Origin of the sequence: Aeromicrobium sp. WCS2018Hpa-31 (assembly GCF_031843905.1) — a bacterium.
Classification (GTDB): domain Bacteria; phylum Actinomycetota; class Actinomycetes; order Propionibacteriales; family Nocardioidaceae; genus Aeromicrobium.
Genome location: NZ_JAVTJF010000001.1, coordinates 338,614 through 387,527, shown reverse-complemented (window position 1 = coordinate 387,527; position 48,914 = coordinate 338,614). Strand labels below are relative to the sequence as shown.

At 71.9% G+C, this 48,914-nt stretch carries 57 protein-coding genes and 1 tRNA gene (1 of these 58 running past the window's edge); 31 read left to right on the top strand and 27 right to left on the bottom strand.

Annotated features, from left to right (window positions below; genetic code table 11):
* Nucleotides 1-165: 165 nt before the first annotated feature.
* The 6 genes from RQG84_RS01930 to RQG84_RS01905 all read left to right on the top strand — a co-directional run bounded on the left by RQG84_RS01930 (nucleotide 166) and on the right by RQG84_RS01905 (nucleotide 5,903).
* On the top strand, nucleotides 166-555 hold the full coding sequence (locus tag RQG84_RS01930; RefSeq protein ID WP_055968638.1) for a hypothetical protein: 390 nt from the start codon (nucleotides 166-168) through the stop codon (nucleotides 553-555).
* Between the two features lie 13 nt (nucleotides 556-568).
* Nucleotides 569-1,204: a hypothetical protein gene (locus tag RQG84_RS01925; protein WP_311208606.1), complete on the top strand. Its 636-nt coding sequence runs from the start codon at nucleotides 569-571 to the stop codon at nucleotides 1,202-1,204.
* Nucleotides 1,205-1,207: 3 nt separating this feature from the next.
* Nucleotides 1,208-1,627 (top strand): DUF3592 domain-containing protein, encoded by a 420-nt coding sequence (locus tag RQG84_RS01920; protein ID WP_311208605.1) that lies wholly within the window; start codon nucleotides 1,208-1,210, stop codon nucleotides 1,625-1,627.
* Nucleotides 1,628-1,650: 23 nt separating this feature from the next.
* Complete coding sequence (locus RQG84_RS01915; protein ID WP_311208604.1) at nucleotides 1,651-2,928, top strand: hypothetical protein; 1,278 nt, start codon at nucleotides 1,651-1,653, stop codon at nucleotides 2,926-2,928.
* A gap of 134 nt (nucleotides 2,929-3,062) precedes the next feature.
* Nucleotides 3,063-4,376, top strand: coding sequence for a hypothetical protein (locus RQG84_RS01910; protein ID WP_055968646.1), 1,314 nt, complete (start codon nucleotides 3,063-3,065; stop codon nucleotides 4,374-4,376).
* A 207-nt stretch (nucleotides 4,377-4,583) separates the two neighbouring features.
* The gene (locus RQG84_RS01905; protein ID WP_311208603.1) at nucleotides 4,584-5,903 is read left to right on the top strand and encodes a hypothetical protein; all 1,320 of its coding nucleotides are present in this window, start codon (nucleotides 4,584-4,586) and stop codon (nucleotides 5,901-5,903) included.
* A 66-nt stretch (nucleotides 5,904-5,969) separates the two neighbouring features.
* On the opposite strand, the gene RQG84_RS01900 is transcribed toward RQG84_RS01905, so the two are convergent.
* A complete protein-coding gene (locus RQG84_RS01900) occupies nucleotides 5,970-7,358 on the bottom strand; it encodes a wax ester/triacylglycerol synthase family O-acyltransferase (RefSeq protein ID WP_082480457.1) in 1,389 nt (462 codons plus the stop codon).
* Nucleotides 7,359-7,471: 113 nt separating this feature from the next.
* Here RQG84_RS01900 and RQG84_RS01895 point away from each other — a divergent pair, with 113 nt between their 5' ends.
* The 5 genes from RQG84_RS01895 to fdhD all read left to right on the top strand — a co-directional run bounded on the left by RQG84_RS01895 (nucleotide 7,472) and on the right by fdhD (nucleotide 12,793).
* Nucleotides 7,472-8,569 carry an alpha/beta hydrolase fold domain-containing protein gene (locus RQG84_RS01895; protein ID WP_311208602.1) on the top strand — a complete coding sequence of 366 codons (1,098 nt, stop codon included), beginning with the start codon at nucleotides 7,472-7,474 and terminating at the stop codon, nucleotides 8,567-8,569.
* A gap of 87 nt (nucleotides 8,570-8,656) precedes the next feature.
* Nucleotides 8,657-11,098: an FdhF/YdeP family oxidoreductase gene (locus RQG84_RS01890; protein WP_311208601.1), complete on the top strand. Its 2,442-nt coding sequence runs from the start codon at nucleotides 8,657-8,659 to the stop codon at nucleotides 11,096-11,098.
* On the top strand, nucleotides 11,095-11,670 hold the full coding sequence (locus RQG84_RS01885) for an NTP transferase domain-containing protein (protein WP_311208600.1): 576 nt from the start codon (nucleotides 11,095-11,097) through the stop codon (nucleotides 11,668-11,670). The genes RQG84_RS01890 and RQG84_RS01885 overlap by 4 nt, the downstream gene beginning before the upstream one ends.
* On the top strand, nucleotides 11,667-11,936 hold the full coding sequence (locus RQG84_RS01880; protein ID WP_311208599.1) for a DUF6457 domain-containing protein: 270 nt from the start codon (nucleotides 11,667-11,669) through the stop codon (nucleotides 11,934-11,936). The genes RQG84_RS01885 and RQG84_RS01880 overlap by 4 nt, the downstream gene beginning before the upstream one ends.
* Nucleotides 11,933-12,793, top strand: a complete 861-nt coding sequence (fdhD, locus tag RQG84_RS01875; protein ID WP_311208598.1) for a formate dehydrogenase accessory sulfurtransferase FdhD — start codon at nucleotides 11,933-11,935, stop codon at nucleotides 12,791-12,793. Before RQG84_RS01880 ends, fdhD begins: the two co-directional genes overlap by 4 nt.
* 95 nt (nucleotides 12,794-12,888) lie before the next feature.
* Here fdhD and RQG84_RS01870 read toward each other — a convergent pair whose 3' ends face one another.
* Nucleotides 12,889-14,418, bottom strand: coding sequence for an OFA family MFS transporter (locus RQG84_RS01870; RefSeq protein WP_311208597.1), 1,530 nt, complete (start codon nucleotides 14,416-14,418; stop codon nucleotides 12,889-12,891).
* Between the two features lie 139 nt (nucleotides 14,419-14,557).
* Between RQG84_RS01870 and RQG84_RS01865 the strand changes: the two genes are divergently transcribed.
* From RQG84_RS01865 to RQG84_RS01850, 4 genes are read left to right on the top strand one after another with little or no spacing between them, the layout of a single operon-like run.
* Nucleotides 14,558-15,826 (top strand): magnesium transporter MgtE N-terminal domain-containing protein, encoded by a 1,269-nt coding sequence (locus tag RQG84_RS01865; protein ID WP_311208596.1) that lies wholly within the window; start codon nucleotides 14,558-14,560, stop codon nucleotides 15,824-15,826.
* Between the two features lie 31 nt (nucleotides 15,827-15,857).
* Nucleotides 15,858-16,397, top strand: a complete 540-nt coding sequence (locus RQG84_RS01860; protein ID WP_257728891.1) for a DUF1003 domain-containing protein — start codon at nucleotides 15,858-15,860, stop codon at nucleotides 16,395-16,397.
* A gap of 40 nt (nucleotides 16,398-16,437) precedes the next feature.
* Entirely contained in the window at nucleotides 16,438-17,625 is a 1,188-nt protein-coding gene (locus RQG84_RS01855) for an Mrp/NBP35 family ATP-binding protein (RefSeq protein WP_396135205.1), read from the top strand.
* Between the two features lie 19 nt (nucleotides 17,626-17,644).
* A complete protein-coding gene (locus RQG84_RS01850) occupies nucleotides 17,645-17,944 on the top strand; it encodes a sec-independent translocase (protein WP_235492879.1) in 300 nt (99 codons plus the stop codon).
* Nucleotides 17,945-17,972: 28 nt separating this feature from the next.
* On the opposite strand, the gene RQG84_RS01845 is transcribed toward RQG84_RS01850, so the two are convergent.
* Both RQG84_RS01845 and sigE read right to left on the bottom strand, forming a co-directional pair.
* The gene (locus RQG84_RS01845) at nucleotides 17,973-18,815 is read right to left on the bottom strand and encodes a hypothetical protein (RefSeq protein ID WP_311208595.1); all 843 of its coding nucleotides are present in this window, start codon (nucleotides 18,813-18,815) and stop codon (nucleotides 17,973-17,975) included.
* Nucleotides 18,815-19,402: an RNA polymerase sigma factor SigE gene (gene sigE, locus RQG84_RS01840; protein ID WP_055970178.1), complete on the bottom strand. Its 588-nt coding sequence runs from the start codon at nucleotides 19,400-19,402 to the stop codon at nucleotides 18,815-18,817. The genes RQG84_RS01845 and sigE overlap by 1 nt, the downstream gene beginning before the upstream one ends.
* 221 nt (nucleotides 19,403-19,623) lie before the next feature.
* Between sigE and RQG84_RS01835 the strand changes: the two genes are divergently transcribed.
* Nucleotides 19,624-20,253: an O-methyltransferase gene (locus tag RQG84_RS01835; protein ID WP_311208614.1), complete on the top strand. Its 630-nt coding sequence runs from the start codon at nucleotides 19,624-19,626 to the stop codon at nucleotides 20,251-20,253.
* Between the two features lie 9 nt (nucleotides 20,254-20,262).
* On the opposite strand, the gene RQG84_RS01830 is transcribed toward RQG84_RS01835, so the two are convergent.
* Both RQG84_RS01830 and RQG84_RS01825 read right to left on the bottom strand, forming a co-directional pair.
* Nucleotides 20,263-20,592 (bottom strand): hypothetical protein, encoded by a 330-nt coding sequence (locus tag RQG84_RS01830; protein WP_235497445.1) that lies wholly within the window; start codon nucleotides 20,590-20,592, stop codon nucleotides 20,263-20,265.
* A 17-nt stretch (nucleotides 20,593-20,609) separates the two neighbouring features.
* Nucleotides 20,610-20,771 carry a DUF3117 domain-containing protein gene (locus RQG84_RS01825; protein WP_162237311.1) on the bottom strand — a complete coding sequence of 54 codons (162 nt, stop codon included), beginning with the start codon at nucleotides 20,769-20,771 and terminating at the stop codon, nucleotides 20,610-20,612.
* A 153-nt stretch (nucleotides 20,772-20,924) separates the two neighbouring features.
* On the opposite strand from RQG84_RS01825, the gene RQG84_RS01820 reads away from it, so the two are divergent.
* A complete protein-coding gene (locus RQG84_RS01820) occupies nucleotides 20,925-21,527 on the top strand; it encodes an enoyl-CoA hydratase-related protein (protein WP_311208594.1) in 603 nt (200 codons plus the stop codon).
* Nucleotides 21,528-21,598: 71 nt separating this feature from the next.
* Here RQG84_RS01820 and RQG84_RS01815 read toward each other — a convergent pair whose 3' ends face one another.
* Together RQG84_RS01815 and RQG84_RS01810 are read right to left on the bottom strand one after the other, a co-directional pair.
* On the bottom strand, nucleotides 21,599-22,189 hold the full coding sequence (locus tag RQG84_RS01815) for a hypothetical protein (RefSeq protein ID WP_311208593.1): 591 nt from the start codon (nucleotides 22,187-22,189) through the stop codon (nucleotides 21,599-21,601).
* Nucleotides 22,190-22,271: 82 nt separating this feature from the next.
* The gene (locus RQG84_RS01810) at nucleotides 22,272-22,832 is read right to left on the bottom strand and encodes a DNA-3-methyladenine glycosylase I (RefSeq protein ID WP_311208592.1); all 561 of its coding nucleotides are present in this window, start codon (nucleotides 22,830-22,832) and stop codon (nucleotides 22,272-22,274) included.
* A gap of 107 nt (nucleotides 22,833-22,939) precedes the next feature.
* Here RQG84_RS01810 and RQG84_RS01805 point away from each other — a divergent pair, with 107 nt between their 5' ends.
* Nucleotides 22,940-23,740 (top strand): ion transporter, encoded by an 801-nt coding sequence (locus RQG84_RS01805; RefSeq protein ID WP_311208591.1) that lies wholly within the window; start codon nucleotides 22,940-22,942, stop codon nucleotides 23,738-23,740.
* Here RQG84_RS01805 and RQG84_RS01800 read toward each other — a convergent pair.
* The 3 genes from RQG84_RS01800 to dapE are packed head-to-tail and all read right to left on the bottom strand — an operon-like array spanning nucleotide 23,724 to nucleotide 26,351.
* A complete protein-coding gene (locus RQG84_RS01800; protein ID WP_311208590.1) occupies nucleotides 23,724-24,566 on the bottom strand; it encodes a TrmH family RNA methyltransferase in 843 nt (280 codons plus the stop codon). The genes RQG84_RS01805 and RQG84_RS01800 overlap by 17 nt on opposite strands.
* A 7-nt stretch (nucleotides 24,567-24,573) precedes the next feature.
* Nucleotides 24,574-25,293: a TIGR00730 family Rossman fold protein gene (locus tag RQG84_RS01795; protein WP_235492851.1), complete on the bottom strand. Its 720-nt coding sequence runs from the start codon at nucleotides 25,291-25,293 to the stop codon at nucleotides 24,574-24,576.
* Nucleotides 25,290-26,351, bottom strand: coding sequence for a succinyl-diaminopimelate desuccinylase (gene dapE / locus RQG84_RS01790; RefSeq protein ID WP_311208589.1), 1,062 nt, complete (start codon nucleotides 26,349-26,351; stop codon nucleotides 25,290-25,292). The genes RQG84_RS01795 and dapE overlap by 4 nt, the downstream gene beginning before the upstream one ends.
* Nucleotides 26,352-27,303: 952 nt before the next feature.
* Here dapE and RQG84_RS01785 point away from each other — a divergent pair.
* From RQG84_RS01785 to RQG84_RS01775, 3 genes are read left to right on the top strand one after another with little or no spacing between them, the layout of a single operon-like run.
* Nucleotides 27,304-27,996 (top strand): SDR family NAD(P)-dependent oxidoreductase, encoded by a 693-nt coding sequence (locus RQG84_RS01785; RefSeq protein ID WP_311208588.1) that lies wholly within the window; start codon nucleotides 27,304-27,306, stop codon nucleotides 27,994-27,996.
* 18 nt (nucleotides 27,997-28,014) lie between these two features.
* On the top strand, nucleotides 28,015-28,545 hold the full coding sequence (locus RQG84_RS01780) for a mycothiol transferase (protein ID WP_311208587.1): 531 nt from the start codon (nucleotides 28,015-28,017) through the stop codon (nucleotides 28,543-28,545).
* A 35-nt stretch (nucleotides 28,546-28,580) separates the two neighbouring features.
* Nucleotides 28,581-29,246: an SDR family oxidoreductase gene (locus RQG84_RS01775; RefSeq protein WP_311208586.1), complete on the top strand. Its 666-nt coding sequence runs from the start codon at nucleotides 28,581-28,583 to the stop codon at nucleotides 29,244-29,246.
* A 22-nt stretch (nucleotides 29,247-29,268) separates the two neighbouring features.
* Here the strand turns inward: RQG84_RS01775 and RQG84_RS01770 are convergent, their stop codons facing one another.
* Genes RQG84_RS01770 through RQG84_RS01760 form a run of 3 tightly spaced genes read right to left on the bottom strand, consistent with a single transcriptional unit; the run spans nucleotide 29,269 to nucleotide 30,997 of the window.
* The gene (locus RQG84_RS01770) at nucleotides 29,269-29,790 is read right to left on the bottom strand and encodes a GNAT family N-acetyltransferase (RefSeq protein WP_311208585.1); all 522 of its coding nucleotides are present in this window, start codon (nucleotides 29,788-29,790) and stop codon (nucleotides 29,269-29,271) included.
* On the bottom strand, nucleotides 29,787-30,302 hold the full coding sequence (locus RQG84_RS01765) for a helix-hairpin-helix domain-containing protein (protein WP_311208584.1): 516 nt from the start codon (nucleotides 30,300-30,302) through the stop codon (nucleotides 29,787-29,789). Before RQG84_RS01765 ends, RQG84_RS01770 begins: the two co-directional genes overlap by 4 nt.
* A complete protein-coding gene (locus tag RQG84_RS01760) occupies nucleotides 30,299-30,997 on the bottom strand; it encodes a VOC family protein (protein ID WP_311208583.1) in 699 nt (232 codons plus the stop codon). The genes RQG84_RS01765 and RQG84_RS01760 overlap by 4 nt, the downstream gene beginning before the upstream one ends.
* Nucleotides 30,998-31,058: 61 nt before the next feature.
* On the opposite strand from RQG84_RS01760, the gene dapD reads away from it, so the two are divergent.
* From dapD to RQG84_RS01735, 5 genes are all read left to right on the top strand, one after another.
* The gene (dapD, locus tag RQG84_RS01755; RefSeq protein ID WP_311208582.1) at nucleotides 31,059-31,991 is read left to right on the top strand and encodes a 2,3,4,5-tetrahydropyridine-2,6-dicarboxylate N-succinyltransferase; all 933 of its coding nucleotides are present in this window, start codon (nucleotides 31,059-31,061) and stop codon (nucleotides 31,989-31,991) included.
* 58 nt (nucleotides 31,992-32,049) lie between these two features.
* Entirely contained in the window at nucleotides 32,050-32,880 is an 831-nt protein-coding gene (locus RQG84_RS01750; RefSeq protein ID WP_311208581.1) for a hypothetical protein, read from the top strand.
* A 154-nt stretch (nucleotides 32,881-33,034) separates the two neighbouring features.
* Entirely contained in the window at nucleotides 33,035-34,084 is a 1,050-nt protein-coding gene (locus RQG84_RS01745) for a CoA ester lyase (RefSeq protein WP_056552185.1), read from the top strand.
* The gene (locus RQG84_RS01740; protein ID WP_311208580.1) at nucleotides 34,081-34,956 is read left to right on the top strand and encodes a CoA ester lyase; all 876 of its coding nucleotides are present in this window, start codon (nucleotides 34,081-34,083) and stop codon (nucleotides 34,954-34,956) included. Before RQG84_RS01745 ends, RQG84_RS01740 begins: the two co-directional genes overlap by 4 nt.
* A gap of 86 nt (nucleotides 34,957-35,042) precedes the next feature.
* A complete protein-coding gene (locus RQG84_RS01735) occupies nucleotides 35,043-36,014 on the top strand; it encodes a serine hydrolase domain-containing protein (protein WP_311208579.1) in 972 nt (323 codons plus the stop codon).
* Nucleotides 36,015-36,038: 24 nt separating this feature from the next.
* Here the strand turns inward: RQG84_RS01735 and RQG84_RS01730 are convergent, their stop codons facing one another.
* The 5 genes from RQG84_RS01730 to RQG84_RS01710 form a co-directional block, all read right to left on the bottom strand.
* Nucleotides 36,039-36,962, bottom strand: a complete 924-nt coding sequence (locus RQG84_RS01730) for an AEC family transporter (protein ID WP_311208578.1) — start codon at nucleotides 36,960-36,962, stop codon at nucleotides 36,039-36,041.
* Between the two features lie 126 nt (nucleotides 36,963-37,088).
* The gene (locus RQG84_RS01725) at nucleotides 37,089-37,388 is read right to left on the bottom strand and encodes a hypothetical protein (RefSeq protein ID WP_311208577.1); all 300 of its coding nucleotides are present in this window, start codon (nucleotides 37,386-37,388) and stop codon (nucleotides 37,089-37,091) included.
* Nucleotides 37,389-37,731: 343 nt separating this feature from the next.
* Nucleotides 37,732-38,853 (bottom strand): aromatic acid exporter family protein, encoded by a 1,122-nt coding sequence (locus RQG84_RS01720; protein ID WP_055968712.1) that lies wholly within the window; start codon nucleotides 38,851-38,853, stop codon nucleotides 37,732-37,734.
* Between the two features lie 67 nt (nucleotides 38,854-38,920).
* Entirely contained in the window at nucleotides 38,921-39,268 is a 348-nt protein-coding gene (locus tag RQG84_RS01715; protein ID WP_257728827.1) for a co-chaperone GroES, read from the bottom strand.
* A gap of 2 nt (nucleotides 39,269-39,270) precedes the next feature.
* A complete protein-coding gene (locus RQG84_RS01710) occupies nucleotides 39,271-39,519 on the bottom strand; it encodes a DUF3618 domain-containing protein (RefSeq protein ID WP_311208576.1) in 249 nt (82 codons plus the stop codon).
* 46 nt (nucleotides 39,520-39,565) lie between these two features.
* On the opposite strand from RQG84_RS01710, the gene bcp reads away from it, so the two are divergent.
* The 3 genes from bcp to RQG84_RS01695 all read left to right on the top strand — a co-directional run bounded on the left by bcp (nucleotide 39,566) and on the right by RQG84_RS01695 (nucleotide 41,114).
* Complete coding sequence (gene bcp / locus RQG84_RS01705; RefSeq protein ID WP_311208575.1) at nucleotides 39,566-40,042, top strand: thioredoxin-dependent thiol peroxidase; 477 nt, start codon at nucleotides 39,566-39,568, stop codon at nucleotides 40,040-40,042.
* Between the two features lie 35 nt (nucleotides 40,043-40,077).
* Nucleotides 40,078-40,159, top strand: a tRNA-Leu gene (locus RQG84_RS01700).
* A gap of 55 nt (nucleotides 40,160-40,214) precedes the next feature.
* On the top strand, nucleotides 40,215-41,114 hold the full coding sequence (locus RQG84_RS01695) for a carbohydrate kinase (RefSeq protein ID WP_055968719.1): 900 nt from the start codon (nucleotides 40,215-40,217) through the stop codon (nucleotides 41,112-41,114).
* Nucleotides 41,115-41,129: 15 nt separating this feature from the next.
* Here RQG84_RS01695 and RQG84_RS01690 read toward each other — a convergent pair whose 3' ends face one another.
* Nucleotides 41,130-41,570: an SRPBCC family protein gene (locus RQG84_RS01690; RefSeq protein WP_311208574.1), complete on the bottom strand. Its 441-nt coding sequence runs from the start codon at nucleotides 41,568-41,570 to the stop codon at nucleotides 41,130-41,132.
* Between the two features lie 26 nt (nucleotides 41,571-41,596).
* Here RQG84_RS01690 and RQG84_RS01685 point away from each other — a divergent pair, with 26 nt between their 5' ends.
* Both RQG84_RS01685 and RQG84_RS01680 read left to right on the top strand, forming a co-directional pair.
* Nucleotides 41,597-42,061: a tRNA (cytidine(34)-2'-O)-methyltransferase gene (locus RQG84_RS01685; protein WP_311208573.1), complete on the top strand. Its 465-nt coding sequence runs from the start codon at nucleotides 41,597-41,599 to the stop codon at nucleotides 42,059-42,061.
* A 107-nt stretch (nucleotides 42,062-42,168) separates the two neighbouring features.
* Nucleotides 42,169-42,879 carry an SGNH/GDSL hydrolase family protein gene (locus RQG84_RS01680; protein WP_311208572.1) on the top strand — a complete coding sequence of 237 codons (711 nt, stop codon included), beginning with the start codon at nucleotides 42,169-42,171 and terminating at the stop codon, nucleotides 42,877-42,879.
* Nucleotides 42,880-42,885: 6 nt separating this feature from the next.
* Here the strand turns inward: RQG84_RS01680 and rdgB are convergent, their stop codons facing one another.
* From rdgB to RQG84_RS01645, 7 genes are all read right to left on the bottom strand, one after another.
* A complete protein-coding gene (gene rdgB / locus RQG84_RS01675) occupies nucleotides 42,886-43,542 on the bottom strand; it encodes an RdgB/HAM1 family non-canonical purine NTP pyrophosphatase (RefSeq protein WP_311208571.1) in 657 nt (218 codons plus the stop codon).
* Entirely contained in the window at nucleotides 43,539-44,261 is a 723-nt protein-coding gene (rph, locus tag RQG84_RS01670; protein ID WP_055968726.1) for a ribonuclease PH, read from the bottom strand. The genes rdgB and rph overlap by 4 nt, the downstream gene beginning before the upstream one ends.
* A 24-nt stretch (nucleotides 44,262-44,285) precedes the next feature.
* Nucleotides 44,286-45,035 (bottom strand): MBL fold metallo-hydrolase, encoded by a 750-nt coding sequence (locus tag RQG84_RS01665; RefSeq protein ID WP_257728821.1) that lies wholly within the window; start codon nucleotides 45,033-45,035, stop codon nucleotides 44,286-44,288.
* Nucleotides 45,032-45,838, bottom strand: coding sequence for a glutamate racemase (murI, locus tag RQG84_RS01660; protein ID WP_055968730.1), 807 nt, complete (start codon nucleotides 45,836-45,838; stop codon nucleotides 45,032-45,034). The genes RQG84_RS01665 and murI overlap by 4 nt, the downstream gene beginning before the upstream one ends.
* 59 nt (nucleotides 45,839-45,897) lie before the next feature.
* Complete coding sequence (locus tag RQG84_RS01655) at nucleotides 45,898-46,680, bottom strand: amino acid ABC transporter ATP-binding protein (protein WP_311208570.1); 783 nt, start codon at nucleotides 46,678-46,680, stop codon at nucleotides 45,898-45,900.
* Complete coding sequence (locus RQG84_RS01650) at nucleotides 46,677-48,179, bottom strand: ABC transporter substrate-binding protein/permease (RefSeq protein WP_311208569.1); 1,503 nt, start codon at nucleotides 48,177-48,179, stop codon at nucleotides 46,677-46,679. The genes RQG84_RS01655 and RQG84_RS01650 overlap by 4 nt, the downstream gene beginning before the upstream one ends.
* 142 nt (nucleotides 48,180-48,321) lie before the next feature.
* Nucleotides 48,322-48,914, bottom strand: partial view of a ribose-phosphate pyrophosphokinase gene (locus RQG84_RS01645; RefSeq protein ID WP_055968733.1) — the 3' portion only. Its footprint extends 385 nt past the window's final position; only the last 593 of its 978 coding nucleotides appear in the window; the start codon falls outside the window, past its right edge — the gene reads right to left on this strand; the stop codon is at nucleotides 48,322-48,324.

Here is a 48,914-nt window from a genome sequence, read left to right as displayed (position 1 = left end):
CGACATCACCGCCAAGATCCAGGAGAAGATCTCCGAGATCCTCAACGCCGGCTGACACCAGCCCATCGGGACGGGGAGAGCACGGCAGCTGCCGGCTCTCCCCTCCTGACGTCCCTCTCGCCACGACCACGACCCTGCGGGGTCGCCCTCTTCCTAGGAGCCACCATGCGACCGATGATCGTCCTCGGCACTGCCTTGACGGCCGGTGTCCTGACCATGGTCGCCGCGGTCATCGCAGGTGTGGTCGCCGTCGACCAGGCCTCGGTCACCAGCGGCGTCATCACGCGCAGCTTCCTCGTCATCGCCGCGCTCGCCGTGACGGCCTTCATCTGGTGGACCCGCATGCGCCCCGACGACGCCCCCGAAGGTCTGTTCCTGGGCCTCGTCATCGGCTGGGTCTTCAACTTCTCCAGCTGGGCTGGGGCGTCGTTCGCCGGGCAGCTCGTCAGCGACCTCCCGCTGGCGGCCGCGCTCGTCGACCTCGTCCTGTGGGCCGGCGTCGCCTTCCTCCTCGTGCTCGCGCTGAGCCGCACCAGCGGCAACGCGGTGCGATGAGACGATGAGTCCCATGAACCTCCGACTCGCTGCCGCACTCGTCGCGACCGCCTTCGCCCTGAGCGCCTGCTCGGGCTCCGACTCCGACACCGAGGGAACCGCCACCGTGCCCGACGACCAGGTCATCCAGCCCGCCGAGGGCACTCCCTCCGGGTTCGTCGAGGCCGACCTCGGCGCCGTCAGCATCGCCGTGCCCTCGGACTGGGACAAGCAGCCCGAGACGCAGCCCGCCGACAACATCACGTCCACCGTCTGGCGCGGTCAGGTCCAGGACGGCATCGCCACCGGTGGCGTCGACGTCCGGGTCATCACCGATCCGCAGCAGCCGGCCGACAAGGCGGCCCAGGCCCTCGCCATCTCGGCCATGGCCACCCTCGGCGGACGCAACATCGAGCCGCAGGAGATCGTCTGGCCGAAGGCCTCGAGCGCCTACTTCCTCGAGTACGAGGCTCAGGCGCCGATCCCCACCGCCTCTCCGTCGGCCTCCGCCTCGCCCGCCGTGACGCCCGAGCTGGCCACGCGCACGCTGGTCCTCGACCTGGCGGACGGCACCCAGGTGCAGGTCACCGCGCTGTCCGCGGACTCCCAGGACGTGCCCGCCGAGGTCCTGTCGACCGTCGTCGTCAAGGCCGAGGCCAACGAGGGCTGACCCGTGTCCGATGCCGCGCTCGCACCCGTCCTCGCCGCAGGGATCCCGGCACTGCTCGGGACCGTGTTCCTGACGATCGGCATCGTCCGCACCCGGATGATGCGCGGGTGGACACGGACGACCGGCGTGGTGGTCGATCGGCGGACGGGCCGCGCCGACCGCGGCATGACCTCCATCTACCCCACCTTCCAGTGGCGGGACCAGCACGGAGAGGTGCACCAGCACACCTCGTCGGTCAAGCAGTCCCTCGGACCGTCTCCGGGGACCGCCGTCCCCGTGCTCTACGACCCCGAGCGCCCCTCACGTGGGTCCATCGACTCCTTCGTGCAGGGCGGCCGGATCTTCGTCTACATCGGAGCCGGGCTGCTGGTCGTCGCCCTCGTCGCACTGGTCCTCGTCTCCAGCATCGTCATCTCCCTCTGATCCCCCACGGACAGGTCTCACCCATGTTGCTCTCGCCCCGACGCCCCGACCGCGGTCAAGGGTCCCTCGAGATGGTCGGCGTCATCATCCTCGCGTCGATCCTCGTCCTCGCCACCACGGGCGCGATCGTGCAGACCAGCCCACAGCTCAAGTCGGAGGTCTCGTACCGGATCTGCCAGATCCTGAACTTCGCCGGCGGCGGCAGCTGCGAGGCGCCCGGGGAGGCCGAGGTGCCCAGCCCGGAGGACCGGCTGCCCGACGACCCGTGCCTGGCCGGCTCGACGAGCACGGAGGCGAGCGTGGGCGGCTCGTTCACGTTCTTCACCGGCAACGCGGGCAAGAAGTACATGGTCGAGGAGATGTCGGACGGCTCGTTCAAGGTGACCGAGGTCGACTCCGGAGGCCTGGGGGTGACGGCGGGCGTCGGCGCCGAGAACACCGTGACGATCGACGGCGTCGACTACGGCTACGGTGCGTCCGCCGACGCCTCGGCCCTCCTGGCCGGCGAGAAGGGCAACACCTGGTACGCCAAGGACGAGGGCGAGCTCGAGGACCTGATGAGCACGATGACCAAGGGCAAGGTCGTCGACGCCGTCACGCCGAAGAAGATCCTCGGCATCGTGCCCAACCCCCTCAACGGGGCTGCCAAGAACCTCATCGGCGGCGACCTGCCCGATCCGGACGAGCAGTTCATCGAGGGAGGCATCGAGGGCGAGGCCGGGGCCTCCGCCACCGCGATCGTGGCGGGCGCCGGGGCGGACGTCTCGCTGGGCGGCTACCTCGGAGGCAAGAAGACGCCTGACGGCTACACCGCCTACTACCGGACCGAGCTCGAGGGCAGCGCGTTCGGCACCCTCCTCGTCGCCGAGGGCCAGCTCAACGGCAAGGTCGACGGGCTCATCGAGATCAACACGGACTCGAGTGGCAAGCCCACGTCGGTCAAGGTCACCTCCGGCATCGCCGGCAAGGCGGACATCCAGTACACGACCGAGGGCGACGCGGACCAGTACACCGAGGTCACCGTCGAGATCCCGCTCACCGGTGACGTCACGGAGGACGCTCGTGTCCTCGCGATGCTCGGCAACCCGCTGACCGCGGACGACTTCGTCCGGGAGGCGCAGGAACGCGGCACGGTCACGCGCAGCGTCTTCGAGGACGACTCGAACACCTACGGCTACAGCGGCGAGGCCGGCCTGGGCCCCAAGATCGGCATCGACATCTCCGGCGACCTGACCACGCGCGACCTCCAGGAGGCGCAGTACTGGGACGGCACCCGCATGGCCGACCGCCCGGACTGCTGACGGGTGGGTCGCGGGCGCCGATCTAGGTCCACCTAGGGCCCGTACCGGGCCCACGGGCCCGGGTGTGACAGGGCAGGAGGTCCCTATCCTGGCGTTGCTCCTCTCCCCCCAACACCACTCGACAGGTCGTCACCATGTTCCTCAAGCGGCGCTCCGAGCGCGGTCAGGGCTCACTCGAGCTGGTCGGCGTGATCGTCCTGGCCTCGATCCTCGTGCTGGCCACCACCGGCACGATCGTGCAGACCAGCCCTCAGCTCAAGGCCGAGGTGTCCTACCGGATCTGCCAGATCCTCAACATCGCCGGCGGCGGCGACTGCGAGGCCCCGGACGCCCCCCGGTCCCCCGAGGACCGACTGCCGGACGAGCCGTGCGTCGTGGGATCCCAGCAGGGCAGCGTCGAGGTGACGGGTGCGTTCGTCGTCTCCGTGACGGCGGGCAAGCAGCTGCTCATCGAGGAGCTCTCCGACGGGACGTTCCGCGTGACCGAGGTCGACCTCGGCAAGGTGGGCATCGGTGTCGGGCCGGGACTCGACGTGAGCGTGACCCTCGACGGCAAGAAGTACGGCGCCGTGGCCATCGCCACGGCCGACGCGATCCTCGCCGGCCAGACCGGACGCACGTGGAACGCCGACGACCAGGGAGAGGTCGACGACATCCTCAACGGCCTCATCGCCGAGGAGGTGCTCGACACGGTCGCTCCCGACCTGCCCGGCCCGAAGGACATCCCGATCGTCGGCGGTCTTCCCGGCATCCGCGACATCGGCGGTCCGCCGAACCCCACCCGCGCGATCCTCGAGCAGATCATCGGCGACCTGCCCGAGCCCGACGAGGAGTTCGTCGAGGGCGGGCTCGAGGGCAACGCCGGAGCCTCGATCTCGGGCATCACCGCCGGCGCGGGCGGCGAGGTCAACCTCGGTGTGTACCTCGGCGCCAAGAAGACGAAGGACGGCTACACGGCCTACTACAAGGGCAAGGTCGGCGGCAGCGTCTTCGCCACCGCCGGTCTCGACGACGCGTCGGCAGGAGCCTCGGGCGAGGCGCTGTTCGCGGTCAACCTCGACAAGGACGGCAAGCCCGAGAGCGTCACGCTCACCACGGGCTACACGCTGGCCGCCGAGACGGGCGACCTCGGCTCCAACACCGACGACCAGAAGTACGTCGAGACCCAGATGAACGTCCCCCTGACGGGCAACGCGCTCGAGGACGCCCAGATCCTGGCCGAGATGACCAACCCGGCCATGCTGCAGAGCTTCATCGACCGGGCCAAGGAGGACGGCACGATCACCCGGAACACCTACTCCCAGGACCCGAACACCTATGGGCTCACGATCGGAGGGTCCCTCATCGGCGACTACGGCGGATCGGTGAAGGGCGACTTCACGACCCGCGAGCTCGAGGACTCCCAGTACTGGGACGGCAACGCGCTCGTGGACCGCCCCGACTGCTGAGCCTCGAAGCACGGCACCCGCGACGGCGGCGTCCTTCCCGCAGAGGGAGGGGCGCCGTCGGCGCGCCGCGCGGGGCCCTCGTGGGCTGGTCCGTCGTGGGCTGGGCCCTCGATGGGACCCGGTGGGGCCCCAGGACCCGGGCGCCCGGGTCGCCGGGCTTCCTACGCTCGCGGCACCCCCCCGGATCTCACCTGACAGGCCCTCGACATGCTCCTTCGCACCCGCCGCTCCGAGCGCGGCCAAGGCTCCCTCGAGATCGTCGGCGTCATCGTGCTCGCCTCGATCCTCGTGCTCGCGACCACGGGCACGATCGTCCAGACCAGCCCGCAGCTCAAGGCCGAGGTGTCCTACCGGATCTGCCAGATCCTCAACATCGCCGGCGGCGGTGACTGCGAGCCGCCGCGCGAGACCCCGACGCCCGAGGAGCGCATCCCCGACGCCCCGTGCGTGGTGGGCTCGGACAAGGGCAGCGTCAAGGTCACCGGGTCCTTCATCGTGACCGTCGCCGTCGGCAAGGAGCTGCTCGTCGAGGAGCTGTCCGACGGGACGTACCGCGTGTCCGAGGTCGACCTCGGCAAGGTCGGGATCGGCGTGGGGCCCGGCATCGACGTCAGCGTGACCCTCGACGGCAAGAAGTACGGCGCCGTCGCCTCGGCCACCGCCGAGGCCCTGCTCGCCGGGCGTACCGGCCGCACCTGGTACGCCGACGACGAGGCCGGGGTCGACGACATCCTCAACGGGCTCCTGGCCGACCAGATCAAGGACTCGGTCGCCCCCGAGATCCCCGGTCCGGCCGACGTCCCGGGCCTCAACAAGCTCCCCATCATCGGGGACATCGAGGGACCGCCCAACCCGCTGAACAGCCTGCTCGACCAGTTCGTCGACGGCGTCCCCGACGCCGACGAGGAGTTCGTGGAGGGTGGCATCGAGGGCAACGCGTCGGCCTCGGCGTCGAACATCGTCGTCGGCGCCGGGGTGCGGGTCGAGGCCGGCGCCTACCTCGGCGCGAAGACCACCCCCGACGGCTACGTGGCCTACTACCGCAGCTCCGTCAAGGGTGACGCCTTCGGCACCTTCACCGGGGTCGACGCCTCGGCGACGGCATCGGGCGACGGTCTCTACGCACTCAACATGGACAAGGACGGCAAGCCCCAGAGCGTCACGCTCACCATGGGCGTGTCCTACGGCGCCGACGCCGGCGACATCGCCTCCAACTCCGACGACCAGACCTACAAGGAGTACCAGGCCACCGTGCCGCTGACGGGCGACCCGCTCCAGGACGCCCCGATCCTGGCGGCTCTGACGGGCAACCCGCTGGCGACGAGCAACTTCATCAACGCCGCCCGCGACTTCGGCACGATGACGGAGAACACCTACTCTCAGGACCCGAACACGTACGGCATCAACATCAGCGGCGAGCTGCTGGGTGAGATCGGCGGCTCCGCGGAGGTGGACTTCACCAACCGCGAGCTCACGGACTCGAAGTACTGGGACGGCTCGCAGTTCGTCGACCGCCCGGACTGCTGATCCGGACCGGACCGGTCACCCGCCGACGGGCCGTCCTCCCCGAGACCCGGGGAGGACGGCCCCCGGTCAGCCCCAGGCCGTCTCGAGCTCAGCGAGCGACGTCTCGAGGTGGGTGAGCAGACGCTGCAGGTGCGGCACGCTGCGTCGGCACCCGATGATGCCGAAGTCCAGGTAGCGGTCCCGGCTGCACAGCGTCACGTTGACGGCCTGCCCGTCCAGCACGATCGAGACCGGGTACATGCCGTCGAGCTTGGCGCCGTTGTAGTACATGGGGCTCGTCGGCCCGGGCACGTTGGAGATCACGACGTTGAACGGCGGGTGCGTGTACCGGACGAAGCCGGGCACGGGCGTGAGGGCCAACGGCGCCATCTGCAGGGCGGAGAAGGCGAGGATCTGCGTCGGGGACAGTCCACCGAGGATCTTCTTGGCCCGCTTGGACGAGTAGGCGATCTCCTCCAGGCGGGTCGCACCGTTCTCGACGTCGGTGGCCAGGTTCACCACGATCACGCCGACCGAGTTGCCGGTCGCCTCCTCGGTCGACCCGGCCGACTCGGCCCGCAGCGCCAGGGAGACGGGAACCATGGCGGTCATCGGGTCGTCGGGCAGGGCGTTCTGCTCGAGCAGGTACTCCCGGAGCGCACCGGCGACCATCGCCAGCACGACGTCGTTGAGCGTGGTGGCGGAGGACTTGGCGACCCGCTTGATCCGTTCGATCTCCCACGACTGGGCCGCGAACCGGCGTGCACCGCCCACCGGACCGTTGAGGATGGTCTTGGGCGCTCGCGGCAGGGTGACGTCGCCCTCGCGGACGATCTGGTTGACGATCCGCATCGAGGCCGGCAGGAGTCCGGCCACGTCCTCGGCCACCGCCAGGCCGCCCCGGAGCACGCCGAGGGGGTCGGGCAGCCGCCGGGACACCTCCGTGGTCGGCCGCTGCCGAGACGGGAGGGCCCACGGCGGCACGCAGTCGCGCCGCTCCGGGTCCTCGCTGAGGGAGCGCTGCATGAGCCGCAGCGCCGAGACGCCGTCGACCATGGAGTGGTGGACCTTGCTGTACACGGCGAACCGGCCGTCCTGCAGGCCCTCCACCACGTGCGTCTCCCACAGCGGGCGGTGCCGGTCCAGGAGCGACCCGTGCCAGCGTGACGTGAGCTGGAGCAGCTCGCGGATCCGCCCCGGCGGGGGGACCGCCGAGTGACGGACGTGGTACTCCAGGTCGATGACGTCGTCCTGCGCCCACCACGTCTGGCCCACGAGGCCGACGGGCTCGGCAGGCCTCTTGCGGAACGTCGGGGAGATGTGGTCGACCGAGCGGAACCCCTCGACGAGGTCGCGCACGAACTCCGGGCCGGCGCCCTCCGGGGGCTGGAACAGCTGCAGCCCACCGACGTGCATGGGGTGCTCACGGGACTCCGCCAGCAGGAACATCGAGTCCGTGGGGGGCATGAAGGGCATGCGATCAATCTCCTGCGGCAGAGGAAGGGCTGCCGCTAAGGTAACGACCTCGTGTGGCGCAGGTCACCGGGTGTGACATATTCGTGAACACTGCATGACGACGGGAGAGTCACATGGGGAGCACCACGGATCGCCGATCCGCTCGAGCCGGGGCCGTGGGCCACCTGTCGTTGGCGGCCGAGGCCCGGTTCGTCGAGGGCGCGAGCCTGCAGTCCCAGGTCCTCGGACTCGGCCTGCGGCACACGGTCCGCCCGCTCCTCGACCTGTGGACGCGCCTGCCGTTCGACCTCTTCCCGCCCAACCTGCTGGAGCACGCCGCTCGGCTGCTCCCGGTGCAGGAGGGGACGAGCTGGCGCACGGTCGACCTCGCGCGCTGCGGCAGCGAGCTGGTGCTCGCGCAGGACGTGCGCGACATCCACGGCGGCAACCCCAAGGTGATCCTGTACTTCCACGGCGGCGCGTTCCTCACCTGCGGGCTGAACACGCACCGCCGACTCGTCTCGCGCATCTCCGACGCGTCCGGCCAGCCCGTGCTCAACGTCGGCTACCGCCAGATGCCCTACGAGCCGATCGCCGAGTCGGTCGCCGACGGCGTCGACGCGTTCCGCTGGCTGCTCGACCAGGGCTACCGTGCCGAGGACGTCACCATCACCGGCGACTCCGCCGGCGGCTACCTGGCCTTCAGCGTGGCTCGCGCCGTGCTCGACGCCGGTCTGGGCCGTCCCGCCGGCGTGGTGGCCATCTCGCCCCTGCTCGACGTCGACGCCACCCGCAAGCGCCAGCACCGCAACGCCGACCGCTGCCAGACCTTCCCGCTGCGTGCCCTCGAGAAGTTCACCGAGGTCTCGCTGCGCATGGACACGCGGCGCGGCATCCACGGGCAGCGGACCTGTCCGGTCGACATGCCCCTCGAGGACATGCCACCGGCCCTCATCCAGATCGGGTCCCGCGAGATCCTGCTCGCCGACGCCGAGCACATGGCCGCACGGCTGGTGCAGGCCGGCGTCCCAGTCGACCTGCAGGTATGGGACCGCCAGGTGCACGTCTTCCAGGCTGCCGCGTCGTGGGTGCCGGAGGCACGGGCGGCGATCGAGGAGATCGGCGACTTCGTCACCGGCCTCAGCGCGCAGCAGGCCCAGGCCCCGGAGCAGGACACCGTCGCCGCACCTCGGCGACGCAGCAGCGGGCGCACCGGCGTCGCCGCCGTCTGAGCGGCGCCCTCCCCCGCACGCGAGGCGGCTCCGACCCCGAGCGGGTACGGTCGAAGGTGACCGCCGCCACGCATCGGGAGGACCACCGTGAGCACTTCTTCGTCCACGCCGCACGCACCCGGAGCAGGTGACGCGCAGGTCGTCGCGGGCTTCGGCGTCCAGGACGAGAGCGGCCTGGAGGTCCACGCCCCCAAGGACGCCGCCGCCGGCGTCACGGCCGTCCGGGTCTCGATGGAGCGCGCCCTGTCCCACATGGGGCCGAAGCGCACCGGGCAGACCCTGCTCAAGCTCAACCAGGCCGACGGCTTCGACTGCATGTCGTGCGCCTGGCCCGACCCCGACCCCGACGAGCGCCACGCCGCGGAGTTCTGCGAGAACGGCGCCAAGGCCGTCGCCGAGGAGGCCACCCGGGCCCGGGCCACGCCGGAGTTCTTCGCCCGGCACTCCATCGCCGACCTCGACGCCCACGACGAGTACTGGCTCGGCCAGCAGGGCCGGATCACCCACCCCATGGTCAAGCGACCGGGCGGCACGCACTACGAGCAGATCGGCTGGGACGACGCGTTCGCGCTCGTCGCGCAGCACCTGAAGGGACTCGACTCCCCCGACGAGGCGATCTTCTACACGTCCGGTCGCGCGTCGAACGAGTCCGCCTTCGTGTACCAGCTGTTCATCCGGGCCTTCGGCACGAACAACCTGCCCGACTGCTCGAACATGTGCCACGAGTCGACCAGCGTGGCGCTCGCCGAGTCCATCGGCATCGGCAAGGGCAGCGTCAGCCTGCGCGACATCTACGACGCCGAGCTCATCGTCATCGCCGGTCAGAACCCGGGCACGAACCACCCGCGCATGCTGTCGGCGCTGGAGATCGCCAAGCGACGTGGCGCCAAGATCATCTCGATCAACCCGCTCCGCGAGGCCGGCCTGGTCAACTTCCGCAACCCGCAGAAGCCGCGCGGCGTCGTGGGTCGCGGCACGCCGATCGCCGACCTGCACCTGCCGATCCGCATCAACGGCGACCTCGCCCTCTTCCAGGCCATCGGCCACCTGCTCGAGCAGTGGGGGGCGGTCGACAGCGCCTTCGTCGAGCAGTACACCGCCGGCTACGACGCCTGGGCCGAGCACGTCCGCGCGCTGGACTGGGACGTCGTCGCCGCCGCGACCGGTCTGTCGCGGGAGCAGATCGAGGAGGCGGCGCGCATGATCGCCGACTCCGACGCCACCATCTACTGCTGGGCCATGGGTCTCACGCAGCACCGCAACGCCGTGGCGACCATCAAGGAGGTCGTCAACCTCGCGCTGGTGCGCGGCGACATCGGCAAGCGCGGTGCGGGCGTCTGCCCCGTGCGCGGTCACTCCAACGTGCAGGGCGACCGCACGATGGGCATCTGGGAGAAGGCGCCCGACCACTTCCTCGACGCGCTCCAGGCCGAGTTCGGCTTCGACCCGCCCCGCGAGCACGGCTACGACACCGTCGACGCCGTCCGCGCGCTGCGTGACGGCAAGGCGAAGGTGTTCATGGGGCTGGGCGGCAACTTCGTGCACGCGGTCTCCGACACCGACGTCGCCGCCGAGGCGCTGCGCAAGGCCGAGCTGACCGTGCACGTGTCGACGAAGATCAACCGGTCCCACCTCACGCACGGCGAGACCGCCCTCATCCTGCCGACCCTGGGTCGCACGGAGATCGACGTGCGCGCGTCCGGTCCTCAGTTCGTGACCGTCGAGGACTCCATGTCGTCGGTGCACGCCTCGCGCGGCCCCCTCGAGCCGGCGAGCCCCGAGCTGCGCTCGGAGACCGCGATCGTCTGCGGCATCGCCCGGGCCACGCTGCGCCAGGACGACGGGAGCGACGTGCACGGCATCGACTGGGACGCGATGGCCGAGGACTACGGCATCATCCGCGGACACATCTCACGCGTCGTGCCGGGCTGCGAGGACTACGAGCGCAAGGTGGACCGGCCGGGCGGCTTCGTGCTCCCCCACCCGCCCCGCGACTCGCGCACGTTCCGCACCACGAGCGGCAAGGGCGAGATCGCGGTGTCGCCGATCGAGGTGCTCCACGTGCCCGACGGCCACCTGCTGCTGCAGACCCTGCGCAGCCACGACCAGTTCAACACCACGATCTACGGGCTCAGCGACCGCTACCGCGGCATCGAGGACGCGCGCCGCGTGGTCATGGTGCACCCCGACGACGTGGCCGCGCTCGGGTGGAGCGAGGGCGACGTCGTCGACCTCGTGACCCACTGGGAGGACGACGACGTCGACCGCGTGGCGCCCGGGTTCCGCATCGTCTCCTACGACACCCCCCGCGGCACGGCGGCGGCCTACTACCCGGAGACCAACCCGTTGGTGCCGCTCGACTCGGTGGCCGAGCACAGCAACACCCCGACGTCGAAGTCCGTGGTCATCCGGCTCGTTCCCCCCTCGGCGACACGTGACGGCGAGGGCGCGGACGGCACGCAGGACGCGACCGAGAGCGACACCGAGCACCGGTCCCGTCCCAACCCGGAGCCCTTGCACCTCTCGTGACGGGCGCACCGAGGTCCGCCGTCGGGGCGGTCGTGCTGGCCGGTGGCACCAGTCGGCGGTGGGACGGGGCCGACAAGACGCGCGCCGTCGTCGACGGACTGTCCCTGCTGGACCACGCGCTCGCCGCCCTGCCGACGGAGGCGGCCGTGGTGGTCGTCGGCCCGGAGCGGCCCACCCCGCGGCCCGTGCGGTGGACCCGCGAGGAGCCGGCCGGCGCCGGTCCTGCGGCCGGCCTCCAGGCCGGGCTGCGGGCTCTGCCCGACGACCTCCCCGTGGTGGTGCTGGCGGCCGACCTGCCCCGCGCGGCCGCACTCGTCGACGCCCTGCTCTCTGCCCCGCTCGGCGGGGGCGCGCGCGTCCTCACCGACGAGACCGGCCGGGCGCACTGGACGTCGGCCCTGCTCTCCCCCGACGCCGCACGCACCGTGAGGGACCTTCCCGACCTCGCGGACGCGTCGCTGCACAGCGTGTTCGCACACCTCGACGTGACACTCGCGCCCGCACCGGCAGGAGCGACCCACGACCTCGACACCCCCGACGACCTCAGGACCCTCCAGGAGGACCGACCGTGAGCGACCGCGACGAGACGATGCAGACCTGGTGGCACGCCCTGTGCGCCGAGCTGGGCGTGGACGACCCCGGGACCGACGTGACGCAGGTGCTGGACCTGGCGGCTGTCGCCGCGCACGCCGTCGTGCGTCCCGCCGCGCCCCTGACGACCTTCCTCGTCGGGTACGCCGCCGGCCTGGCCGGTGGTGGCACCGACGCGGTGCAGCGGGCGACTGATCGGGCCGCGGCCCTCGCGGAGGCCTCGGCGACGACCGAGGACCCGGCATGACCAAGCCCGTGCAGCGCCGCCGGATCCTGCGGGTGGAGGTGGGTGTGGGCGCCACGCCCGCCCACGACTCCCTCGCGGCCGAGGAGCCGCTCGAGATCCGGGTGGGTGGCACGTCGTTCGCCGTCACCATGCGCACGCCCGGTCACGACTTCGACCTCGTCGCCGGCTTCCTCGTCTCCGAGGGCGTCGTCACGAGCCCGGCCGATCTGCGCACGATGATCTACTGCGCACAATCCCCGACGCCGCCCACGGCCCGGCACCCCCGCCAGGCCCTCGAGGAGAACACCTACAACGTCATCGACGTCGGCGTCACCGGTGCCGGCACGGTCGTGGCGGCCAGCCGCGAGCGGAACGTCTACACGTCCAGCTCGTGCGGGGTGTGCGGGCTCGCCTCGATCGACGCCGTGGCCACGACCTCCGCCTTCGACGTGTCGGCCGACGCCGTGCGGGTCGAGGCGAAGGTGCTCGGCGCCCTTCCCGACCTGCTGCGCGACCAGCAGGCGGTGTTCGAGCGCACGGGTGGGCTGCACGCGGCCGGACTCTTCTCGTCCACCGGCGAGGCCCTCGCGGTGCGCGAGGACGTCGGGCGGCACAACGCCGTCGACAAGGTGGTCGGCCAGGCGCTCCGCGAGGATCGCCTGCCCCTGACCGGCTCGGTGCTGCAGGTGTCGGGCCGGGCGTCGTTCGAGCTCGTGCAGAAGGCCGCGATGGCCGGCGTCCCCGTGCTGGCCGCGGTGAGTGCACCCTCCTCGCTCGCCGTCGACCTCGCGGACCGGCTCGGCGTGACCCTCGTGGGCTTCTCCCGTGGCACGACGTTCAACGTGTACACCCACCCCGAGCGCGTCGTCGTCGACTGAGCGCCCGGGGCAGGTGCCCCACGTCGGAACAGTGCAGGTGCCCCACGTCGGAACCGTGCAGGTGCCCCACGTCGGAACAGTGCAGGTGCACCGGGTCAGAACAGCGCCGCGGCCTTGACCACCGTCTCGTAGACGCCGTAGGCCAGCGGCACCCCGACCACGAGCCAGGCCACGACGGTCAGCGGCGTGACGCCCTCGGCCGTCGTGTCGTCACCGGCCGGGGCCGTCGCCACGGCCGGGTCGGTCGGCTCCGTGCGGCTGCCCTCGTCCTTGGGCTCGTGGAACCGCGACGCGACCGGGCGCACGAGCAGGTTGGCCACGAAGCCCACCACCAGCACACCGACCATGGTGAGCAGCGCCGGGCGGTAGTCGGCCGCAGTCAGGGCGCCCGGCTCGCCCCGCGCGTCGAGGAACCCGTTGATGATGAGCGGGCCTGCCACGCCGGCTGCCGACCACGCGGTGAGCAGGCGCCCGTGGATGGCACCCACCTGGAACGTGCCGAAGAGGTCGCGCAGGTAGGCCGGGATCGTGGCGAACCCGCCGCCGTAGAAGCTGAGGATGCCGCCGGCCAGGACGACGAACAGCACCGTCGAGGTCGACCCACCGAGTGCCAGCGTCGCGTAGAGCACGATGCCCAGACCGAGGTAGAGCATGTAGATGTTCTTGCGCCCCACGACGTCGGACGTGGACGACCAGATGAACCGACCGGCCATGTTGCACAGCGAGAGGAAGCCGACGAAGCCCGCGGCCGCAGCAGCAGCCACGCTCGACTCCTCGCCCTCGCGGAAGAAGTCCTGGATCATCGGCGCGGCCTGCTCGAGGATGCCGATGCCCGCGGTGACGTTGCAGAACAGGACGATCCACAGCAGCCAGAACTGCGGCGTGCGGACCGCGTTGTTCGCCGACACGCTCTCGGTGGTGACGAGGGCCTTCTTCCTCACGGTGGACGGGTCGAAGCCCCGCGGGACCCACCCGTCGGCCGGGACCTTCACCAGCCAGGCCCCGAAGAGCATGACGACCAGGTAGCCCAGGCCGAGCGTCACGAACAGCAGGGCCACCGCCCGCCCCGACGCGATGCCGGACGCGGTGTCGTAGGCCGAGTCGTACCAGCCGAGGAGCGTGCTGGACACGGGGCTCGCGATCATCGCGCCGCCGCCGAAGCCCATGATCGCCATGCCGGTGGCCAGGCCCGGGCGGTCCGGGAACCACTTGATGAGCGTGGAGACCGGCGAGATGTAGCCGATGCCCAGGCCGATGCCGCCGAGCACGCCGTACCCGAGGTAGAGCAGCCACAGCTGGCTGGTCGCGATGCCGAGCGCCCCCACCAGGAATCCCGCCGACCAGCAGGTGGCGGCGGCGACCATGGCGCGACGGGGACCGCCGGTGTCGACCCAGGTGCCGAACACGGCCGCCGAGACACCGAGCATGACGATCGCGATCGAGAAGACGATGCCGATCGCGGTGAGGCTGGTGTCGAAGTGCTGCACGAGCGAGGCCTTGTAGACGCTCGTCGCGTAGACCTGCCCGATGCACAGGTGCACCGCCAGGGCAGCCGGTGGGATCAGCCACCGGTTGAATCCGGGTCCGGCGACGGTGCGCTCGCGGTCGAGGAAGTGCGTGGACATGGTCCCCCTAGGTCGATCTCACGGGCGCGGCGGCGACCCGTGTGACGTGCGTCTCGCAGGATACGAGACACGGCGACGTCGCGCGCGCCCACCGCCCCACGGGGCCCGACCGTTCCCCGGCTCGCACTAGGCTGGGCGGGTGAGCTCCAGCCCCGGTCGCATCTTCCTGTCCCGCATCGTCGGGCAGGAGGTCTTCGACCCCGCGGGCGACCAGGTCGGCAAGCTGCGCGACGTCGTGGTGGCCGTGCGCTCCGCCCGCCAGCGACCCCGTGTGGTGGGGCTGGTCGTGGAGGTCCTGGGGCGGCGTCGGGTCTTCCTGCCGATCGGGCGGGTCACGTCGCTCGACTCGGGGCAGATCATCACGACCGGCGTGCTCAACGTCCGCCGCTTCGAGAAGCGCAGCAGCGAGACCCTCGCCATCCACGAGCTCCTCGACCGCACGGTGTCCCTGCCCGACCAGCGCGGCGGCACGGTCTACGACCTGGCCATGGAGCAGGACACCCGGCGCGACTGGTTCATCGGCACCGTCGCCGTGCAGGAGACGGGCAAGCGCTTCGGTCGGCGCGGCGCCACCCACGTGGTCGACTGGGACGAGGTCACCGGGCTGGTGGGCGAGGAGGCCTCCCAGGGCGCGACGCACCTGCTCGCGACGATGGACGAGATGCGACCCGCCGACCTGGCGAACGCGCTGCTCGACCTTCCTGCCAAGCGGCGCACCGAGATCGTGGGCGAGCTGGTGGACGAGCGGCTCGCCGACGTCCTCGAGGAGCTTCCCGACACCGTCCAGGTGGAGATCCTGGGGGTCCTCGACCCCGAGCGCGCCGCCGACGTCCTCGAGGAGATGGACCCCGACGACGCCGCCGACCTGCTCGGCGAGCTGCCGACGGCCACGTCGGAGCAGCTGCTGGCCCTCATGGAGCCCGAGGACGCCGAGGACGTCCGCCGCCTGCTGGTCTACGAGGACCGGACGGCCGGCGGCATGATGACCACCGAACCGGTCATCCTTCCGCCCGACGCCACGATCGCCGAGGCGCTCGCCCGGGTCCGTGAGCCCGAGATCGGTCCGGCCCTGGCCTCGATGGTCTACGTGTGCCGGCCCCCCGTCGAGACGCCCACCGGCCGCTTCCTCGGGATCGTGCACGTGCAGGCGCTCCTGCGCGAACCGCCGTCGACCCTCGTCGGCGGGCTCGCCGACAACGACATCGACTGGCCCCGACCCGACGCGACGCTCGAGCAGGTCGCCAGCCTGCTGGCCTCCTACGACATGCTCGCGCTGCCCGTGGTCGACGAGAACAACCACCTCATCGGAGCCGTCACCATCGACGACGTGCTCGACCACCTGCTCCCCGAGGGCTGGCGCGAGCGTGATCCGAGCCCACGTCCGGCGGAGGTGACCACCCGTGGCTGAGCGCTCCGACGGACGACGCCGACGCCCCGAGATCGGGCGGTCCCGCGGCGACCGCGACCAGGCCCGCCAGGAGCGGGCGCGGCTCGACCAGCCCCGCGACCGACGTCGCTCCCTGCGCCCGAGGTCGGGCGACACCGACCGGTTCGGTCGCTTCGCGGAGACCTTCGCCCGGTTCATGGGCACGGCCAAGTTCCTCATCTGGATGACGCTGCTCATCATCATCTGGGTGGTGTGGAACGTCCCGTGGGGCCCGGAGCGCCCGCGCTGGGACGAGTACCCGTTCATCTTCCTGACCCTCATGCTGTCGCTGCAGGCGTCCTACGCCGCACCGCTGATCCTGCTGGCGCAGAACCGCCAGGAGGCCCGCGACCGCGTGCAGCAGGAGCAGGACCGGCACGCCACCGCGCAGTCGCACGCCGACATGGAGTTCCTGGCCCGCGAGGTCGCCAGCCTGCGTCTCGGCCTCGGCGAGGTCGCCACCCGCGACTTCCTGCGCTCGGAGCTGCGCGACCTCCTGGAGTCGCTGCAGACCCCACCCGACGACGAGGACGGCGAGCCGACCGAGCAGTGAGGCTCGCCTGCGGGACCGGGACGCAGGTCCCGCCCGTACGATGGACCCCATGGCATCCGTCACCGACGAGTCCGTCACCGAGGAGCGGGTCCGCGAGGCCCTCGGCAGCGTGATCGACCCCGAGATCAAGCGTCCGGTCACCGAGCTCGGCATGGTCGACACGATCACGATCGACGACACGTCGATCACCGTGCGCATCCTGCTGACCGTCTCGGGCTGCCCCCTCAAGGAGACGCTCACCCGTGACACCACGGAGGCCGTCCAGAAGGTGGCCCCCCAGCACACCGTGCACGTGGACCTCGGCGTCATGACCGACGAGCAGCGCAAGAGCATGCGCGAGATGCTGCGCGGCGGCCAGGCCGAGCGCGAGATCCCCTTCGCCCAGGCCGGCTCGCTCACCAAGGTCTACGCCATCGCGTCGGGCAAGGGCGGCGTCGGCAAGTCCTCCGTCACCGTCAACCTGGCCGTGGCGATGGCACAGCGCGGGCTGAAGGTCGGCATCGTCGACGCCGACATCTACGGCCACTCGATCCCCGACATGATGGGCGTCGGCGACCGTCGCCCCACCCAGGTCGACGACATGATCCTCCCGGTGCCGGTCGCGGTCCCCGGCTCCCCGGACGCGCCCGACGTCAAGGTCATGAGCATCGGCATGCTCAAGCCCAAGCGTGACCAGGTGGTCGCGTGGCGCGGGCCCATGCTCGACCGTGCGCTCGTGCAGATGCTGAGCGACGTGTTCTGGGGCGACCTCGACGCCCTGCTGCTCGACCTGCCCCCGGGCACCGGTGACATGGCCATCAGCCTCGGCCAGCACCTCTCCAACGCCGAGGTCGTCGTGGTCACCACGCCGCAGCAGGCGGCCGCCCAGGTCGCCGAGCGGGCCGGGACGATGGCCTCGATGATGCACCAGCGCGTGGTCGGCGTCATCGAGAACATGTCGTACCTGCTCACGCCCGCGGGCGAGCGTCTCGAGGTCTTCGGCAGCGGCGGCGCCGAGACCGTCGCACGCACCCTCGGCCAGCGGCTCGGCCACGACGTGCCCGTGCTCGGCAAGGTGCCGCTCGAGGAGCAGCTGCGCATCGGCGGCGACGACGGCCTGCCGATCGTCGCCACCCACCCCGACAGCGAGTCCGCGAAGATCCTGCTGCAGGTGGCCGACTCCCTCACCGGCCGTTCGCGCGGCCTGGCCGGGATGCAGCTCGGTCTCGCGCCCGTCGGTCGACTCTGAGGAACCGGCCGTGTTCGGGATGGGCTGGCCGGAGATCGGCCTGATCCTCGTGGTCGGCCTGCTGCTGTTCGGACCCGACAAGCTCCCGGGCATGGCCAAGCAGGCTGCTCAGATGGTGCGCACCGTGCGGCGGATGGCCGACAACGCCAAGAACGACCTCGGGCGCGAGCTGGGCCAGGACTTCTCCGACGTCGACCTGCGCAGCCTCGACCCCCGCGACGTGGTGCGGCGCCACCTCCTCGAGGAGTCCGAGACGCCCACGCGCGACCGGATCCTGCGTCCCGGCGAGCGGCCGCCGCACGATGACGAGGCGACCTGAGGGCCCTCACCGGTCGTCGTGGGAGCCGTCAGGCGGAGATCCAGGTCGCGACGCGGCTGAGGCCGTCGCCGAGGCGCTCACGCAGCCCGGGCTCGCCGAGCGGAGCGGGCAGGTCGCGCAGGGCCGGCGCCAGCCGGTCGTCACCCACGTCGGTCACGATGGTGTAGACCACGCCGTCCGCGTCCCAGGTGACGATGCGCTCGCGGGGCGTCTCCCGCACCCACACCGGCCGGTCGGCGAGCCGACGAGGCTCGAAGCCCTGCAGGCCGTCGGTGTCGAGTGCGCCGTTCTGCTCGTGCAGCACCAGGCGGTGCAGGCCGTCGGTGTAGGTCAGCGAGACCGCTCCCTCGTCCTGCAGACGCCCCTCGACGCGCTCGAGGTCGTCACCCAGCTGACCGTGGCACGGCCAGCCGTTGGCGGTCAGGTCCTCCATGACCGCGGCGGTCATGACGTCGTTCCCGGCCATCGGGCCCGCGCCGTGGAAGTCGGCCGCGTAGGTCTCGACGGGCGGCACCACCTCGTCGCCGATGCCACGGGCGCTCCCACCGGCGAGGTAGGCCGCCAGCGCCACGGCGAGGGAGGCGCCCACCAGCACGCCCGCCGCCCCGAGGGTGCTCGACCGCACGATCCGGGCCCAGGCGCTGGGCGCCGGAGGAGGCGGGGACACCGGCACGGAGCTGAGCGAGGCGAGCAGCGACGCCGGAGGTCGCACGTCGGCGGACACCTGCATGCGTCGCTTGAGCTGGCGCTGCTGCGACACCGCCTCGCGGCACCGCTCGCAGGACTGGACGTGACGCGCCGCGACCTCCGTGGCATCGGGCGAGAGCTGCCCGTCCACGAAGGCGGCTACGTCGGCGTCCAGATGGGCCATCAGGCTCCTACGGCTCCGAGGAAGCGGGTCCGGCCAGCGGTCGGGGCGCGGTGGGCGAGGGCGTGCCGCAGCTGCGTACGACCCCGGTGGATGCGCGAGCGGACCGTGCCGATCTTGACGCCCAGCACGTCGGCGATCTCCTCGTAGGACAGCCCCTCCACGTCGCACAGCACCACGGCGACGCGGAACTCCTCGGTGAGCGACGAGAGCGCGGCCTCGATGTCGGGGTCGAAGGCGGCGTCGTGCACGACCGACTCGGGTCGCTGCTCGCGCCCCTCCAGCCGCTCCTCGGCACCCTCGCTGAAGCCGTCCATGCGCAGCTTGCTCGTACGACGCACCCGGTCGAGGAACAGGTTGGTCGTGATGCGGTGGATCCAGCCGTTGAAGTTGCCCGGCTCGTACCGGTCCAGCGAGCGGAACACACGGATGAAGACGTCCTGGGTGAGGTCCTCGGCGTCGTGGCGGTTGCCGGTGAGTCGGTACGCCAGGCGGTACACGCGGGCGGAGTGCTCCTCGACGATGGTCTCCCACGCGGTGTCGGCGTCCGTCGAGCCCTCGCCCGTCCGGGCGTCGCGCTCAGCGGTCATGACCTGCGTGCTCACGTCTTCTTCCTTCATGCATCGATCGTCGTGCCGTCTCCTGAGAGAACGCCCAGAGGACGCTGACGGTTCCCTCTCGATCATGGCGCATCCTGGGCCCTGGCACGACACGGCGAGCCCCGGGGCATGCAACGCCGTCAACCGTGGCGACCTCACTATGCTGGCACCACAGCCGCCGGACCCCCGGCACGCGCCACCGAGGAGTCATCATCACCAGCGAAGCCAGCCTCAGCTACGTCGAGGGCTACCTGAGCGAGGACGACCACCTCGCCGACGCGCGCCGCCGAGCCGACGAGGTGGGCGTGAGCCCGATCGGGGCAGCCGGTGGGGCGACGCTGCGCTTCCTGGCGTCCGTGCTGGACGCGCGTGCCGTGGCCGAGGTCGGCACGGGCACCGGCGTGTCCGGACTCTGGCTCCTGCGCGGCATGGCCGACGACGGTGTGCTCACCTCGGTGGACCTCGAGGCGGAGCACCAGCGTCACGCCCGGCAGGTCTTCACCCAGGCCGGCGTCGCGCCGCAGCGCTTCCGACTGATCGCCGGGTCGGCGCTCGACGTCATGCCCCGCCTCACCGACGAGGGCTACGACCTGGTCTTCGTCGACGGCGACAAGGTCGAGTACGGCGAGTACCTGGAGCAGTCGCTGCGCCTCGTGCGCGTGGGCGGCGTCGTGGTCTTCGACAACGCGCTCTGGCACGACCGCGTGGCCGACCCCCAGCGCCGCGACGCCGAGACCGTCGCGATCCGCGAGCTGCTCACGCAGGCCGCGGTCGACGAGCGACTCGTGCCGGCCCTGCTCCCGGTGGGCGACGGCCTGCTGGCCGTGCGTCGCGTGGCCTGAGCGCCCGGCTCAGCGCTCGAAGGCCGGGGCCGAACGGAAGCCGGCGGGCCCCCGCACCACCGCGACGATCTCGCACGCCTCGATGAGCTCAGGCGGGCTGCCGATGATGCGGCTGCCCGGGAGGTCGGCGGCACCGGACTCCATGTCGGCCTGGAACGCGGCGCGTGCCTCGGCGTTCACGAACACGTAGGTGCCCTCGAACCACTCGCCCTCGCGGGCGCGCCAGGACTTGAACCGCAGGCCGTCGAGCCCCGCGAAGTGGGCGAAGCTGACGTCCTCGATGTACGCGCGCAGCTGCGCGAGGGTGTCCTCGGGTGCGCCGGTCAAGGACCAGCGCATCGTCAGACCGAACAAGCTCAGACGGCCTTGAGCGCGTCGCCGAGCGTCTCGGCTTCCTCGTTGTTCAGCTCGACCACGAGACGTCCACCGCCCTCGAGCGGGACCCGCATGACGATGCAGCGGCCCTCCTTGGTGACTTCCATCGGTCCGTCACCAGTACGAGGCTTCATGGCCGCCATGGGTTCCCCTTCCATTCGGTGACCGCCTTCCGGTCGCCTCAGGTTCCTATTATCTCTTATGCCCCCTCATCACTTCCAACCGGTGCGAAGGACGACGTGAGCACTCCAGGTCAGGACCACGACAGCACGGCGCAGCACCCCTCCGCTCCGGGCGTGACGAGGGTCGACCTGCGCACCCGGTCCGCCCCGGAGGCGGGCGCGATCGGGGCCGGATCGGCCTCTCGGCGTGTACGTGAGGCGCTCACCACGCCCGGTGTCCGCTGCCTGCTGCTCGTGCTCGACGAGTCCTCCGACGGGCTGGACGACGACGCGGTCCTGGCCGTGGCCGACGCCTCGGTGCCGGTGGTGGCGGCCCTCCTGGGGACGATCGACGGGCACGCCTCGGCCCTGGCGCTGGCCGCCGACCTTCGCGTGGCCGCAGCCGACGCCACCGTGCGGGTGGAGCCACTCGTGGGCGGCACGAGCGTCACCCTCCCGGGCGCCGTGGGCGAGGCCACGGCACGCCTGCTCCTGCTCGCGCCGCGAGCCGTCACCGCGGTCGACGCCCGACGGATGGCCTTGGTGCACGAGGTCCACGAGCGCGACCGGGTGCCGGCTGCGGCCGCGACGCTGGCCGCAGCAGTGGCCGACCGCGCGGGCCGCGGCGCTGCGGTGCTGCGGGCCTTGTCGCCCGAGGGAGCCGGCGCGCGCGTGGCACGGGCCGTCGAGAACGAGGCTCGCCTGCGTGGCGTGGTGGACCTGCACCCTCAGGACTGAGCTGAGCGGGCCCGACCAGTCGAACCGAGGCCGGCTCCTGCCGCCGCGGGGCCCGGTATGGGCCCGTGGGGTCAGGCGAGCCTGCGCTGCTCCTCGGCCTGCTGCTGCCAGGCCAGCAGCTCGGTGCGGGCCTCGAGCTCTGCGCTCTGGCTCGCCGCCAGCTCGTCGCGCAGGCGGCGCACCTCGGCGCGGGTGCCGAGCAGCGAGTCGCGCGTCTCCTGGAGCTCACCGTCGAGCGCGTCGGCGCGCCGTGCGGCGGCGACGTGCTCGGCCTCGGCCCGGGCGAGGGCCGCCTCTGCCTCGGCGATCTGCGCGGCCAGGTCCTCGATGCGGGTGTCGCGCACCTGCACCTTCTCGGCCATGGTGTCGGCGAAGGAGACCTGCTCGCGCTTGCGGCGGGCGGCCTCGCGGCTCTGCTCGTGGGCGGTGACCGCGCGGTCACGGGCCCAGTCGCGACGCACCTGCGCGGTCTCGTTGGTCAGGAGCCGGGCGGCGACGGAGCAGACCGTCACGGCATAGGCGACCGCGACCGCGAGTGCGGCGACGGTCGCGACCACGATCGCCGCCGTGCCGGCGACGAGGGCGGACACGATGAGGACGACGGCAGCGAGGGTGCGCACGGAACGGCGGCTGCGTCGAGCGGCGGAGCGGGGGGTGGTCATGGCGAAAGGCTAGATCTCCCAGGCCCGTCGACGCGGGAGCCACACCGTGACGCAGGGGACGGATGTGACTGGAGTGGTGGCGTCAGGACCGTCGGGCCACGCACCCGACGAGGTGGTCGTCGACCATGCCGGTGGCCTGCATGAGGGCGTAGGCCGTGGTGGGACCGACGAACCTGAAGCCGCGACGCTTCAGCTCCCGTGCGAGCGCGGTGGACTCCGGCGACGTCGCGGGCACGTCGTCGACCGAGCGGGGCGCGACGTGGTCCTCGGGCGCGAACGACCACACGAGGTCGCTCAGGCTCTCGCCCAGCTCGAGGGTGGCGCGGGCGTTGGAGATGGTGGCCTCGACCTTGGCACGGTTGCGCACGATGCCGGCGTCGGTGAGCAGCCGCTCCACGTCGGAGTCGTCGAACCGGGAGACCAGGGCGGGCACGAACCCGACGAAGGCGGCCCGGAACGCCTCGCGCTTGCGCAGGATCAGCGACCACGACAGCCCGGCCTGGAAGGCCTCCAGGCTGAGTCGCTCGAACATGGCACGGTCACCGCGCAGCTCGCGCCCCCACTCCTCGTCGTGGTAGCGCTGCAGGGCCACGTCGCTGCCCCAGGGACAGCGCTCGATCTCGTCGGGTCCGGTGACCGTCATGGCCCGATCCTGCCAGGCGCCACGGACACACCGATACGATGAGCCGCTCGCCGACGTCGTCGCCGCCGCACTCCCCTCGCCACTCCTTCACAGCCCGGAGCCCGACCGTGACCCCCAGCCGCGCCCGCGTGCTCGCCCTCGTCGAGTCGTCCCGCTTCCAGTGGTTCATCATCGCGGTGATCGTGGTGAACGCCGCGGTGCTGGGCCTCGAGACCTCCCCGCAGCTCGTGCGCGAAGCCGGCTGGCTGGCGCCACTCGGCTGGGTGACCGTGGCGGTCTTCGTGGTCGAGATCGGTCTGCGGATCTTCGCCCACCGCGGCGCGTTCTTCCGTGACGGCTGGAGCCTGTTCGACCTGTTCGTGGTGGCGGTCGCGCTCATCCCCGCCTCGGGTGCCTTCGGCGTGCTCCGCGTCCTGCGCGTCCTGCGGGTGCTGCGTCTCCTGTCGGCCGTGCGGTCCATGCGCCGCGTGGTCGCGGCCCTCGTGGCCACCCTCCCGGGCATGGTCTCCATCGGCGCCCTCCTCGTCATGCTCGTCTACGTGTCGGGCGTCGTCTCGACGCAGCTGTTCAGCACCACGGATCCCGAGCACTTCGGGGACCTCCCGACCTCGCTGCTGAGCCTGTTCCAGGTGATGACGGGCGACGACTGGGCCAACGTCGTCCGGCCCGTCACGGACGCCCACCCCGCCTCGTGGGTCTTCTTCATCGCCTACATCCTCATCTCGACCTACATCGTGCTCAACCTGTTCATCGCCGTGGCCGTGGAGGCGCTGGAGATGCAGAACGAGGACGGCAAGCGCGAGATCGTGGACGAGGTCGAGGAGAGCGAGCGCCTGGTGCTCGACGCGGTCACCGAGCTGCGCGCCGAGGTGGCCGCGCTCCGCGAGGAGATCAGCCGCCGCGGCTGACCCGCCGACGCTGGCGGGAGGCCTCGTAGAGCACCACCGACGTGGCATTGGCGGCGTTGAGCGACGAGGCGGTCCCGGTCATCGGGATGTGCACCACCAGGTCGCACGCCTCCCGCCACGCACTCGACAGGCCGCGGGTCTCGTTGCCCGTCACGACCACGGTCGGGCCGGTCAGGTCGGCGTCGGCCAGCTCGACCTCACCGTGCTCGTCGGTGCCCACGACCGCGACGTGTCCCAGGTCGCGACGCGCCGCCTCGACCCACGCGAGCACCTCGCGGGGGGACCCGAGGCGCACCGTCGGAACCGTCAACGCCGACCCGGTGGACGCCCGCACCGCTCTCGGCTCGTACGGGTCGCACGCATGACCACACACCACGAGACCGGTGCCGCCGAACGCGTCGACCGACCGGGCGATGCTGCCGACGTTGCCCGGGCTCGACGGTCGGTCGAGCACCACCGTGAGCAGGTCCGCCGGGACCGGGAGCCGCGCGACGTCGTCGGCGGGCTGGACGACCACCAGCACGACCTCGGGTCGGTCCTGCTCCTGCTCGGCGAGCTCGGCCAGCAGCTCCGCCGACAGCTCGTAGGCCGTGGCGCCGGACGCGACGGCGCGGGAGACCACGTCCTGGGCCCACTGCGACGGGCTCGGCCGGTCGTCGTGGAGCACGGCGTCGACGACCAGGCCGGAGCGGTCCACCGCGTCCAGCGCCACCGTCACCGGGCGCACGCCCTGCACGAGCATCCGACCCAGCTGGTGACGCTTGCGCCGGTTGCCCAGCAGCGCCTCCCACTGCTGGAAGGCGGCGTTGCGCGAGGTGACCCTCACGTCGGCGCTACTCGGAGGCGACGGCGTCGAAGTGGGCGACCGCCTCGTCGACGTCGTCGGTGAGCAGCACGAGGTCGAGGTCGGCCTCGTTGATCTTGCCGTCGGGCAGCATCGTGTCGCGGAGCCAGTCGATCAGGCCCTGCCAGTACGCGGTGCCGAAGAGCACGATCGGGAACGTCGTGATCTTGCCCGTCTGCGAGAGCGTCAGCGCCTCGAACAGCTCGTCGAGCGTGCCGAAGCCGCCCGGCATGACGATGTAGCCCTGGGCGTACTTGACGAACATCGTCTTGCGCACGAAGAAGTAGCGGAAGTTGATGCCCAGGTCGACCCACTCGTTGAGACCCTGCTCGTGCGGGAGCTCGATGCCGAGGCCCACCGACACGCCGCCGCAGTCGCTGGCCCCGCGGTTGGCGGCCTCCATGGCGCCGGGTCCACCACCGGTGATGACGGCGTAGCCGCGACTGCAGAGCTTCTCGGCGACCTCGCGGGCCTTCTCGTACATCGGGTCGTCGGGCTTGGTGCGGGCCGAGCCGAACACCGCGACGGCCGGACCCAGCTCGGAGAGTGCGCCGAAGCCCTCCACGAACTCGGCCTGGATGCGCAGCACGCGCCACGGATCGGTGTGCACCCAGTCCGTGGGTCCGCGCGAGTCGAGCAGACGCTGGTCGGTGGTGCTGGTGGGGATGCGGTCGCGGCGCAGACGCACCGGACCCTTCTGGTAGCTCATGCGGTCAGCCATCTCGTGAGGGCGTCCTCGACGGTGCGCAGGTGCGCGACGGGGACGTGTTCGTCCTGCTTGTGGGCGTAGATCGGGTCGCCGGGGCCGAAGTTGACCGCGGGGATCCCGAGCTGCGTGAACTGGGCGACGTCGGTCCAGCCGAACTTGGGGCGGGGCTCCGCGCCGACCGCCGCGACGAACGCGGCTGCTGCCGGGTGGTCGAGCCCGGGCATCGCGCCGGGAGCGGAGTCGGTGACCGTGAGCTCGAAGCCCTCGAACACCTCCGTGAGGTGGGCCAGCGCGTCGGCCTCGCTGCGATCGGGGGCGAAGCGGTAGTTGACCGTGACGGTGGCCAGGTCGGGCACCACGTTGCCGGAGACGCCCCCACTGATCGCCACGGCGTTGAGGCCCTCGCGGTACTCGAGCCCGTCGATGACGACGCGGCGGGGCTCGTAGTCGCGCAGCCGGACGAGCAGCTCGGCGGCGTCGTGGATGGCGTTGTGCCCCATCCAGGAGCGCGCCGAGTGGGAGCGCTCGCCGCGGGTGACGACGTCGACGCGGATCGTGCCCTGGCAGCCGGCCTCGACCGAGGCGACCGACGGCTCCATGAGGATCGCGAAGTCGCCCTCGAGCAGCTCGGGGCGCTCCCGGGCGACGCGGCCGAGACCGTTGTACTTCGCGGCGATCTCCTCGGCGTCGTAGAACACGTAGGTCACGTCGCGGTTCGGGTCGGGCAGCCCGGCGGCGAGCCGCAGCGCGACCGCCACGCCGCCCTTCATGTCGCAGGTGCCGAGACCCCAGAGGGTGTCGCCGTCGAGCCGGGTCGGGAAGTTGCCGTTGGCCGGGACGGTGTCGAGGTGCCCCGCGATGACGACCCGCTCGTCCCGGCCGAGGTCGGTGCGCGCCACGAGCGTGTGGCCGTCGCGCACGACGGTGAGGTGCGGGGCCGCGTCGAGCACGGCGGCGACGGCGTCGGCGATCTCCGCCTCCTGGAGGCTCTCCGAGGCGATGTCGCAGAGGTCGGCCGTCAGCTGGACGACGTCGCGCGAGGGGTCGAGGACGGCCATGGCGACCACTCTAGGTCTCACTCCCCCGGGTGCCCGTCACCCGGCCCGGGCGATGCGGATGTGTCGTCGGGTGCGGCGGGCGTGGCCGATCTCGTGGGTGCTGCTGCGTCGCTGTGGGTGGGTCTTTCCCGTGGTGCTGCGTCGCTGCGGGTGGGTCTTTCCCGTGGTGCTGCGTCGCTGTGGTGGGCTTCGCGTGGTGCTGCGTCGCTCGGCGGGGCGTTCGCTCGCTGCTGCGTCGCTGTGGCTCCACGTCGGGTCGGCCTCCGAAAGGGCCTCGACCGGCGGAGGGGTCTGGACTCGGGCGGGTCTGCGGGGCGCGGCCACGATTCTCCTTCTGTGCGTGATCCACGCACGATGCTTCCTTCTCGTGGACCGTGCCTCGCGAAGGAAGCATCGTGGCGGCGAAAAGGGCCCCGTACGGGCAGGGATTCTCCCTTCTCGTGGACCGTCCCACGCAAAGGAAGAATCTTTGCCCACCCGCCACACGAGTCGCCCCCGGTGGACGCAAGATTCTGCCTTCGCGCGCAGAGACCCGAACGATGCTGCGTTGGTGACGGGATCCGGTAGCGAACGCAGCATCCTTCGCCCCCTCCCGCACGAACGCAGAATCTTGCGTCACCCCGAGCCACGCTCCGAGAGCCCGACCGAGCCCGGACCCCGCCGCTGGTCGAGGCCCTTTCGGAGATCGACCCGCCTCGCAGCCACAGCGACGCAGCCGCAAGGCACGACCCACCCGGAGCAGCGCAGCCGCAAGGCACGACCCACCCGGAGCAGCGCAGCCGCAAGGCACGACCCACCCGGAGCAGCGCAGCCGCAAGGCACGACCCATCCGGAGCAGCGCAGCCGCAAGAACAGACCCAGCCACAGCGGCGCAGCAGCAAGAACAGACCCAGCCACCTGAAGCGCCACGACTCACGTTGCGGCTCCCCCGGGCGTGGGTAGCGTCCCGAGCATGGAGCTCACCGACGCACGCGCCCTCGTCATCGGCGCCACCGGCGCCCTCGGTGGCGGAATCGCCCGCGCCCTGCACGAGGCCGGGGCCTCCCTGGCGGTCACGGGGCGTGACGCCGACCGGCTCGCGGCGATCGGCGAGGAGCTCGACGCTCCCACGTTCGTGCTCGACGTCGTCGACGTCGAGCGCGCGGCGGCGACGGTGCGGGAGGCCGTCGACGCGCTCGGTGGGCTCGACGTCCTGGTCGTGGCCACCGGCGTCCCGGCGTTCGGTCCGGCGGTCGATGCCGACCCCGTCGTGGTCGAGGAGCTGTTCGCCGTGAACACGCTCGGCGCCACCGGCGTCGTGCGTGCCGCGCTCCCCCACCTCGACGGTGGCGTCGCCGTCGTGCTGTCCGCGATCCTGGCCGACGCCCCCACCGCGGGCATGGCCGACTACTCGGCGGCCAAGGCGGCGTTGTCGGCCTGGCTCACCGTCGCGCGCCGCGAGCACCGGCGGAGCACGCGCATCGTCGACGTCCGTCCGCCGCACCTCGACACCGACCTCGCGTCCCACGCGCTCGCCGGTGAGCCGCCGCGCCTGCCGGAGCCACTGCCGGCCGCCGACGTGGTCGACGCCGTGCTGCGGGCGATCGGCGACGACAAGGCGACCGAGGTCGTGTGGGACCGGCGCGACGGGCTGGTCGTGCGCTGACGCAGTAGCGTCGTGGACATGAGCCTCGACCCCGTCACGACCGACCTCCTGGACGACGCCTTCGGACGCGTCCGCGAGCTCGTGGAGCAGCAGTGCTCCGACCTCGACGAGTCCACGGCGACGTTCCAGGTCGACGACGGCGCCAACACGCCCGTCTGGCTGCTCTGGCACCTCGCCCGCGTGCAGGACGACCACGTGGCCGCCCTGGCCGACCTGCCGCAGGCGTGGGACACGTGGGCCGAGCGGTTCGCTCCCCACCTCGGCGACGGCATCGAGCACGGTGACATCGGGTACGGCCACGACCTCGACCAGGTGCTCTCGGTCCGACCTCCCGCCGAGCTGGTCGACGCGTACCACGCAGACGTCCACGCGCTCACGCGTCGCTACCTCCGCACGCTCGACGCGACCGAGCTGGCCCGCGTGGTCGACGAGCGCTGGGACCCGCCCGTCACCGCCTCGGCGCGCCTCGTGAGCGTGCTGGGCGACACCCTGCAGCACCTGGGCCAGGTCGCGTTCGTGATCGGCGTCTCACAGCGACGCTCCAGCTGACCGCTCTCCCCCGATCGTGGACCTAGGCTGACGGCATGCCCTGCGCACTCGTGACCGGAGCAGCCCGACCGAACAGCCTCGCCGCGGCGATCGTGCCCCGCCTGCGCGACGACGGCTGGGACGTGGCGACGTCCGACCTGACCGGCGCCGACTACGACGTGGACCTGTCCACACCGCACGGGCCGGCCGACCTGCTGACCGCCGTCACCCGCGACCGAGGCCCGGTCGGCGCCCTGGTGCTGAGCCACGCCCACGACGTCGAGACCGGGGTCCTCGACACGACCGCCGAGAGCTTCGACGCCCACGTGGCCGTGAACGCGCGCGCCAGCCTGCTCCTCATCGCCGGCTTCGCCCGTCAGGTGCCCGATGGCGGGGGCGCGGTGGTCGCCCTGACGAGCGACGCCACCACCGGGAACCTCCCCTACGGCGCGTCGAAGGGGGCACTCGACCGCATCGTGATCTCCGCGGCACGCGAGCTGGGCCCGCTCGGGATCAGCGCCAACGTGCTGAACCCCGGCCCCGTCGACACCGGGTGGATGGACGACCAGCTCCGGGAGGGGCTGCTGCCGCACCAGCCGCTCGGTCGTCTCGGGGAGCCGCGCGACGTCGCCGGGGTGGTCGCCTTCCTCCTGTCGCCCGAAGGGCGCTGGATCTCCGGACAGCTGCTGCACGCCGACGGCGGGTTCTCGGCCCGCTACTGAGCCCGACGGTCCGGACCCGGGCTCAGACGTCGTGCGGCGTGAAGCGGTGGAACAGCACGTGGTCCTGCCACTGCCCGCCGATCTTGAGGTAGCGCGGCGCGTGTCCGAACGACTCGAACCCGGCACGCCGGAGCACGGCCTGGGAGCGCTCGTTGTGGGCCAGCGTGGCGGCCTGCAGCCGGTGCAGCCGCAGGACGTCGAACGCGTGGGTGGTGATCTCCTCGACGGCGCGGGTCATCAGCCCGCGCCCCTGCACGTCGGCGGCCAGCCAGTAGCCGACGTGGGCGTTCTGGAAGGCCCCGCGCACCAGGTCGTTGAGGTTGATCTCACCGACCACCCGGTCGCCGTCGAGCACGACGAAGTAGGCACCCCGGCCCTGGACCATGGCCTCGAGACGCCGCTCGAGGAGGTCGAGCTGCCCCTCGACGGTGTAGAAGACGGCGTTGCGCTCGGGGCTCCAGGGGTCGAGGTGCTCGCGGTTGGTCGCCCACAGGTCGGCGAGGACCTCGGCGTCCGCGGGGTCGGGGACCCGCAGCACGCTCACCACGTGGTCCCCCGCTCGGCGAGCGCAGCGGCCAGGGCCGCCACCGAGCGCGGGCCGATGCCGTGCAGCGCGGCCACCTCGTCGCGATCGCGGGCAGCCAGCTCGTCGAGCGAGCCGATGCCGGCGCCGTGGAGCGCGCGCCGCGCCGGGGCACCGATCGCACCGAAGTCGTCGTCGCCCTCGGCAGCAGCCCTCGCCGCGTGCGCGGACGCTTCGACGACACCGGCCGGTGCGCAGTGCCGCCACGCCTCGTGGACCCAGTGGTTGAGCGCCATCCCGTCGATCACGTCGAGGTCGACCAGGACGCCCGACGACGTGGTCTGCACACCGGGCAGCTCGCCGGCCATGCGGCTGCGCGGCTCGATCCCGAGTGAGAGCGCCGCACGCCCGTCGTCGGTGAGGGCGGCGAACACCGTGCCCCCGACCGCCCAGCCTCGCGTGGGTCCGACCTCGACCTGCTCGGCGCCCTCCTGCGCGACGGCCGCCTTGCGCAGCTGCGCACGCGACGTCACGCGGCGTCCTCGTCGAACACGCAGAACTCGTTGCCGTCGGGGTCGGCCATGACCGTCCAGACCACCTCGTCGTCGGGTCGGCGCAGCGCGGTGGCGCCGAGGGCCTCGAGATCGGCGACGCTCGCGCCCGGGACGAGCGTGACGTCCCAGTGGAGCCGGTTCTTCACCGTCTTGGGCTCCGGCACGTCGCAGAACACGATGCCCTCGAACGGCATGCCGGGGACGTCCTCCAGCCAGCTGAACCGCTGCTCCTCCTCGCTGCCGAGCGTGCCACCCCAGACGCCCTGCCACCAGGCCGCCGCGGCGCGGTGGTCGGCGACGTCGACGCACAGCTCGTAGAGCCGGTAGTCGGGAACGTCGTCGCGCACGAACGTGCAGATCTCGTCGCCCTCCGGGCCGGCCACCACCGTCCACGGGAACTGGCCCTCAGCGCTGAGACGTTCGGTCCCGGGCAGCACCGACGCCGCGGCGTGGACGTCGAGGTGGACCCGGTCCTTGACCGACTTGGGCTCGGGCACGACGCAGGGCCACACGGTGTGCCGAGGGGTGGGTCCCTCGAGGTGCACCTCGCCCTGCTCCCCCGCCACGCCCTCGTCGGGCACCACGCGAAGACCCAGCGTCCCGGCCCAGAAGGCCGCGGACGCGTGCAGGTCGTTCACGTCGATGCAGAGGTCCTTGTAGGTCACCAGCGCCATGCGGTCCACGCTAGGTCCACTCACCGACGGGCGCCATCGACGGATCGGTAGGTTGAGGGTCATGAGCGAGCAGAGCGCGTACGGCTACGGCCTGGCCACCCTCACCGAGGACGCCGACGTCCTCGACGTCTGGTTCCCCGAGCCCCGGCTCGGCACCCCCGGGCACGACCCGGAGCCCGAGGAGCTCACGGCACTCACCGGCGAGGACCCGGTGCGCCAGGTCCGCAAGGCCGTGGTGCACGTCGTCGCGCCGGACCTCTCGGCACCGCCCGCCGACGTCTACGACGTGTGGCTGCGCCTGCACCTGCTCTCGCACCGTCTCGTCCAGCCGCACGGGGTCAACCTCGACGGCCAGTTCGGGCTGCTCACGAACGTCGTCTGGACCACGATCGGTCCGTGCGCGGTCGCCGGGTTCGAGCACACCCGCGCCCGCGCCCGCGCCGCCGGCCTCACGGTCAACGTGACCAGCATCGACAAGTTCCCGCGGATGACCGACTACGTGATCCCCTCCGGCGTGCGCATCGGCGACGCCGACCGCGTGCGCCTCGGCGCGCACCTGGCCGAGGGCACCACCGTCATGCACGAGGGCTTCGTGAACTTCAACGCCGGCACGCTGGGGCACGCCATGGTCGAGGGCCGCATCTCGGCCGGTGTCGTCGTGGGCGACGGCACCGACATCGGAGGCGGCGCGAGCATCATGGGCACGCTCTCGGGCGGGGGCACCGAGGTGATCTCGATCGGTCGCAACAGCCTGCTCGGCGCCAACTCCGGCATCGGGATCTCGCTCGGCGACGACTGCGTGGTCGCCGCCGGCTGCTACGTCACCGCGGGCACCAAGGTGCGCACGCCGGACGGCTCCGTGGTGAAGGCGGCGGAGCTGAGCGGCCAGGACAACCTGCTGTTCCTCACCAACAGCGAGACCGGCCAGATCGAGGCGCGCCCCCGCGGCGAACGGCGCGGCATCGAGCTGAACTCCGACCTGCACGCCAACTGACCCCGGACCCGGCACCAGGTGCCCGGCCGGATTCACGTCGTCTGCCTAGGCTGACGACGTGAAGCTGCGCTGGGTCCTGCTGGGCGCCGTCCTCGTGGCCGGCGTCCTGGTGGCGGTCGTGGTGACGGACCGCACGCCGCTGCGCACCGAGTACTGCGTGGCGCGGGTGGGCGAGACGCGTGCGCAGGTCGACGTGGAGCAGGCGCGCTGGTCGGCCCTCATGGCCGCGATGGCGCAGAACCGCGGCCTTCCCCCGCGCGCCACCACGATCGCGATCGCGACCGCCTTCCAGGAGTCCAAGGTCCGCAACATCGACTTCGGCGACCGGGACTCCGTGGGTCTGTTCCAGCAACGTCCGTCGCAGGGATGGGGCACGGTCGAGGAGATCCTCGACCCGCACTACGCGATCGGGAAGTTCTACGACGGCCTCGAGAAGGTCGACGACTACACGTCGCTCGAGATCACGGTCGCGGCGCAGGAGGTGCAGCGCTCGGCGTTCCCGGGCGCCTACGCCCAGCACGAGGACTACGCCCGCGCACTGGCCTCCGCACTTCGGGGCTACAGCCCCGCCGCGTTCACCTGCCAGGTCAACCCGGTCGGTGGCGGTTCGGTGCGGACCGTGGCGGCCGACGTCGACAAGGCGTTCGGGGAGATCCCCCGCAGCACCGACGACGCCGAGGACGCGCTCACGTACCACCTCGACGGAGCGGCCGCCGACGTGCGGGCGCGCGGGTGGGCCCTGGCGCACTACCTGGTGGCCAACGCGGCCGACCTGCAGGTCGCGTCGGTGACCTTCGACGGCCTGCGCTGGACGGCGGAGTCCTCGCCGGACGGCTGGGTCGCCGACGAGGGCGCCCGCGACGACCGTGTGGTCATGTCCGTCCGCTGACCCGGCGGGGGTGCCGGGCCCCGGGCGGCGAACGGCACCGGCGGGGGTGCCGGGCCCCGGGCGGCAGGATGAACTGTGAGACCCGCCCTACTCACGGGTCACGAGTCCCGGCCATACTGTCGGGCAGTCCCGACGTCTGCAGGAAGAGACCCGCGTGCGCAACCCCCGTGCATTCCTCCGTCCGCTCGCCGTCGGAGCTCCCGCTCCGCTCGCCGAGGTGCCGTTCCGTCCGAGCCGGATGATCCACTTCTTCGACCCGAGCAACGAGAAGATGGCGGCGAAGGTCCCCGACATCGCCTCGAAGGTCGACATCATCCTCGGCAACCTCGAGGACGCGATCAAGACCGAGAAGAAGGAGGCCGCGCGCCAGGGTCTCGTCGACATCGCGAAGGCCACCGACTTCGGCGACACGCAGCTGTGGGTGCGCGTCAACAGCCTGGACTCCCCCTGGGTCCTCGACGACCTGACGACGCTGGTCACCGAGATCGGTGACAAGCTCGACGTCATCATGGTGCCCAAGGTCGAGGGCGCCCAGGACATCCACTACGTCGACCGGCTGCTCGCCCAGCTCGAGGCGAAGGGGAACGTGCAGAAGCCGCTGCTCGTGCACGCGATCCTCGAGACCGCGCTCGGCGTGACGAACGTCGAGGAGATCGCCGCCGCCAGCCCGCGCATGCAGGGCATCAGCCTCGGCCCGGCCGACCTCGCGGCGAGCCGCCGCATGAAGACCACGCGCGTCGGCGGCGGCCACCCGGGCTACCTGGTGCGCCAGGACCCGACGGGCGAGGACCTCACCGAGGGCCGCACGACGTACCAGCAGGACCTGTGGCACTACACGATCGCGCGCATGGTCGACGCCTGCGCTGCGAACGACATCCTCCCGTTCTACGGGCCGTTCGGTGACATCAAGGACGTCGTGGCCTGCGAGGACCAGTTCCGCAACGCGTTCCTGCTGGGCTGCGTCGGCGCGTGGAGCCTGCACCCGGTGCAGATCGACATCGCCAAGTTGGTCTTCTCGCCCAGCGCCGAGGACGTGGCGCACGCCAAGCAGGTCGTCGAGGCCATGGGCGACGGCTCGGGCGCGGTGATGATCAACGGCAAGATGGAGGACGACGCGTCCTGCAAGCAGTGCCTGGTGATGCTCGACCTCGCCCGCGAGCTGGCCGAGCGCGACCCCGAGCTGAAGGAGCTGTACGACCTGTGAGCACTCCCGTCATCCGCCCCCGCCGTTCCGTGCTGTACATGCCGGGTGCGAACGAGCGCGCCCTGGAGAAGGCCAAGACGATCGACGCCGACGCGCTGATCCTCGACCTCGAGGACTCCGTCGCCCCCGATGCCAAGGCGCAGGGCCGCGAGAACGTGTGCGCGGCCGTCCGGTCCGGCGCGTACGGTCACCGTGAGCTGGCGATCCGGGTCAACTCCATCGGTACCGAGTGGCACGACGACGACGTGCGCGCCGCCGCGGCCGCTGGTCCCGACGCGATCCTCGTCCCGAAGGTGGAGTCGGCCGAGCAGGTGCGTGCCCTCGTGGCCGCCCTCGAGCAGCACGGCGCCCCGGAGCAGACCCAGCTTTGGGCCATGATCGAGACCCCGCGGGCCCTCCTGCACGCCGAGGAGATCGCGGCCGCCCACGAGCGCCTCACCGTCGTCGTCATGGGCACGAACGACATCGTCAACGAGACCTACGGCCTGCACGTGCCGGGCCGCAACGCCACCGTGCTCACGTCGCTGTCGTGGACCCTCCTGGCGGTGCGCGCCGCCGGCAAGGTGATCATCGACGGCGTCTACAACGCGGTCAAGGACCCCGAGGGCTTCGAGGCCGAGGCCCGACAGGGGCGTGAGATGGGCTTCGACGGCAAGACCCTCATCCACCCCTCGCAGGTGGACTCGGCCAACACGGTCTTCGCGCCGTCGGACGACGACGTCGAGCGGGCGACCGGCCTCATCGAGACGTTCGAGGAGGCCAAGGCCGCGGGCCAGGGCGTCGTGACGTTCAACGGCAAGATGGTCGAGGAGCTGCACGTGCGCGACGCGCGACGCATCCTCGCCTTCCACGAGGCGCTCGCGGGTCGCTGACTCACCGAGACCTCCGCCGGACGGACCCCGGACATCAGCCTCGCGGCCGATGTGCCGGGGTCCTGTCGTCGACCAGGGTGGAGGGCATGAGCTTCGAGGAGACCGTCCGAGACGACGCCCTGCACCGCTGGGCCGCCGACGCTCTCGGGGGCGGCTCCTGGGCCGTGGCCACCATCGAGCCGGGAGCCACCCGCGTGGCTGTCCAGGGCATCGACCCCGGGGACGACCTGGAGATCGGCTCGATCTCCAAGGGTCTGACCGCGTTGCTCCTGACGGACGCCGTCGAGCGCGGCGAGATGCTGCTCACCGACCGGCTCGACACCTTCCTGCCGCTCGACGGGTCACCGGCCGGCCTGGTGACGCTGGAGGCGTTGTCACGGCACCGTTCGGGGCTGCCGAGCCTGCCGGCCCAGGCGCACATGGGCCGCCGAACGGCGTCCTGGCTGCTGCTCGCCACCAACCCGTACGGCGACACCCTCGCGGAGCTGCTGGAGCAGACCCGGGCGACGAAGGTCGGCCGACCCCGCCCCGTCTACTCCAACCTCGGCTTCCAGCTGCTGGGCCACGCCGTCGCGGCCGCAGCGGGTCGTCCGTATCGCGACCTGCTGGCCGAGCGGCTGCTCGGTCCGCTCGGCCTGACCAGCGCCTCGGTCCCGGCCACGCCCGACGAGCTGGGTCAGCGCGCCGTGGTCGGCCGCACACGATGGGGCCGCCGAGCCGAGCCGTGGACGGGCGAGGCGCTCGGTCCCGCGGGCGGGGTGCGGATGTCGGTGCGCGACGCGGCGACGCTTGCACGAGCCCTGCTCGAGGGCAGCGCTCCGGGCACCGCGGCGCTCGAGCCGGTCGACGACTTCGTCCCCGGCGCCCGGATCGGCGCCGCGTGGATCACGTCACCGCACGACGGCGTGGACGTCACGTGGCACGACGGCGGCACGGGCGGCTTCCGCACCTGGCTCGGTCTCGACCGGTCGGCCGGCACGGCCGCCGTCGTGCTGAACGCACGGGTCCGTTCGGTCGACGCCGTCGGTCGACGTCTGCTCGCGACCCTGCGCACCTGATCCCCGGCGGGAGCCGGGCCGGACTCAGGTGAGCAGCGCCGCGACGACCGCGACCGCGGGGACCGAGAGCACAGTCGTGGCGAACACGGCGTCGCGGGCGAGGACGGTCGAACGGTCGTAGCGCACCGCGATGACGAAGATGTTCTGCGCCGCCGGCAGCGCGGCCAGGACGGTCACGGCCAGGAGCGGGTCCCCGTCCATCCCCAGCGCGAACCGGCCCACGGTGTAGGCGGCGACCGGTTGGACGACGAGCTTCAGCACCACGATGAGCGCCAGCACGGGCGCGCTGCCGCCACTGCCCGGACGCGGGCCGAGTCGCAGGGAGACGCCGTAGGCGATGAGCATGGCCGGGACCGCCATGGCCCCGACCAGGCCGAGCGGCTCGTCGACGAGGCGAGGGATCCGGGCATCGGTGATCGACAGCGCGAGGCCCAGCAGCGACGCCACGGTCAGGGGCGTGCGGAGCGGACGCGTGAGGAAGCGGTGCCACGGCACCCGTTCCTGCGCCACGGCGGCGTCGAGCACGGCGAGGGCGAGTGGCTGCAGCACCAGCATCTGCAGCAGCAGCGTGGGAGCGACGAGTGCGGCGTCGCCGAGGACGTAGGCCGCGATGGGCAGGCCCAGGTTGCCGGCGTTGACGTAGGCCGAGGAGAGCGCGCCGACGACGGTGTCGGCGAGGTCCTGGCGCAGCACGAGCCGCGCGAGGAGCAGGTAGAGCGCGACGACAACCGCGACCGCGGCCGACGTGGCGGCGAGGTTCCGCGACAGGACGGCCGAGACGTCGGCGTCCTGCAGCACGGTGATCATCAGGGCGGGACTGGCCACGTAGAAGGCGAGGCGCGAGAGCACGACCTGGGCGTTCAGGTCGAAGATCCGCAGGTGTGCCAGGAGGGCGCCGAGGGCGATGAGCGCACCGATGGTGCTGAAACCCTCCAGGACCCCGGTCATCACCCCGATCGTCCCAGACCCTCGACCACCTCCCTCAGCCGGTCCGTTCCGCTGGTCGCGGCGCGCAGGTCCGCAGACGCACGTGGCCCCCGGTCGAGGACCGGGGGCCACGCGATGGGGCGTCGTTCAGCGGTAGGACCGCTGGCTCAGCACCTGCAGCTGGTGCGCGTCCTTCACGGCCTGCGCCTCGCGGCGCTGCCGGACGGTCTCCAGCAGGACCTGTCGGTCGGTCTCCGACATCTCGTCCCAGGCGCGCTTGCGGCGGGCACCGGAGCGAAGTGGGTTCCGTGCCATCGCGTTCACCCCCTCTCCCCATGTCCAGGTGGTGGGGTGTCCGTCGCGGTCGGTCCTGGTCGGGGCCGTGGCGATCTGGTCGGTCGTCGGGGTGTCTGCGGGCAAGGTGTCGGTGTTGTGGTGCTGGTTCATTGCGCGCCTCCTTTCTGCGAGATGGTCGGGTGTGGTCGAAGGGATGGGATCGTGGGTGGGCAGACGAGAAGAGCCGCCCTGGACGTGGTGTCCTGAGCGGCTCGAAGCCAGGGTGTCGGTCAGCGGTGCTGACGTGACGGATCTGGCTAGACGGAGACTGCGCCGAGGACTGGGGAGCCGGCGAACGCGGCACCACGGGACGTGTGATCGAAGGCGATCGGTGTCGTGGTCTGGTTCATTGCGGCTCACCTCCTCAGGCGGTCTGGTGTCGTCACCGTAGCGCACCCGGGCCGCCGCGCGCCACCGTCTGCGGGCGCGTGTCCTGCCGACCTCGGACGCGGCGTCACTCGAAGTCGAGTGCGGCGTCGATCTCGTCGCGGCTCGCGCCGCAGACGAACATCAGGTCGGCGGCGATGGACCGCACCTGTGCCGTGATGGCCGCCGTGTTCAGCGTCATCGTGTCCGGCAGCGCCGCGACGGCGATGCGGGCGGCCTCGACGAGCTGGTCGCGGGCGCCGGCGAAGTCGTCGAGCGAGGACAGGTCGTCGGCGATGACGTCGACGGCCTCGGCCAGGGCCTCGACGGACTGCTCGAGGGCGTCCGGTCCGACCTCGTCGTGGCGCAGCATCGCGCTGACCCGCCGTGCGAGCACCCGGGAGTCACGGATGGCGTTGTCGAAGTCGCGGACGGCTCCCACGTAGAGCGCCAGGTGCTCGCGCTGCCGCCAGCGCATGGGCGACATGCGGGCGATCTCGCTGACGTTGCGTGCCGTCGCGTCGAGGGAGTCGATGCTGCCCTGCATGCCGCGGGCCCGCTCGAGCGCCTCGTCGGCCACGCCGGGGTCACGCTCGCGCAGGGACCGTGCGGTTCCCCGCAGCACCGACGCCAGCTGGCGCAGCAGACGCTGCACCTCCGCGTCGATGTCGCGCACCGGGTTGCGGGGCAGCAGCAGGACCATGGCCATGCCGCACAGGCCACCGATCAGCGCGTCGAGGAAGCGGGTCAGGGCAGGGTTGCCCGCCCCGGCCGCGGGAACGACGGCCGCCAGCAGCACGGCGGAGTTGGCCGCCTGCGTCAGGGCCAGGCCCCGGATGCCGGTGAGCGTGGCTGCGACGACCGTGAGCAGGACGACGAGCGCCATCTGCGCCGGCCCGCGTCCGATCGTCAGGATGATGAGCTCGCCCACGAGCACCCCGAGCGCCACGCCGACGACGACCTCGACGAGCGTGCGACCACGGAGGCCCCCGCCCGCGGTGATCACGACGACCGCGGCGATGGGGGCGAAGAACGCCTGCTGGTGCCCGAACACCTGGGTGGCGATGAGGAACGCGGCCGCGGTCGCGATCCCCAGGCGGAGCATCAGCCGCCAGCGACGGCGCAGCAGCAGGAGGCGGTCGAGGAAGGTCTCCTCGCTGCGGCGCAGACGGATGCGGCGCAGGGGGACGTCACGACCCGTGCCGCTCATCGCTCCTCCGCTCCCCCACGTCCGGCCCCACCTACGACACCGCTCGTCCCCACCGTGCCCGCGCCGCTCACAGGTACAGGCCGGTCTGGCCCTCCTCGATGCGCTCCGACGCGACCGCGTGCAGATCGCGCTCGCGCAGCAGCACGAAGCTCTCGCCCCGCACCTCGACCTCGGCGCGCTCCTCGGGATCGAAGAGCACGCGGTCGCCGACCTCGACGGCCCGCACGTGCGCGCCGACCGCCTCGACCTTGGCCCACGCCAGCCGCTTGCCCATCGTCGCGGTGGCCGGGATCAGGATGCCGCCCCCCGAACGCCGCTCCCCCGCCTCCTCGTCGATCGAGACGAGCAGGCGGTCGTGCAGCATCCGGATGGCGAGCTTGCCGCCGTCGTCCCGCGCTCCCTCGGTGCCGGGCATGGTCAGCCGAGCACCCGGCGCAGCACGACGATCGCCGCCACGGAGCCGACGACGCCGAGCACCACGGGCACCACGGTCTCGTAGCGGACCGATCCGTCCGGGCCGACGAACTTCGCCTTCACGTCGGCCAGGCTGCGCCGCGCGATGTTCTTGGGGTTCGTGCGGTCGACCAGGGCGTCGACGGTGTCGGCGAGCCGCTCGCGGATCTCCTCGATCTCGTCGACCAGCTCATCGGTCTGTGACGTGCCCACGTGGCGCCTCTCGTCGGTGCGGACTGGTCTTGCAAGGATAGGACCCATGACGACGCGACTGCAGCCCGGTGACACCGCACCCGACTTCACCCTTCCCGACGACACCGGCCAGGAGGTCACGCTGTCGAGCCTGCGCGGCGGCAAGGTGATCGTGTACTTCTACCCGGCGGCCATGACGCCGGGGTGCACGAAGCAGGCCACCGACTTCTCCGGGGCGCTCGACGACCTGCAGGCCGAGGGCTACACCGTCGTCGGAATCAGCCCGGACAAGCCCGAGAAGCTGGCGAAGTTCCGCGAGCGCGACGGGCTCACCATCACGCTGCTCTCCGACGTCGACCGCTCGGTGATGACCGCGTGGGGCGCCTTCGGCGAGAAGAAGCTCTACGGCAAGGTCGTCGAGGGCGTCATCCGTTCGACCGTCGTGGTCGGCGAGGAGGGCACCGTCGAGGTGGCGCAGTACAACGTGAAGGCCACCGGTCACGTGGCCAAGCTGCGCCGGGACCTCGGGCTCGACGCCGCCTGACCCGGATCCCTCTGGCCTAGGCTGGAGGCGCACCCGCCGGTGTGGTGGAACTGGTAGACACGCGGCACTTAGGATGCCGTGCCCCAGGGCGTGCAGGTTCGAGTCCTGTCACCGGCACCCGCTCCCCACGGCCACACCGTGCGGCGGACCCGGGTCACGGCAGACTGTGGCCATGGTCCTGGTCATCGGTGAAGCCCTCGTCGACATCGTCGAACGACCCGACGGGTCGCGCACCGAGCATCCTGGTGGCAGCCCCGCCAACGTGGCCGTCGGTCTCGGACGCCTCGGCGTCACCCCGGTGCTCGCCACGAGCCTGGCCACCGACGACCTGGGGGCGCTCGTGCGCATGCACCTCGCGGAGTCGGGCGTGCGCCTCATGCCCGGGCTCAAGGAGCTGGAGCGCACCTCCACCGCCGTGGCCACCCTGGCCGAGGACGGCAGCGCGAGCTACGACTTCGACATCTGCTGGGACCCGGGCCGCATCTGGGCCGAGGAGATCCCCGACATCGTGCACACCGGGTCGATCGCGGCGTTCCTGGAGCCGGGCGCCGACGACGTCGAGGACGCCCTGCGCCGGCTCGCGCCCATGTGCACGGTCACCTTCGACCCCAACGTCCGTCCGTCGCTCCTGCCGAGCCGCGCGGAGGCGCTGGACCGGATGGAGTCCCTGCTGCCGCTGTGCGACGTGGTCAAGGTCAGCGACGAGGACCTGGCCTGGCTCGAGCCGCACAGCGACCCCGCCGACACCGCCCGCAGCTGGCTGGCAGCCGGGCCGGCAGCCGTCGTCATGACGATGGGCGCCCGCGGTGCGCGCACGTACACGCACCGCGGCTCCATCGCCTCGAGGGCGCAGGCGTCCCACGTGGTCGACACCGTCGGCGCCGGCGACGCCTTCATGTCGGGGCTCATCGCGGGCCTCAAGGACGACGGGCTCGACGGTGCGGCCGGCAGCACGCGGCTGCACGCCTCGGACCTCACGCTGTGGCGCAGCGTCACCGACCTCGCGTCACGCTGCTCCGCGTTCGTGGTCGGCCGCGCCGGCGCCCAGCCGCCGTGGGAGCACGAGCTCTGAGGTCGGCGCCGAGGCTCAGGGGACGAGCTTCGGCAGGTTCGCGTTGATCTTCTGGGTCAGCACCTTCGCGACGGCGGTGGCCACGCCGGGCACCGGGGCGTCGAAGTGGATCGTGTAGTCCAGGTGGGTGCCGCCGTCGGCGGTGGGCGTCAGCACCTGGATGCCGCGGTGGCCCTTCAGCGGGCTGCCCTGGGTGATCTCGTACTCGATGCGCTCGTCGGGCTCGGAGACCACGACGGTCTCGACGAAGCCGGGCAGGGGCCCGAGCTTGAGCGTGCGGGCCGAGCCCACGCCGTTGCGCGACGTGTGGCCGTCCCGCAGGCGCGTGATGTTCGCCCCGAACAGCGGACCGAGGTTCTCGTGCTCGCCGAGCGCGGCGAACACGTCGGCGGGGGCGGAGCGGAAGGTGTGGGTCACGTGGACACGGGGCTGGCCGAGGGCGGGGGTTTCAGGCATGGCCGACATCCTAGAGTGAGCGCGTCATGTTCCGTGTCCTGTTCCACGAGCCGCGCATCCCGGGCAACACCGGGAACACGATCCGGCTCGCCGCCGCCACCGGGGCGGAGCTGCACCTGGTGGAGCCGCTCGGCTTCGACCTGTCCGAGCCGAAGCTGAAGCGCGCCGGGCTGGACTACCACGACCTGGCGACCCTCCACGTGCACGCCGACCTCGACACGGCGCTGGCCGCACTCGGCGACGCGCGGGTGTTCGCGTTCACGACCGGGGCCACTCGCTCCTACGCCGACGTGTCGTACGAGCCGGGCGACGTGCTGCTGTTCGGCGCCGAGCCGTCAGGTCTGCCCGACGAGGTGCTCGCGCACCCTCGCGTGACCGACCGGCTGCGGCTGCCCATGCTGCCGGCGCGGCGGTCCATGAACCTCGCCAACTGCGCGGCGATCGTGGTCTACGAGGCCTGGCGCCAGCACTGCTTCGCCGGCGGTTCCTGACACCGACCCGGCGCCGATGACGTTTCGGTGACTTCTCCGCATCCATCGGTTCCTGGCCGTCCGCGGACGTAGGCTGGTGCTCTTCTCGGGGAGGACAGCAGGGGACCATGGCACGACACGGACACGGACGACGCGTGCTGGTCACCGTCGCCCTGGCCCTGCTCATCAGCCTCGGCGTCACCGCGGGGCGGCAGGGTGCCATCGGCACCGAGCCCGGCACCGGACCCTTCCCCCAGGGCGTGGTCGTGGTGGGCGACTCCATCACCGCGCGCTACGACGACGACCCCGGCAGCCCCCAGCAGGGTTGGTGGAGCTTCGTCGGACGTCACTTCGACACCGAGGTGCGCACCTTCGCCCAGTCCGGCTCGGGCTACCAGCGCCCCGGCCACCGGTGCGGAGGGAACCGGTTCATCGACCGGCCCGAGGCCTTCGAGGGACCCGCACCGTCGGTCTTCATCGTCGAGGGCGGGCGCAACGACTGGGCCACCTGCCGCCAGGGCGGCCTGGTCGAGTCCACCGACGCCGCCGTCCAGCAGGCCGTCAACCGCTACTTCGACGTGGTCAGGCGGAGCCTGCCACGCACGACCCGCATCGTGGTGCTCGGCCCACCGTGGGGCCCGCTGGACCCGTGGCAGCAGCGCCGGATCACGTCCATCGTGCACACCGCCGCGAAGCGTCACGGTCTCGAGTACGTGGCCACCAAGGGAAGCCTGGACCGGCCGGGCCGCACCGTCGACGGCGTGCACCCGACGCTCGAGGGCAGCAAGGCGCTGGGCGACGTCGTGATCGCCGCCCTGTCGAACCGCCCGCCGCGCTGAGGCCCGTCAGGCCGAGAGCGCCGCGGCGACCAGCGGCGCGACCTGCGCGAGCGCCCGTCCGCGGTGGCTGATCGCATCCTTGTCGGACGGGCTCAGCTCGGCGGTCGACACGTCGAACCCGTCGGCGGCGAAGAGCGGGTCGTAGCCGAAGCCGCCCTCGCCCTGCTCCCCCGCCAGGATGCGGCCGGGCATCTCGCCCCGGACGACGTGCTCCTGCCCGTCGGGCGTGCAGAACGCGACGGCGGCGACGAAGGTGGCGCTGCGTCGCTCCGGCGGGACGTCGGAGATCTGCGACAGCAGGAGCCGGTTGTTGGCCGCGTCGCCCCCCTGGTCCTTCGGCACGCCTGACCAGCGCGCGGAGAGCACGCCCGGCATGCCATTGAGCGCGTCGACGCAGAGGCCCGAGTCGTCGGCGAGCGACGGCAGCCCCGTGGCCTCGAGGCACGCCCGCGCCTTGATCAGGGCGTTGCCCTCGAACGTCGGCTCGGTCTCGGCCGGCTCCGGGTAGTCCGCGACGTCGGCCAGGCCCAGCACCTCGATGCCCGGCACCAGCGGGGCGAGGATGCGCTGCAGCTCGGCCAGCTTCTTCGCGTTGTTCGAGGCGAGCACGACGGTGCTGGTCTGCCGCCCACGGCCCGGCACCCCCGCCGTGTCGTCGGTCATCGGGCGAGCGCCTCCTGCTGGAGGCGGGTGAGGTCGGTGCAGCCCTTCTCGGCCAGGGCCAGGAGGGCGTCGAGCTCGGAGCGGACGAAGGGCGCGCCCTCGGCGGTGCCCTGCACCTCGATGAACGCGCCGCTGCCCGTCATGACCACGTTCATGTCCGTCTCGGCGCGCACGTCCTCGACGTAGGGCAGGTCGAGCATGGGGGTGCCGTCGATGATGCCGACGCTGACCGCGGCCACCGACTGCACCAGGGGCTCGCCCGCCAGCGCACCCTTGTCGCGCAGGTGCGCGACGGCGTCGGCCAGGGCCACGTAGGCGCCGGTGATGGCCGCCGTGCGCGTGCCCCCGTCGGCCTGCAGGACGTCGCAGTCGATCGTGATCGTGTTCTCACCGAGCGCCGTGTAGTCCACCGCGGCGCGCAGCGAACGGCCCACGAGCCGCGAGATCTCGTGCGTGCGGCCACCGATGCGACCCTTGACGGACTCGCGCGCGGAACGGTCGTGCGTGGCCTGCGGCAGCATCGCGTACTCGGCCGTGACCCAGCCCAGTCCCGAACCCTTGCGCCAGCGCGGCACGCCCTCCGTGGCCGACGCGGCGCACAGCACCTTCGTCTTGCCGAACTCCACCAGGCAGGACCCCTGCGCGTGGTCGAGCCAGTGGCGGGTGATCGTGATCGGGCGGAGCTCGTCGACGGCGCGGCCGTCCTCGCGGGAGGTCATGTCCGCGACCCTACCGACGGGCGCTCAGACGTCGTAGACCTGCCCGGCCTCGACCAGGACGAAGTCCCCCGCGAAGGTGGAGCGGGTGTCGGCGGCGACCTCGTCGCGGTCGGTCCACGACGGCACGTGGGTCACGAGGAGGCGGCCGACGCCGGCGCGGGTGGCGTAGTCGCCGGCCTCCGCACCGGTCAGGTGCAGGTTCGGCGGGTTGGTCGCGGACTCCACGAACGAGGCCTCGCAGAGGAAGACGTCGGCGCCGAGCGCCACGTCGTCGAGCGCCTCCGTGGGTGCCGTGTCGCCGGAGTACGCCAGCACGCGTCCGTCGGCCTCGATCCGCATCCCGTAGGCCTCGACGGGATGGTCCATGAGCGACGGGGTCACCAGGAACGGACCGATCTGCACCGCCTCGCCGTGCACCCAGGTGCGGAAGTCGAACTGGTCGGCCATCTGCAGTCCCTCGGACCGCCCGTAGCTGCTCGCGAGGAACGGACCGGCGCCCTGAGGGGCGTACACGGGGATGGTCGGCAGCGCGCCCGTCGGGTGGTACTTGCTGACCACGTAGAAGCCCGACAGGTCGAAGCAGTGGTCGGCGTGCAGGTGCGAGAGCAGGACCGCGTCGACGTCGCGCAGGTCGAGGTGACGCTGCAGGGGGCCGAGCGCTCCGCTGCCGAGGTCGACGAGCATGCGGAAGCCGTCGTGCTCGACGAGGTAGCAGCTGGATGCCGAGTCCGGCCCGGGGAACGATCCGGCGCAGCCGACGATCGTGAGCCTCATGCCACCACCTGCGCGAACTGTCCGACCGTCTCGACCTCGGGCCCGAGGAAGCGACGGCCGAGCACGCCGAACTCGTCGGGCCGGCCGGTGGTGAGGAACCGGTGCTCCGGCGCGGGCGCCTCGACGTCGCGCAGCAGCCCGCCCTGCACGAGCCGCGCGTAGACGTCCTTCGCCGTCTCCTCCGCACTCGAGACCAAGGTGACCTCCTCGCCCATGGCCAGGGCGATCGCCCCGGTCAGGAGAGGGTAGTGCGTGCAGCCGAGCACCAGGGTGTCGACACCCGCGTCGCGCAGCGGGGCCAGGTACTCCTCGGCCGCCGCGTCGACCTCTGGGCCGGTCGTGACGCCCCGTTCGACGAGGTCGACGAAGTCGGGGCAGGCCTGCGTGACGAGCTCGATGCCGGGGTTCGCGGCGAAGGCGTCGTCGTAGGCGCGCGACGCGGCCGTGGCGCGGGTGCAGATGACGCCCACCCGACCGTTGCGGGTGGCGCGGGCCGCCCGCCGGGTGGCGGGGACGATGACCTCGACGACGGGGACGTCGTAGCGTTCGCGCGCGTCACGCAGCACGGCTGCACTCGCGGAGTTGCAGGCGATGACCAGCATCTTCACGCCCTGGGCGACCAGGTGGTCGAGGCACTCGAGCGCGAACTCCCGCACCGCGGGGATCGGCTGCGGGCCATAGGGCTGGCGCGCGGTGTCGCCGAGGTAGAGCACCGGCTCGTGCGGCAGCTGGTCGATCACGGCTCTGGCGACGGTCAGTCCACCGAAGCCAGAGTCGAAGATCCCGATCGGTGCGTCCGCCACGAGGTGAAAGCCTACGGACGCGGCGGGGGCACGGCCACCCCCGGCCGCCGACGACGGGCTCACCCGGGGTGCAGGATGCGCTCGAGGAAGCGCTGCGTCCGTTCCTCGCGCGGCGCGTCGACGACCTCGCGCCCCGGCCCCTGCTCGACCACGTGGCCACCGTCGACGAAGACCACGGTGTCGGCGACGTCGGCCGCGAAGCGGATCTCGTGCGTCACGACGACCATGGTCCAGCCCTGCGAGGCGAGGTCGCGGACGACCGCGAGGACCTCGCCCACGAGCTCGGGGTCGAGCGCCGACGTCGGCTCGTCGAGCAGCACCACGCGCGGCCGCAGGGCGAGGGCGCGCGCGATGCCCACGCGCTGCTGCTGGCCCCCGGAGAGCTGCGAGGGGTAGGCGTCCTCACGGCCCGACAGTCCCACCTGCTCCAGGAGCGTGCGGGCACGTGCGGCCGCCTCGTCGGGGTCCTCACCCTGCACCTGCACCGGGCCCTCGACGAGGTTGCCCAGCACGGTGCGGTGCGGGAAGAGCTCGTGGGACTGGAAGACCATCCCGCTCTGGGCGCGCAGGAGAGCCGCCTGGTGCCGGCCCTCCTTCCCGGCCGGGAGGGAGCCGAAGTCGACCGAGACGTCGCCGATGCGCACGGTCCCGTCGTCAGGCACGGTGAGCGCGTTGAGGGAGCGCAGCAGCGTGGTCTTGCCCGAGCCCGACGGGCCGATGATCGCGGTGGTCGTGCCCTCGGGGACGTCGAGGTCGATGCCGTCGAGCACCACGGTGCCGTCGAAGGCCTTGCGCAGGCCGCGGGCCTGGAGGAGAGGGATCCGGCCGGTGGGTGCACTCATGTGGTCACGTACCTGTTCAGTCGGGTCTCGAGCCGATTCTGCGCCGCGGTGAGCAGCGTGCAGATGACCCAGTAGTAGAAGCCCACCATCACGAACAGCGGCAGGTAGTCGAAGGAGACGGAGGCAGCCTGCGTGACCACCCGGAAGGGATCGGTCAGCAGCACCACAGACACGAGGGAGGTGTCCTTCACGAGAGAGACGAGCGTGTTGGACAACGGCGGCACCGCGATCCTGGCCGCCTGCGGGAGCACCACGCGGCGCAGCGTGAGTGCGCGCGACATGCCGATCGTGGCCGCGGCCTCGTGCTGCCCTGCGGGGACGGCGAGCAGGGCACCGCGCACGGTCTCCGCAGCGTAGCCAGCCACGTTGACGCTCAGCGCGAGCGTGGCCGCCAGGAACGACGGCAGCTCGACGCCGAGCGTCGGCAGGGCGTAGAACACCACGAACAGCTGGAGCAGCAGCGGGGTGCCACGGACGGCCGAGATGAAGAACCGCGCCGGCCACGAGAGCAGCCGCGACGAGGAGATCCGGGCCAGCGCGATGAGCACGGCCGCGACGAGTCCGATGGCGAAGCTGACCGCCGTGAGCGGGATGGTGATCTTCAGGAGGGCGACGAGCGCCGGCCACGCGGTGTCGCGGACGGAGTCCCACCACGACCCGCCCGCCCGGCCGGCGACCTCGGCGTCCCCGCCGTCCTCCACGGAGACGTCGGCCTTGAAGTACTTCTCGCTGATCGTCGTGAGGGTGCCGTCGGCGCGGAGGGCGTCCAGCGCCTGGTCCGCCTCGCGCACGAGGGCCTCGTCGCCCTGGCGGAAGGCGAGGGCCTGCTCGCCGACCTCCTCGCCGGCGTCACCGACGACCTCGATCTGGTCGTCGCCGGTGGTGGCCAGGTAGTCCAGCACCGCGATGTTGTCGTTGACGATCGCGTCGACCCGACCGCGGGCCACGAGGTCGGCGGCCTGGGCGAACTGCTCGACGTTCTCGATCTTCGCTCCGGCGTCCTTCGCCACCTGCGACCAGTTGCTGGTGGCCGACTGCGCCGTCGTGAGCCCCTTCAGGTCGGCGAGGGTCGAGATCGAGTCGTTGCCCTTCTTGGCCACGATCACACCGCGCGAGTAGGTGTACGGCTCGCTGAACGCGTAGCTCTCCTCGCGCTCGGGGTTGATGGTGATCTGGTTGGCGATCACGTCGATGCGCCCGGAGTCGAGCGCCCCGAAGAGCGCGTCGAACTGCGACTGCACGAACCGCAGCTGCCAGCCGGCCTCGTCGGCGACGGCCTTGATGACCTCGATGTCGTAGCCGGTCAGCTCACCGCCCTCGTTGAACGAGAACGGCGGGTAGGTGCCCTCCGTGCCGACGACGACCTCGCGGCCCCCGCCCTCGCCAGCACTGCCGTCGCCGGAACCGCCGTCGGCGGCCTGCGCCGGACCTGCCAGCAGCAGGGGCGCCAGCACCGCGAGCACGAGCCCGGCCAGCACCCCCATGAATCGTCGCCTCACGCGCGACCCCCTTCGTCGTCGCTCGACCCTAGTCCGGTCCCGGGACGTCGGCACGCCCGTCCCGGTGCGTGAGAGGCGACCCGCTCACCACGGACCTCCGTCGGGCGTCCGTCGCCACCCCCGGGCTGGACTGCCGGAGCGCCTAGAGCGGGAGCTTGGGCTGCGGCGGCGCGTGGGTGGGGTCGACGCCGTCGAAGAGGCTGCTGACCGACTCGCCGGCATGGATGCGGGCGATGGCCTGGGCGAACAGGGGCGCGACCGAGCGGACCCGCAGCTCGGGCCAGTCCGCGGGCGGCGGCACGGTGTCGGTGGTGACCACCTCGGCGATGCCCGGGTGGTCGCGCAGCCGCTCGACCGCCTTGCCGGTGAACAGCCCGTGGGTGCAGGCCACCGAGATCTCGGTGACGCCCTGGGTCTCCAGCATCGACACGAGCTCGACGATGGAGCCGCCGGTGGCGATCTCGTCGTCGAGCACGATCGCGCGCTTGCCCGAGACGTCGCCGACGATGGCGTCGATGACGACCTTGTCGTCGGCCTTGCGCTGCTTGCTGCCCGCCGCGACCGGCAGGCCGAGCAGCCGCGCGAACTGCGAGGCCGTCTTGGCGTTGCCGAAGTCGGGCGAGACGACCACCGCGTTGCTCAGGTCGGACCCGCGGTAGTGGTCGGCCAGCTCACCGATGGCGGTCAGGTGGTCGAGCGGCATCGAGAAGAACCCGTGCACCTGGGGCGCGTGCA

Coding starts and splice junctions, on each gene's coding strand:
- RQG84_RS01830 (WP_235497445.1), bottom strand. CDS start 20,592: ATGCGCTGGTCCTTGACCGGCGCACCCGAGGACACCCTCGCGCAGCTG.
- dapE (WP_311208589.1), bottom strand. CDS start 26,351: ATGGCCGTCCTCGACCCCTCGCGCGACGTCGTCCAGCTGACGGCCGAC.
- RQG84_RS01850 (WP_235492879.1), top strand. CDS start 17,645: ATGGGCTGGCCGGAGATCGGCCTGATCCTCGTGGTCGGCCTGCTGCTG.
- RQG84_RS01845 (WP_311208595.1), bottom strand. CDS start 18,815: ATGGCCCATCTGGACGCCGACGTAGCCGCCTTCGTGGACGGGCAGCTC.
- rdgB (WP_311208571.1), bottom strand. CDS start 43,542: ATGACCGACGACACGGCGGGGGTGCCGGGCCGTGGGCGGCAGACCAGC.
- RQG84_RS01795 (WP_235492851.1), bottom strand. CDS start 25,293: ATGAGCTACCAGAAGGGTCCGGTGCGTCTGCGCCGCGACCGCATCCCC.
- RQG84_RS01715 (WP_257728827.1), bottom strand. CDS start 39,268: ATGCCCGGCACCGAGGGAGCGCGGGACGACGGCGGCAAGCTCGCCATC.
- RQG84_RS01685 (WP_311208573.1), top strand. CDS start 41,597: ATGTTCCGTGTCCTGTTCCACGAGCCGCGCATCCCGGGCAACACCGGG.
- RQG84_RS01655 (WP_311208570.1), bottom strand. CDS start 46,680: ATGAGTGCACCCACCGGCCGGATCCCTCTCCTCCAGGCCCGCGGCCTG.
- RQG84_RS01695 (WP_055968719.1), top strand. CDS start 40,215: ATGGTCCTGGTCATCGGTGAAGCCCTCGTCGACATCGTCGAACGACCC.
- RQG84_RS01760 (WP_311208583.1), bottom strand. CDS start 30,997: ATGGCGCTGGTGACCTACAAGGACCTCTGCATCGACGTGAACGACCTG.
- RQG84_RS01855 (WP_396135205.1), top strand. CDS start 16,438: ATGGACCCCATGGCATCCGTCACCGACGAGTCCGTCACCGAGGAGCGG.
- RQG84_RS01690 (WP_311208574.1), bottom strand. CDS start 41,570: ATGCCTGAAACCCCCGCCCTCGGCCAGCCCCGTGTCCACGTGACCCAC.
- dapD (WP_311208582.1), top strand. CDS start 31,059: ATGAGCGAGCAGAGCGCGTACGGCTACGGCCTGGCCACCCTCACCGAG.
- RQG84_RS01925 (WP_311208606.1), top strand. CDS start 569: ATGAACCTCCGACTCGCTGCCGCACTCGTCGCGACCGCCTTCGCCCTG.
- RQG84_RS01910 (WP_055968646.1), top strand. CDS start 3,063: ATGTTCCTCAAGCGGCGCTCCGAGCGCGGTCAGGGCTCACTCGAGCTG.
- RQG84_RS01900 (WP_082480457.1), bottom strand. CDS start 7,358: ATGCCCTTCATGCCCCCCACGGACTCGATGTTCCTGCTGGCGGAGTCC.
- RQG84_RS01870 (WP_311208597.1), bottom strand. CDS start 14,418: ATGTCCACGCACTTCCTCGACCGCGAGCGCACCGTCGCCGGACCCGGA.
- rph (WP_055968726.1), bottom strand. CDS start 44,261: ATGACCTCCCGCGAGGACGGCCGCGCCGTCGACGAGCTCCGCCCGATC.
- RQG84_RS01725 (WP_311208577.1), bottom strand. CDS start 37,388: ATGAACCAGCACCACAACACCGACACCTTGCCCGCAGACACCCCGACG.
- RQG84_RS01785 (WP_311208588.1), top strand. CDS start 27,304: ATGGAGCTCACCGACGCACGCGCCCTCGTCATCGGCGCCACCGGCGCC.
- RQG84_RS01735 (WP_311208579.1), top strand. CDS start 35,043: ATGAGCTTCGAGGAGACCGTCCGAGACGACGCCCTGCACCGCTGGGCC.
- bcp (WP_311208575.1), top strand. CDS start 39,566: ATGACGACGCGACTGCAGCCCGGTGACACCGCACCCGACTTCACCCTT.
- RQG84_RS01665 (WP_257728821.1), bottom strand. CDS start 45,035: ATGAGGCTCACGATCGTCGGCTGCGCCGGATCGTTCCCCGGGCCGGAC.
- RQG84_RS01915 (WP_311208604.1), top strand. CDS start 1,651: ATGTTGCTCTCGCCCCGACGCCCCGACCGCGGTCAAGGGTCCCTCGAG.
- RQG84_RS01895 (WP_311208602.1), top strand. CDS start 7,472: ATGGGGAGCACCACGGATCGCCGATCCGCTCGAGCCGGGGCCGTGGGC.
- RQG84_RS01730 (WP_311208578.1), bottom strand. CDS start 36,962: ATGACCGGGGTCCTGGAGGGTTTCAGCACCATCGGTGCGCTCATCGCC.
- RQG84_RS01905 (WP_311208603.1), top strand. CDS start 4,584: ATGCTCCTTCGCACCCGCCGCTCCGAGCGCGGCCAAGGCTCCCTCGAG.
- sigE (WP_055970178.1), bottom strand. CDS start 19,402: ATGACCGCTGAGCGCGACGCCCGGACGGGCGAGGGCTCGACGGACGCC.
- RQG84_RS01815 (WP_311208593.1), bottom strand. CDS start 22,189: ATGACCACCCCCCGCTCCGCCGCTCGACGCAGCCGCCGTTCCGTGCGC.
- RQG84_RS01775 (WP_311208586.1), top strand. CDS start 28,581: ATGCCCTGCGCACTCGTGACCGGAGCAGCCCGACCGAACAGCCTCGCC.
- RQG84_RS01780 (WP_311208587.1), top strand. CDS start 28,015: ATGAGCCTCGACCCCGTCACGACCGACCTCCTGGACGACGCCTTCGGA.
- RQG84_RS01930 (WP_055968638.1), top strand. CDS start 166: ATGCGACCGATGATCGTCCTCGGCACTGCCTTGACGGCCGGTGTCCTG.
- RQG84_RS01810 (WP_311208592.1), bottom strand. CDS start 22,832: ATGACGGTCACCGGACCCGACGAGATCGAGCGCTGTCCCTGGGGCAGC.
- RQG84_RS01825 (WP_162237311.1), bottom strand. CDS start 20,771: ATGGCGGCCATGAAGCCTCGTACTGGTGACGGACCGATGGAAGTCACC.
- RQG84_RS01720 (WP_055968712.1), bottom strand. CDS start 38,853: ATGAGCGGCACGGGTCGTGACGTCCCCCTGCGCCGCATCCGTCTGCGC.
- RQG84_RS01680 (WP_311208572.1), top strand. CDS start 42,169: ATGGCACGACACGGACACGGACGACGCGTGCTGGTCACCGTCGCCCTG.
- fdhD (WP_311208598.1), top strand. CDS start 11,933: ATGACCAAGCCCGTGCAGCGCCGCCGGATCCTGCGGGTGGAGGTGGGT.